Here is a 57671-nt window from a genome sequence, read left to right on the forward strand (position 1 = left end):
TCTGGCCAGGTGACTCCCTGTCTCGGGCCCAAGCAGGGTTCCCGCAACCAGAAAAACCACGGAGATCGCCATATACTGGAGCACCCGTTGCCAAAGACGCCGTAGCCTGCGGCGCTCGATAAAGAGCTCGTAGCGGAAATATTTCCTGATACTGATGCTGAGCTCCCGCTCCATGGCCTGGCCTCGGGGACCCTCGATACCGAAGACAATCTGCAGCGGCGCCTCGGGGGGGATATCGTCGGAGCATTCTTTCAGATACTGCACCAGCCCGGGGTTTACCTCGGGGACCTCTTCCCAGGGGTGAGCCCATTGGCTGAAGGCACAGGAGTAATCGGGGAGACGCACATCGATAGTGTAGGAGGCGGTCTCCGGGTCGTAGCGGTAGATCTTCCGGAGGTATTCCAGAGCAACAGCCCGGCGCTGGTTCCATCTCACGGGGAAGCGTCCCGTTCCGGGGCGATTGTTCCGGTGCCTGTGCTCCGGGGTAGGGGGGCCATTTCACTCATACTCCCCGAGTTTAGCAAAGAGAACCGGTTATGGCAAAGAGGAGATCTTCCGGCTACCTGGGCAGGGCGTTCGCCTTGGTCAGGCCTTTCCAGCACGCACGTTGTTTGGCCATCGGCAGAGTCTGCGTGTTTCCCGCCCCCANGTCGCTTCGGATCCCGGATTTCCCGCCGAAAGTTTTGAAAAACTGCCCTGCATCGGCTATCCTTGGAAGAGACTATCTCTCGACAGGAGGGCCGATGGGCGGGGTCGGAGCCGGAACAAAAAGAAAATCGTCTTGTTCCTTCGGGGTGGCGGTCCTGACTCTCTGCCTGGGCTTTTTTCCGCTGCTCCCCGGCGTGGCTTCCCCCGAACATCTTGTCCTGGCAACCGATGTCTGGCCGCCNTTCAGGATGGCCGATTCTTCGGGAAACCTGGTCTCAGGTATAGATCTGGAGCTGATCCGGGAGATTGAGGCGAGACTGGGAATACCCCTGGAAGTTCAGCGCCATCCCTGGCCACGCGCCCTGGCGATGCTCAGGGTCGGCGATGCCCACATCATGACCGGCATCGCCTGGTCGGCCGAGCGGGAGGAGTATCTCCACTATATCTCTCCCTCCTATACGGTTGTGGCCCCCGCTTTTTATACTCTGCGGGGCTCCGAGACCATTCTGCAGAGCTATCGGGATCTGCACTTTCTCAGAGTGGGACAGGTGCGCGATTCGGTCTATTTCGACCCCTTCAACTCGGATTCAAAGATAGAGAAAGTTACCGTTTCCTCGGAACAGCAGTTACTCCGGATGCTTCAGCACGGCCGGGTATCGGTGCTGATCGGCACCACGCCCAACCTTCTTTGGGATATACGGCAGGCGGGGCTGGAAGAGCTGATTGTCCCTNCAGTCTACCAGCCGCCACACAGAACAGAGCTTTTTGTTGCCCTGTCCCGGGCCGCTCCGGCGATGGAACTTCGCTCTGTGCTGGAGAAAATCCTCCGGGACATCATCGATGAGGGCATCGTGGACGCAATACTTGAGGAGTATCGATGAAACGACAACGAAGGCTTCTCTCGGAAACCCAGCGAATGACGATCCTGGTCTCGGCGGCCATCATTGTTGCCTTCGAGGTTGCCACAATTATCTTTATGACCAGCGCCATGACAGACGATCTGATCAGGAGTTCCCGGATCGTCGCTGACGAGATCGAGGTTATCCTGGAAGACCCGCTCTACAATATTGACGATGACCAGGCGCGCCGAATTGCCGAGGCGCTGCTTTCGTCGGGGCGTATTTCGGGCATCGTGCTGAACTCCTCCGCCACGGGAGAGGTCATCTCCCGCCCTGCTTCGGCCCCCTCCCGTTTTATTCCTCCCGTGCACCGTCTGGTAGAACGGGAAGGGCTCGTGCTGGGCGAGGTCTACCTGGAGTTTAGTGATTCCGAGATCCGGGGGATGCGCCTGCGGTTTATTGTGCTCGCCCTGGTTATCATCGGGGCGGTGATCCTGGCAAACCTGATCGCCACGCGGTTTCTTATCGTGAAGAAGATCTCCCGGGAGTTTGTCCCCATCCGCGAGGGGATCGACGAGATCTCCCGGGGGAACTACGGGCGTCCCATCGCCCTTGGATCGTATCAGGATCTGAACGCCCTGATTGTCCTGATAAACGATATGGCCCGTCACATTCTGGAGAAAAACCGGGAGCTCACCGAGGCCAAGGAAGGGTTGGAGGAACGCGTAGCCGAGCGTACGGCCGAGCTGGAACAGTCGCTGCAGGAGCTTGAGGATGCCCAGGCCAGGCTGGTTGAGTCTGAACGATTGTCGGCCCTGGGAAAACTCTCGGCCGGCATCGCCCACGAGCTGAACACCCCCCTGGCGGCGATCTCCTCCTCGGCGGGCGCCTTGATGTATTACCTCGATTCTCAGGAGAAGAGCGATCAGGACTCCGATGCTCCCTGGAGTGGCGGGATGAACGCTCTCTATACGAACCTTCTGGAGGTGGCTTTTCCCCGGTGTAGCCAGCTTGTTTTCTCCCCGGGAGGGCGCGCNCGCAAGGAGGAACTNCGGCTCTTTCTCGAGCAGCAGGGAGTGGCTGAGTCCGGAGAGATCGCCGATCTTCTGGTGGAGATGGAAATAGACGACGAGGTGGAGCGGTTTTTATCCGCTCTCCACGATCCCCGCAGTGTCGAGGTTCTGCGCCGGGCCTCATCTCTGGTGGCTGCCAGAAGAACGGCCCAGGTAGTGGCCGTGGCAGCCGGCAAGGGAGAGAAGGTTGTGGCGGCGCTCCGGGCCTATCTGCACCCCGAGTCAGAGGGGGCTCTTCGTCCTGTGTCCCTGGAGGATGGGATAGAGAGCGTGCTCACGATTCTGTATAACCGCATCAAGCGGGGAATAAAGCTGACCCGGAATTTTGCCGGCCTGCGTGTCCTGGGGGCCGCCGATCAGCTGGGCCAGGTCTGGATGAACCTGATCCTCAACTCGATCCAGGCGATCGAGAGCGCGGGAGGCGAGGGGGAGATTGTGATCACCACCGAGAGTGATGGAGGCGAGGTCCGTGTTATTATCGAGGACTCCGGTCCGGGTATTCCCGCAGGGGTGCAGGAGAAGATTTTTGATCCCTTCTTTACCACGAAGGAGCACGGCGAGGGGATCGGACTGGGGCTCGAGATATGCCGAACTATCCTGACAAAGCACCAGGGGAGTATCCGCTTCACCTCGGAGCCGGGGAAGACCCGCTTTACCGTGGTTCTCCCTGATATCGTGGGGCAGGACCATTGAGTGGGACAGGNAGAGAGGACAGGCCGATCAGTTGAGTTGCGACTGATCCCCCTGGCCCAGGCAGGCCTGAACAGCGTTAATGATATCAGCGTGACGCCAGGGCTTGTGAATGACCCTGATGTCGCCGAGCTGTTCCCTCATTTTCTGGATTGATTCGGGGTCTGCGTGGCCCGTCACCATGATTGCCGATATGCCAGGGTGGGATTGGTGAACGCGAAGCAGAAACTCGTCACCCTTGATTCCCGGCATCAGCCAGTCCGAGATGATCAGGATCACCGAAACGCCCTCGCGNTCCAGATCGCTGATGGTCTCGAGAGCCTCCTGGGCATCGCCGGCTCCCTCGTAGATGAACTGNTCCTTGAAATGGGAACGCAATTCCTGCTTGAGGGCCATGAGAATAATAACTTCGTCGTCAACGCAGAGTATCGCTTGTTTGCTCATAGTACCCTTCCAAGGTAATGCAAAAATTCCGGCGACGCAAGGTTCGGGGCTTCTTCTGTCTCCTATCCGCAGGCAACCTGGTTCCGTCCCTGGCTCTTTGCCCGATAGAGGGCCTCGTCGGCGCGCTTCATGAGCTCGCGCAGGGATCCTTCATCTCCGAGACAGGCAACGCCGAAACTCGCCGTGATGGTGACTGCTATCTGGTTTTCCAGAAGGATCGGTTCCTGGCAGAGGAATCGCCGAACTTCCCCGGTTTTGTGCAGGGCTTCCTCCNGGGTTGCTCGGGGCAGAAGAAAGACAAACTCCTCGCCTCCGTATCGGCTCAGTGCATCGGAATCGCGCAGATGGTGGCTCAACCGTGTGGCCACCATCTGGAGGACGGTATCGCCTGCGTCGTGACCGTGGGTATCGTTCACCGCCTTGAAATGGTCCAGATCGAGGATCACCAGAGCCAGGTCTGTCCCTGCAGAGCGGGCGCCCTGTATCATCTGACCGGCGTATTCTTCAAAGTATCTTCGGTTGGTCAGTCCTGTGAGGCCATCGGTGGCGGCCTGGTGGCGGGCTATCTTCCGTTGCTGATCGAGCAGGCGTGCCCGGTGTGCCAGGGCGAGGGAGAGCATGAGAATCTCCAGGATCGAGGCGATCTGGATCCCGAAGAGCGTGATGAAGGAATGGGGGAGAATCGCCAGGCTCCGGGCGCTCAGAAGGAATCCCGCTGTGATCATGAGCCCCCAGGCCGCGAAGAAATAGAGGCTGAGGCGATCTCCCCCATTGCGGACAGCCAGAATGGTCACGAAAAAAATGGCCGAGGCGGTGCCGAAGCCTGTAATCGTTATGAGCATCGCCGGAGTGTAGGGAAGCAGCAGGGCNGGAACAATCATGAGGACCGCTCCGGCCGCCGAGCACCTGAGGAGGCGATAGAAGAGGCGCGCCCGCTTTTTCAGCGAGAGCAATTCCGATGCAAAGATCTGCAGGGTCGCCACTGACCCCGCAATGAAAACCATGACCGATCTGTTCGCCCACCAGGGGTGCCCGGGCCAGAGATACTGGAAGGCCAGCCCCGTCAGGGAGAGGTGGAATCCGGCGATACAGGAGACATAGAGTAGATAGTAGAGGTAGGAACGACGTCGCACAAAAAGATAGAGAAAAAGGTTGTAGAGCACCAGGATCAGGAGAATACCAAAGTAGGCCCCCAGAAGGAGATATTCCCTGGCCAGGGAGGCGGTAAAATCTCCGCCCCTCCAGAGGTAGAGGGGAAGGACCAGTGCTGCCTCGGAGCGCACCCTGAGGTAGACCTCGTAGGGAGGGTCGGAGAGCTCTCCCAGGGGAAAGACCACGTTCCGGTACGAAACCTGTCGTCGGTGAAAGGGATAGCGGGACCCGCCGCGATGATGGAGTATCTCGCGGGATTCCCGATAATCCAGGAGGTACATATCCATTTCCTGGACCAGGGGATAGGCCACTTCCAAGATCCAGGCGCTCCCCGGAGCTCCTCCGGCGGAGAGCGGGAAACGCAACCAGAAGGCAGATGTGCTGTAGGAAAAACTTGGAGCAGTCCCTTCCTGCCAGGGGGTAAAGGCCTCGTCCCCCAGGGCCAGCACGTCCTGAAGGGTCATGCGCCCTGTGGGGTCCTCCAGAACCGCAACGGCCTCCACGGCCCCGCTCTGGAGCTGGCCACCAGCCTCGCGAGCCGCTGCNGGGAGCGAGACCAGAACCAGAATCAGGACNAGAGGAGCGAGAAAAGAAGATCCCCTCTGGGGGTGTGATACCGTGGTGCTCTGCTTTATCTTCTACACTCCCGGAACCGCTCGTCGTACCCCGGCGAAACCGCGCGGGAAGGGGTTCCCATAAAAGTATCAAACTCGACCAGGGAGATGTCAAGGAGGGGTCTCTCAGTATCTCTCTTCATCCCTCTTGGGGTTCACGGAAAGCAGGCGATGATGCTTTGTCTGATTTTCACATTTTTGAAAATTTTTTTCATCTCCCTGTGTACGCGTTGCATATCACCGGCAAGATTAGTTATAATGGGAGTTCAAGAGTCGTTCGCAAAGGAGGGGCGGTGCGCGACGTACTTTCTGACTTTCAGGGGATGCTCAAACCCTCGATGGTTCTGGCCGATCTCGCTGGTGATTCCCGGGAGGAGGTTCTGCGGACCATGGCGGAGCATCTCGTCAGGGAGGGGCGCTGTCGCTGGACCTTTGTTGAGGCCATCCTCGCCCGGGAACGGCTCTATCCTTCGGGCCTCCCCCTGGAGGGGCCAAAGATCGCCATTCCCCACACCGATACCATTCACGTCCAGCGGTCTGCCCTGCTCTTTGTTCGTCTGCGTAATCCCGTGGAGTTTGCTTCCATGGGGGATCCCTCGGTTACCTTCCCGGTGCAGCTGGTCTCCATGTTTGCCCTGCAGAATGACGACCTTGTGGGGAACGTCCTCCATACCCTGATAACGCTCTATCAACGGCGACAGCTGCTGGAAGACCTGCTCNGGGCGGAGGATGCCCGGGAGATGTATTGCCTGCTCCGGGCAGCGGTGAAATCCTGCCAGGGGGAGGCCCGATGCACCTGACCGGTCTGGTGGCTTCGCCCGGCATTGCCCTGGGGCAGGCGGTGCTCTTTGCGCCTCCCCTGACAGTCCCCGGGAACCGGAACGTCGGTACGCCCCAGGAGGAGGTATTACGCCTGCGCAGCGCCCTGGAGTCTTCGATCGCCGAGCTCGAGCGCCTTCAGGGGTGCGTGAAAGAGCGGCTGGGTAGCCACTTTGCCCATATTTTTCGCTCCCAGCAGACGATCGCCGAGGATGAGGCGATGCTCGCCGAGGTGGAGACCATGATTCGGGAGCGTTCCTTCTCGGCCGAGGGGGCGGTGCAGATCGTCTTTGATCAGTATGTGCAGCTCTTTGCAGAGCTCGACGCCGATGATCATAACCGGGCCCGCTCGGCCGATCTTGAAGATGTGGCAAAGCGTATACGCCGCAACCTCCTGGGACTCCCTGCAGCGGACCTCTCGGATCTTCCCCAGGGGTCCATTGTTGTCGCCCGGGATCTCTATCCCAGCGATACGGCGATGCTCGACACCAGTCGGGTGGTGGGTATCGTGACCGAGAGGGGAGGAGTCTCCTCCCACGTGGCGATCCTCGCCAAGAGTCTCAAGATTCCTGCCGCTGTGGGTGTCTCCGGGGCGATGGCNGCGATCGCTTTCCACGACCAGGTTGTGCTCGATGGTGGTGATCGGGAGATCGCCCGGGTCATGGTGAACCCTCCCCGGCGGATGCTCCAGCACGTCCGNTCCCGCAAGGCTCTCCAGGTAGCCTGGCGAACCAAGGTAGAGGATTTCCGGGGTCTGGATACGGTGACCTCCGACGGTGTGGAGATAACCCTCTCGGTGAACATGGGGTCAACCCGGGATATCCCGTCGGCTTGCACTGCCGGGGCTCGAAGCGTNGGGCTCTACCGGAGCGAGTTCCTCTTCCTCGGGTCGCCCCGGATTCCTTCGGAGGAGACCCAGTTCCAGGCGTACCGTCAGGCAGCCGAGGCCTTTCCCCGGGGGTTTGTGATCATCCGGACCCTCGATGTGGGGGGCGACAAGCAGGTTCCCTCGATTCCCGTCTCCTCCGAGGACAATCCCTTTTTGGGAAACCGGGGAATCCGCCTGTGTCTNGCGAGGCCCGAGATCTTTCTGCCCCAGCTCCGGGCTATCCTGCGGGCGAGTGCCTTCGGGTCGGTGAAGCTCATGCTTCCCCTGNTAGGGGGCGTGCCGGAGCTCGAAGAGGCGCTGGAGATGATCGAGACGGCGCGGCAACAGCTGGAACGGGAGGGGAAACCCTTCGACCCCGAGATGGAAGTGGGCATCACCGTGGAGGTTCCTTCGGCGGTGTGGATGGCCGATGCTCTGGCCCGAAGGGTGGATTTTTTCAGTATCGGGACCAACGATCTGACCCAGTATCTGCTCGCTGCCGATCGGCTGAACGGTGATATATCCCGCTACTACCGCATGTACGATCCGGCGGTTTTTCTCGCGATCCGGCAGGTGGTTCAGGCGGCCCAACGCCAGCGCCGCTGGGTGGGGGTCTGCGGTGAGCTCGGTGGGGATCCTCTGGCGATTCCCGCGCTGATCGGTCTGGGGGTTCGCGAGTTGAGCATGCTGCCNGGGCAGCTGGCCGAGGCCACCTGGCTGGTCCGGACCACGTCGCTTCACGAGGCCTCGGGGCTGGCCGAGAGCGTTCTCGCCTCAGATTCTCACGGGGAGGTGCGCGACCTCCTCGGTGAGCGGTATCGGCTGAAATCGGCAGAACTCTCCCCGCGCCCGGTTACNATTCACGAAAGGAATGGTCTGTGCAATCAATTACACTCTCGGTTCTGACAAAAACAGGTCTTCACAGCAGGCCGGCAGACCTCTTCGTACGCACGGCAAAACTGTACCGGAGTACCATCATTGTCCGGAAGAACGGAGCCTGTGCCGATGCAAAGAACATTATCAAGATGATTCTTCTGAATGTCTGCCAGGGACAGGAGATAGAGATCGAGGCCGATGGTCCCGACGAGAAAGACGCCCTGGCCGATCTGCAACGCCTTGTGGAGTCAGATTTTACTGCTATTAACGATCAGGTGCGCCCCTAGGGAGCCCCGCTGTCGCTTGTCCCCGGGGAAGGGCCTTCTGCCCCGGGAATACGCTGCATTTTTCTCCTCGTTTTGTGATTGTGGCCCTTCAACGTCAATTCCTCTTCCCGGGCACTTGTAACGAGCCCGCCTCACCGGGCACAATCGCGAAGCACACGAAAAGGAGACCAGGTTGGATCACGCACTACTCATTCTGTCAGACGGAACGGTATTTCCGGGAAGGTCCTTTGGTGCGCCCGCACCGGCGCTGAAGGATCTGGCCACAGCCGCAGCTCCCGGGGATTGTGAAACGAGCGAGGGAGGCAGGCCGAGTTTCTCCCGTCGTTTACACGATATCGGAGAGGTGGTATTCAATACCGCCATGAGCGGTTATGGAGAGGTCCTGACCGATCCTTCCTATACGGGACAGATCGTTGTCATGACCTATCCTCACGCGGGCAACTACGGCATCGACGAAGCCTGGTCCGAGACCGGGCCCCAGGAGGGGCGTTCCGGGTCGGCCCTGGNGCGAACGGTGAAACCCGCTGCATTGATAGTGCGAAGTCTCTACGAGGGGCCCGTGCCCGAGGGGCGGATAAAACTCGCCGATTATCTGGCCCGGAACGGTATCACCGGAATCACCGGCCTGGATACCCGGGCCCTGACGCTGAATCTGCGCAGGCACGGCAGCCGGAATGGTCTCATCTGCCGGCCCGCCCGGGGTAGAGAGCTCTGCCAGGAGGAGAAAGAACTGGCTCTGGAGCTTCTCCGGGCGTTTCCTGCCATGGAAGGGCGCTCCCTGGTGGACACGGTGGGCACGGGCAAAGGGGTTCACCTGCCTCCCCCCTCGGGCTCACACCAGGGCCCTCACATTGTCGTGTACGATTGCGGAGCCAAGGCGAATATCCTGCGCGAGTTTCACGACCTGGGCTGCCCGATCACGCTCCTGCCCGCTTCGGCCACGGCCGAAGAGATCCTGGCTGCCCGGGGCGACGCCGTGATGATCTCCAACGGCCCCGGCGATCCCGCAGTCCTGANCCATCAGGTCGAGCAGGTGCGCCAGCTTATGGGGAGGGTCCCCCTCCTGGGGATATGTCTGGGTCACCAGATCATCGCCGAGGCCGCGGGGGCCGAGACCTTCAAGATGAAGTTTGGCCACCACGGGGTGAATCATCCCGTGCGGGAAGAGGTCTGGCAGGGAGACCGCGAGAGAGGGCGGGTCTTTGTCACCAGCCAGAACCACGGCTTTGCCGTACGAGAGGAGTCGCTTCCGCCGGGAATGGCCGTGTGGTTCCGCAACGCCAACGACGGCACCGTGGAGGGGCTTTGGGACGAGGAACGGCGTCTTCGCACTGCCCAGTTTCACCCCGAGAGTGCCCCGGGACCGATCGACAGCCGCTGGATTTTTTCTGCTTTTTTGGAGGTGATCTGAGATGCCCGCACGACGAGATATCGAGTCAATTCTGGTGATCGGGAGCGGCCCCATCGTTATCGGTCAGGCCTGCGAGTTCGACTATTCGGGAAATCAGGCGGTAACCGTTCTGAAGGAAGAGGGTTATCGGGTCATCCTGGTGAACCCCAACCCCGCCACGGTGATGACCACTCCGGGCACGGCTGATGCGATCTATATGGAGCCTCTGGAGGTGGAATATCTGGAAGAGATTATCCGCACCGAGCGGCCCGACGCAGTGCTGGCCACCATGGGGGGGCAGACGGCGCTCAACCTCGCCATGGATCTGGATGCGGCAGGCGTTTTCCGTACCTACGGGGTGGAGATCATAGGAGCGGGTATCGATTCGATCCGTCTCGCCGAAGACCGGGGGGAGTTCAAGAAGCTCATGGACTCAATCGGCCTTGAGAGTCCTCGCAGCGCCCTCGTGGGGAGTCTGGAGGAGGGCGAGCAAATGATGGGCCACTTCGGCTTGCCCCTGATCATTCGTCCCAGCTACACCCTGGGGGGCAAGGGCGGCAGTATCGCGGCTACGGCGGAAGAGGCCCGCACGGCGATCCGTCGGGCTCTGGCCGAGAGCCCCGTTCATACCGCTCTGGTAGAAGAATCCCTTCTGGGCTGGAAGGAGTTCGAGCTGGAGGTGATGCGCGATGCCGCCGATAACGCCGTGATCGTCTGCTCCATCGAGAACATCGACCCCATGGGGGTCCATACCGGGGATAGTATCACCATCGCCCCCGTTCAGACCCTGAGCGATCGGGAGTACCAGCGCATGAGGACCGCAGCGATCGATATTCTGCGGGCTGTGGGTGTCGATTGTGGGGGATCCAACGTCCAGTTCGGCCTGAACCCCGTCGATGGCCGCATGGTCGTGATCGAGATGAATCCCCGGGTCTCCCGGAGTTCGGCCCTGGCCAGCAAGGCCACGGGGTTTCCCATTGCCCGGGCCTCGGCGCGACTGGCCGTGGGGTGTACTCTCGATGAGGTGATGAACGAGATCACGGGGAAAACCGTGTCCTGTTTTGAACCGACCCTGGATTATACGGCGGTGAAGGTCCCCCGGTTCGAACTCGAGAAGTTTCCTTCGGGATACGCGTCCCTGGGAACGCAGATGAAGTCTGTAGGAGAATCCCTGGCACTGGGACGTACTGCCCTGGAGGCCCTGAACAAGGCGATTCGGGCAGCCGAGTACGGGTTCCAGGGGCTTCAGGAGCTGCCCGGATATTCCCCGGAGGAGCTCCGGACTATGGTCTCTACCCTTCATCCCCGCAGGATCTTCGCGATCTATTCCCTGATCCGCCGCGCCGTGGCGGAAGGGGAGGACCTGGGAGAGCTTCTGGCCTGGATCTACGCCGAGAGCGGCTTCGATCACTGGTTCCTCGCGCTCTTTCAGGAGCTGGCTCTGCTTGAGCAGGAGATGCAGGATGCCGCAATGCCTCTGGAGCGGGACCTGCTGCTGCGGGCGCTTCAGGCGGGCCTCACCGACGGGAGAATCGCCACGATCTGCGGAGTATCCTCCGGTGATATCGGCCGCAGGCGGGAGGAGCTGGATCTTCGCAGCGTCTATCACCTGGTGGACACCTGTGCCGGCGAGTTCGAGGCCGAGACTCCCTATTTCTATTCTACCTGGGGAGAAGAGGACGAGGGCGAGCCCGTTGGTCCCGGTGGTGTGCTTGTGATCGGCAGCGGCCCCAACCGTATCGGTCAGGGACTGGAGTTCGATACCTGCTGCACCCTCTCATCCCTGGCTTTTCGTGGCCTGGGACGCAAGACCGTCATGGTGAACTCCAACCCCGAGACGGTTTCGACGGACTATAACGTCTCGGACCGGCTTTATCTGGAACCTCTCACGGCGGGGGATATCCAGGGGATTCTTCGCAAGGAGGGGATCCGTCGGGTGGTGGTGCAGTTGGGAGGCCAGACGCCGCTCAACATGGCCAGGGCCCTGGAAGAGTGGGGGGCCGAGATCGTAGGGACCTCCCTTGACGGCATCGACACCGCCGAGGATCGGGCCAGGTTCGCTGACCTTCTGAACCGCCTGGGGCTCCAGCAGCCCCGGAACAGCATGGCCGGAACCCCCGGGGAGGTATGTCGGGAGGCAGAACGGATTGGCTACCCCGTACTGCTTCGGCCATCCTTTGTGCTGGGTGGACGTTCCATGATGATCGCCTATACCGAGGAAGAGCTGAAACGGTACCTGGAGGGGCCTGTAGAGCTCTCGCCGGAGCGGCCCATACTGGTCGACCAGTTTCTGGAGGACGCCTTCGAGTACGATCTGGATGCCGTCTCGGACGGGCAGAACGTCTACGTGGGGGGCATCATGCAGCATATCGAGGCGGCTGGTGTCCATTCCGGGGATTCGGCCTGTGTTTTTCCTCCCTTTCACTCCGATCCCGCCATGGAAGAGGCCATGGTCGATGCCGCAGCAGCGATCGCCCGGGCGCTGAATGTCCAGGGTTTCCTGAATATTCAGTTCGCCGTGCAGCGGGGAGAACTCTACCTTCTGGAGGTGAACCCCCGGGCGTCGCGGACGGTGCCCTATCTCTCCAAATCTTCCGGGGTCAACCTGGTGGAGGCGGTGGTCCGCCTCTGGGAGGGCGAGAATCTGGTGGATCAGGGGCTGGTCCCCAGTGCCTTCGATCGGGCCGTGCCGGGTTCGGGTGTTGCCCGGGGACGGTGTATCGTGGGGTGGGCCGTGAAGGAGGCGATGTTCAGCTTTGATCGCTTCATGGATCACGATCCGCTTCTGGGGCCGGAAATGCGTTCCACCGGCGAGACCATCGGCATGGGGGCATCCTTCGGGGAGGCCTTTGCCAAGGCAAGTGCTGCTGCCGGTACGCCCCTGCCAAAAAAGGGAAGGGTCTTTGTCTCTGTTCATGATTCTGATAAGGAGGCTCTGGTGCCGGTGGTGCGCAGGCTTCAGGAGAACGGGTTCTCCCTGGCCGCTACCAGGGGGACTGCGGCCTTTCTCTTTGAGCAGGGAATCCTGGCCGAGGTTGTTCTCAAGGTTCACGAGGGGCATCCCCACATCCTGGATCACCTCGAATCGGGGCGTATCGATCTGGTGATCAACACGCCTCTGGGGCGGTTCAGCCAAGCCGACGACGGGTACCTCCGGATCGCAGCGCTCCAGCAGCGAATACCCTATACCACCACCATTTCCGCTGCCCAGGCTGCGGTGGAGGCGATCCAGTATCTGCGAAAGGGGTGCGTTCAGGTGCAGCCCCTGCCCGAGGGAAGCGCCCCCCGGAAGGGACGCTGATCCCTGCCACGGGAGCGGGTCGGAGCCGCTCCCGCTTTGGTTGTTCCTGCGGGGCGTCTGTTGCCCCCCCCTCGGGGGGCCTCGCCTCGGGATGGCTCCCCCTTCAGGGAGCCCCTTGTTCAGGAACTCTCGCTGTTCAGGATGATCGTGTTGTAGTAGAACTCGATGGCGTCTACCAGGGCCTGCCACGAGGCCTCTACGATGTTTTCGTGGACTCCCACGGTATCCCAGGTGGTGTCGTGGTCGGTGTAGGTGATGAAGACCCGAACCCTGGCCGATACGCCGCTTTCGGGGTTGAGTACCCGCACGCGGTAGTCGCTCAGGGTTATTTTTTTCAGCCAGGGGTAGAGCGGTTCCAGCGCATCCCGCAGGGCGTGGTCCAGGGTGTCCACGGGCCCGACGCAGACCGAGGCCCCCAGGAGTTCCCGCCCCCGGGTCTCAAGAAAGAGGCGACCCACGGTCTTTGAGGGCATCTCTGCGGTCTTGTAGCTTTCCAGATGATAGTTCCGCAGGCTGATCAGGGGCTGGTAGAGNTTCAGGGCGCGCCGAATGAGGAGATCAAAGCTCGCCTCGGCGGCTTCGTACTCGAACCCCTCGTGCTCTTTCTGCTTCAGAAGCCGGGTCAGATCGTCCACCACCGGTGACTGTTTGGTGAAGTCCCCGTATTCCCGCAGTTTTTCCACGATCGTGGACTTCCCCGCCAGCTCGGAGAGGACAATTCTGCGCTCGTTGCCAACGAGCCTGCCGTCGATGTGTTCCATCAGGGATGAGTCCTTGTTGATCACATCGGCGTGCTGTCCCGCCTTGTGGGTGAAGGCCGCGTCACCCACGTAGGGCATGCGTCGGTCGGGGATAATGTTGGCCTTCTCCGCAACGAAGCGGGAGAGGTGGGTCAGCCGCTGGATGTGGGGCGCGCAGCTGGCCTGGTAGGGGGTCTTCAGGACGATGTTGGGAATGAAGCTGCAGAGGTTGGCGTTGCCGCACCGTTCTCCCCAGCCATTGACCGTTCCCTGAATCTGCAGAGCCCCCGCCTCCACAGCCGCGAGGCTGTTTGCGATCGCCACGCCGCAGTCGTCGTGGAAATGTCCTCCCAGGGGAGCCAGTTTTTGTCGGGGAAGGCTCTCCATGATACGGGCTACCTCTCCGGGGAGGGTTCCCCCGTTGGTATCGCAGAGGATGAGGCAGTCTGCCCCGGCGTCGCTCCCCGCCTGGAGAACCTGCAGGGCGTAGGCCGGGTCGTCACGAAATCCGTCGAAGAAGTGTTCCAGGTCAAAGAAGACCTCGCGTCCCTGGGACTTGAGAAACTGCACAGAGTCGTAGATCATGCGCAGATTTTCTTCCTGGTCTGTTTTCAGGACCGTGGTTACGTGGGCTTTCCAGGTTTTTCCTACCACGATCACCGCAGGAGTTTCAGCATCCAGCAAGGCCCGCACCATGGGATCCTGGTCGGCGCTCATTCCCGCTCGCCGGGTGGAGCCAAAGGCTACGACCCGGGCGTGGGTGAGGGATTCCTTCCTGATTTGCCTGAAGAAGGCAGCTTCCTTCTCGTTCGAGAGGGGGAACCCCCCCTCGATGTAGTCGATTTTCATCTCGTCCAGGGCGTGAGCGATCTTGATCTTGTCGTCCAGGGTGTAACTCACCTGGATCCCCTGCATGCCATCGCGAAGGGTGGTGTCGTAGATCATGACCTGATGGCCGGATTCCCCGTTCCTGCTCTTCTGCTGATTATTCATGGGTGTACCACCTCCTGGAGAAGCCGATGCCGACTGATGGCGTTCACGAAGGCCTTGGCGCTGGCCTCGACAATGTCGGTGCTGGAACCGCGCCCCGTCGNTCGNCGACCGTCGATTTCGATGATCACCGAGGTTTCGCCCATGGCCTGTTTCCCGGGAGTTATGGCCTGCACGTTGTACTCCACCAGGGTCGCCGTGATGTTCAGGGCCCGTTCGATCGCCCGGAAGGCNGCATCCACCGGACCGTCACCCGTGGAGGCCTCTTCGTAGATCTCCTGCTGATCCCTGATCCGCACCGTAGCGGTGGGTACCGAGGTGTTGCCCGAGTGAAACTGCAGGTACTCCAGTACCAGAGATCGGGTGGTTGTGCCGAACTGCTCGCTCACGATGGAAAAAAGGTCCTCGTCGAAGATCTCCTTTTTCCGGTCTGCCACCTTCAGGAAGGCCTCGTAAGCCCGTTTGAGCTCCTCTTCCTTGATNATGATATTGAGTTCGGCCAGGCGTTTCCGGAAGCCGTGCATGCCCGAGTGGCGGCCCAGGACGATCCTGGTTGTTTCGCGGCCCACAGACTGGGGGGTCATGATCTCGTAGGTCTCGCGGTGACTCAGCATTCCGTGTTGATGAATTCCCGATTCGTGGGCAAAGGCGTTCTCGCCGACGATCGCCTTGTTCCGNGGGATNGGAAAGCCGATCATGGTGGAGAGCATGCGCGATGTCGTATAGAGCTGGCGCGTGTTGATTCCCGTTTCGAGGCCCAGGAGATCCTTCCGGACGTTCAGGGCCATCACCACCTCTTCAAGAGCGGCGTTGCCCGCNCGCTCGCCGATGCCGTTGATCGTCACCTCGGCCTGGCGTGCGCCGGCGTTGATGGCGCTGATCGTGTTTGCCACGGCCAGGCCAAGATCGTTATGGCAGTGGACGCTCAGGATCGCCTTGTCNATATTGGGAACCCGGTTCCGGAGCATCGTGATCAGTCGGGCGTACTCGTCGGGTACGGTATANCCCACGGTNTCGGGGATGTTCAGGATCGTCGCTCCCTCCTCGATCGCCACTTCCAGAACCTGGCACAGAAAATCCGGTTCCGTGCGAGTAGCATCTTCCGGTGANAACTCCACCTCGGCACAGCGGTTGCGGGCGTAGCGAACCGCCTTGCGGGTCATCTCGAGGACCTCCTGGGGAGTCTTTTTCAGCTTGAACTCCCTGTGGATGGGGGAGGTGGAGACAAAGGTGTGGATCCGGGAGCGGGCTGCCGTACCGATGGAGTCGGCTGCGGCGTCTATGTCTTTCTCGGTGCTCCGGGCCAGGGCTGCGATGGTGCTGTTCTTTACGTTCTCCGAGATAAGCTTGCACGCCCGGAACTGCTCCGGCGAGGAGACGGGGAAGCCCGACTCGATCACGTCAACGCCGAGCTGCTCCAGCTGCAGGGCTATCTCGAGCTTCTGCTCCACATCCATGGATGCGCCNGGTGACTGCTCTCCGTCCCGCAGGGTGGTGTCAAAAATCTGAATCCGTTCCATGTCCTGGTCTCCCCTTTTCGTGGTGACTCATCGGAGTCGTTTTGTAGAAACGTCAGCTGTGGCGAAAAAAAAGGCCGTCTTCCCGGTGGGAAGACGGCCTCGTTCCATGACGAATCGCCGGGGGCTATCCTCCCACACCTACTCCACGCCCACCAATAATAATGAGGCNGAGAAGGGATAGTAGGATGGTCGTCATGTTCAGCATTCCGTTCATTGCTCTTGATAGTTGTCGATTTCCTTCTGTCTGTCAAGAAAAAAATGTCCTCTCCGGGATTTTTCGGAATATTTCTGGTGAAACCCGGAGAAAGGCGAGATAAAACCGAAATATAAGGCGTTTCTTTTGTTCCGGGAGGTCTTTATCTGGTATATTGCAGGTTGTATGGCACAGACGAAGGCAGGTACCAGTGTTTTTGACCGTCTGGCACGGTCCATCCCGCGGGAAGAGCGGGAGAAGATTCTCTCGTCGATCCGGCAATCCCTGGAACAGGACCTGGCGCCCCTGGCACCCGAAGAGATCGATACGCCGCCATCACTGGAAGAACAGATCAAGGCTCTTGGCTTGTGGGGAAAGATAAAACTCTTCTTCCTGCAGATCTTCACCAGCGAGACCCGGGAATCGATTATCACCGGATGGGTCCTGGCGGGAATGCGCCAGCAGGTGCAAAAGATCGCTGGTGACGCTCTGGACGCGCGGCGCGGGATCTTCCTCGGAGGGTTTGCCACCTCTCTCGAGGCGTTACAGCTTACCCTGCACCGGGCTTCGCCCTATCTGGATACTGCAGCAGCCCGCCGGGAAGAACTGGTTTTTCATTTTGCAGCCGACCTCTTTCCCGTGATCAACGAGAAACTTCTGCAGCGCACCTCCGAGGAGTATCTGAACCAGCAGGAAGAAAAGAACGAACGTACCCTGAAGCACGATCTTACCCGCTACCTGGAGGAACGCATCGCCGATATCCCTTCAAGAAGCAGTGCCCGCATTCGACGCGCCCTCTCCCAGGCCGACAATCTTGTGCGGATCGGTTCCTTTCCCTTTCATAGTGTGCTGGGCTCGTTCTCCGGTTCTGCCGAGGCGGGCGACCGCCAGTGCCCGTTCGACTACATCACCCACTCTGTGGAGCGTCTGGCCAGCGACCTGGTCTCCTTCTCGGATCCTCTGGAACCGATGGCTCTGGAAAACATGGTGCTGCTTTCCTGCGACCGTGATGCCCTGGATACTCCCGAGGCGCTGCAAAAGGAGCTGGAGACGGGTCTTGCCATTCTGACAGCCGTGGTCCGTGCTTTCCGGGAGTTCGCCGATCGGTATCCCCTGGTGCTGCTGGTCAGGCTGATCCGGGAGGATCCCTGGTGGAATCCTCCCGAGGCCGACTACAGCGGGAATGACTGGCTTTCCATATACAAGGGCAAGCTCGAGGAGCGCATCCGTCGTGAGGCTCTGCGGGTCTCGTTGCACCGTCAGGCCCAGGATCAGATTCTTCTGCTGGAAGAAATTGTGGATGACCGGGTGACGCGTCTCAAGGGACTCCCCGACGGGAGCGAGGGGGTCTTCCTGGCGCACTGGCATCTGGCCCTGGCAGCCCAGACCTTCGCCTCGAGTCTCTGGCGCAATACCATGTCCCCACTCAGGCAGATTCTGAACGGTGCGGATTTTTACAAGAGTTCAAACAGGGCGCAGTTCAACGACACCTTCAACGAATANGAGAAAATCCCCGGAGATCTCGCCGGTCTGGAAGCGCTGGTCCTTCCNGGCGGGGACTGGGGCCAGGTGCTTCACAGCGATGAATCCCTCTCGCGGCGTCGGGAGATGGCCCATCGCGTGGACCGGGAGATCGAGATGATCGTCACGAGTCTTCAGACCACCCTGGAGATGATGAAGAACCTCCTGGGAGGGATTCTGTACTCCCGCCCCGGCAGCTCCTACGATACCATCGCCAACTACGGCCAGATCGGGGGGCGGAGGAACGCAGAGCTTATCGAGGAGCTGAAAGAGATCCATTCCGCCATACAGCGTCTCGTGGGGGTTATCGGGGAGATCGGGGCTCTGGAGAAACGGGCCTCGGAAAACGACATGTTTCTGCGTCCTTCCCTGTAGGGATCTTCCGGAAAAGATACTACCCCTGTTTTCGCTTTTCCGCTATGCTGGGCCGGTATGAAACAATTCTGGAGTACTTGGAAGGGCATCGTGGCAGAGGCGGTGCAACGCGCCTACCCCGATGCCGACCCGAAGCAGGTGGATCAGGCTCTCTCGGTGGAGACGCCCCCCGATACGGGAAAGGGGGACATCGCCTTCCCCATGTTCCCCTTCGCGAAGATCCTGCGGGCCAACCCCCAGGCGATCGCCCTGGCCGTGGCACGCGAGACGGGAGCGGCTGTTGCCGCCGACGGCGCCCCCGGCGGGCGTGCTGAGGCGTTGGGGCCCTACGTAAACATTTTTCTGGACCGGCCCTCGGTTGGTGCCCAGGTAGTGAACGCTGTCCTGAGCGATCCCGAAGCTTTTGGAAACAGCGATGCCCTGGCGGAGCAGCGGATAACCATTGAGTTTTCCTGTCCCAATACCAACAAACCCCTCCACCTGGGGCATCTGAGAAACGACGCGCTGGGAGAGAGCGTGGCTCGGCTCCTCCGGGCCGCCGGTGCCACGGTCCGGCGGGTCAACCTGATCAACGATCGGGGTATTCATATCTGCAAGTCCATGGTGGCCTACCAGGAGTTNGGGGAAGGCGCAACCCCGGAGTCGGAGGGAAAAAAGTCGGACCACTTCGTGGGCGACTACTACGTCCGCTACGCCCGCTGGGAGAAGGAAGACCCCTCGGCGGAAGAGCGGGCTCGGGAGCTCCTCCAGGCCTGGGAGAAGGGCGACGCCCAGGTTCACGAGCTGTGGCTCACCATGAACCGCTGGGCCATCGAAGGGATCGAGAGAACCTACGAGCGCACGGGGATCTCCTTCGATCAGGTCTATTACGAGAGCGAAACCTATACCCAGGGCCGGGATGAGATCCTGCGTGGTCTGGAGCAGGGGCTTTTCTCGCGCGATGAGAACGGTACCGTCTGGGTCGATCTGACCGATATCGGGCTGGACAAGAAGGTCCTCCTCCGGGCCGATGGAACATCGCTCTACCTGACTCAGGATATCGGTACGGCCATCCAGCGGCAGCAGGACTGGCCCTTCGATCAGCTGGTGTACGTGGTCGCCAGCGAGCAGCGCTATCACTTTCAGGTGCTCTTCGAGGTTCTGCGGCGGCTGGGCCATCCCTGGGCAGAGAATCTCCATCANCTGGCGTACGGCATGGTGAATCTCCCCGAGGGGAAGATGAAGTCCCGCGAGGGAACGGTGGTCGACGCCGACGATCTGATCGACGAGCTGGCCTCGCTGGCTCTGGAAGAGATCCGCAAGAAGGGCCGTGACGAGGATCAGGAGGACGCCCTCCGTCGGGCCGAGGCGATTGCCCTGGGTGCGCTCCATTATTACCTGCTCCAGACGGGGCCGGTGAAGGACATGATCTTCAATCCCCAGGAGTCGCTCTCCTTTACGGGCAATACCGGCCCCTACCTGCAGTATGTGGGGGCCCGGGTGTCCAGCATGCTCCGGAAAGAGCCCGCTCCCTCGCTGGTCGAGCCACCCCGGGAACTGGTGGAGGAGGAGTGGCAGCTGCTTCACCGAATCGCAGGCTACCCCCAGGCGGTAACCGAGGCAGCCCGGGGTTTTAACCCCTCCCTGCTCGCGGGATACCTCTACGAGACGGCAAAGACCTTCTCCCGCTTCTACCACGATCATCCCATCGCTGTTGCCGAGGATCCCCAGGTCAGGGCTTTTCGGCTGGGGCTTTCCCGGGCGGTAATGCAGGTGATGCAGCACGGCCTGGGGGTGCTGAACATTCCCTTCCTTGAGGTTATGTAGCGCACCTCTTTGGAATAATCCTACATTTGCGTCCTACATATCGGGGGTTTTCCCACCGATATGTAGGATTTTTTATGCTTCGTTTTTGACGCTTTCTATCTTGTTTCCTGGTAACGTCTTAGAAGTTTGCTTTCTTGGCACGAAAATTGCTTCATTTTCTTGTGAAGGAGTGTCTATGCAGCAAACGATTCGTCCGGGAAACCGGGCCCTCTACAGTCCCGATAACGAGCACGATTCTTGCGGGGTCGGCTTTGTGGCACATATCTCCGGGGAGCCCCGAAGCGATATACTGCCTCTGGCCCGGGATGTCCTGGTTCGAATGACCCACAGGGGTGCTGTGGGAGCCGAAGAGGACACCGGTGACGGGGCAGGGGTGCTGGTGGCCCTGCCGCAGGACTTTCTCCGGCACGTCCTTCGGGAGGAGCTCTCGCTGGAGCTGCCCGATCGGGGAAGCTATGCCCTGGGGATGATCTTTCTCCCGCCCTCCCGCGAGGAGCGTCAGGCTTGCCAGGATTCTCTCGCCTGGATAGTCCGGGAAGAGGGGCTCTCTCTCCTGGGGTGGCGCGAGGTCCCCCGGGACAATACCATGATCGGCCCCTCGGCCAGAGCTTCGGAACCGGCGATGGTTCAGCTTTTTCTGGGCGCTCCCCCCGATATGGATCAGGAGCGGTTCGAACGAACGCTCTATGTCCTGCGGAAAAAAGCTTCCCGGACCCTTCGGGGCAGCTCCTTTGATCAGCACCATCACTTCTACATCGCCAGTCTCAGTTCCCGGACCATGGTGTACAAGGGGATGCTCACGCCGGAGCAGCTCTTTCTCTATTACAGCGATCTTCAGGATCCCCGATTCCGTACACCCTTCGCGATGGTGCACAGCCGGTTCTCTACCAACACGTTTCCCAGCTGGGACCGTGCCCAGCCCTTGCGCTGCATGAGCCACAACGGTGAGATCAACACCCTTCGGGGGAACGTGAACAAGATGAGAGCCCGTCAGGGGGTGCTCCGGAGCGATCTCTTTGGCGGGAACCTCGAGGGTGTCTTGCCGGTCTTCGAACCGGACCTCTCCGATTCGGGAAGCTTTGACAATCTTCTGGAGTTGCTCCTTCGCAGCGGACGGGAGCTGCCCGAGGCGGTTATGATGATGGTCCCCGAGGCCTGGCAGGGCGATCGCCTGATGAGCGATGAGCGGAGGGCGCTCTACGAGTTCATGAGCGCCCAAATGGAGCCCTGGGATGGTCCCGCCTCGATCGCTTTCACCGACGGTACCGTTCTTGGGGCTGTGCTGGACCGTAACGGTTTGCGGCCCAGCCGGTACTGCGTCACCGACGAGGGGCTGGTAGTTATGGCCAGCGAGGCTGGAACGGTGGCNCTCGACCAAAGCAGGATCGTAAGGAAGGGGCGCCTCCAGCCCGGGAGAATGTTTCTGGTCGACTTCGCGAGTCAGCGCATCGTCGATGACGAGGAGATTAAGCTCCGCTACGCCCGGAAGCACCCCTACCGTGACTGGATCGAGGGGCAGAAGCTGACTCTGGAGATGGTTCCCGCCGGTGATCGCCGTGATTCTTCCGGCGAGAAAGGGGCTGGTGAGGAAGGGCCCGGCGGGGCTGCATCGCCCGACGTGGCCACCCTTTTGCGGGTCTTCGGCTACACACGGGAGCACCTGGAACTCATTCTGAAGGGTATGGCCGAGACGGGAAAGGAGCCCCTGGGGTCGATGGGAAACGATACTCCCCTGGCGGTCCTCTCGGAGCGTCCCCGCCTGGTCTACGAGTACTTCAAGCAGCTTTTCGCCCAGGTCACCAACCCTCCCATCGATTCGATCCGGGAGGAGATCGTCATGAGCCTGGGATCGTTTATAGGACCCGAGGGAAACCTTCTGGACCAGGAGNCCCGGGCCGTCCACCGGTTGTGGCTGGATCAGCCCATCCTCTCCGGGGAAGAGATGCAGAAGATCTCCGGCCTTTCCTCTCGGGGGTGGCAATCGGTCCGGATAGACTGCACCTTCCCCCTGGATAATCCTGATCCGGAGAAGTTGCTCGGTCAGGACGAATCCCTCCAGTCTCTGGAGAGGGAGGGGCGTCTCCTGGAGGAGACCCTGGAGTCTCTGGCAGATCAGGCCGAGGCCGCGACAGACCAGGGGTCGAGCCTGATCATTCTCTCCGACAGAGCTGTTTCTCCCGGGAGGGTGCCGGTGTCGGCGCTGTTGGCCACAGGCGCGGTTCATCATCGTCTGGTGCGTCGGGGAAAACGNGCTCGGGTGGGGCTGATTGTGGAGAGCGGAGAGCCCCGGGAGGTCCATCACGTCTGCGCCCTCCTGGGGTACGGGGCCGATGCGATACACCCCTACCTTGCCTGTCAGGCCATCGAGCACATGCAGGAGCGGGGAGAGATAGAAGCCGATCTTTCCCGGGAAGAACTCTTTTTTTCGTACCGGTCAGCCCTGGAAAAGGGTATGAGAAAAGTCTTTGGGAAGATGGGGATCAGCACCCTCGAATCCTATAAGGGAGCCCAGATTTTCGAGATTCTCGGGCTCTCCCGGGAGGTGGTGGAGCGATGTTTTGAAGGCACGGCCAGCCGAATCGCCGGTGCCGGCTTCGGTCAGCTGGCCCGGGAATCCCTGATGCGCCATCGCAGGGCCTTTNCCGGTCTCCCCTCGCTCGTCGGACAGGGATACCTCGACGGGGGAGATTATCAGTGGCGCGCGGGAGGGGAGGTCCATCTCTGGCACCCCAGGGCTATCGCCGATCTCCAGGAAGCTGTCCGTTTCAATGATTTCGAGGCCTTCACCCGTTTCAGTACCAGCCAGAACGAGGACGCTGCCGCCCGGGCTACCCTTCGGGGAATTCTGGCTTTTCAGGAGGAGGGGAGAGAGCCCCTTCCTCTGGATGAGGTGGAATCCGAGGAGGAGATTATGCGGCGCTTTGCCACGGGTGCCATGAGCTACGGTTCTATCAGTGCCGAGGCTCACGAGGCGCTGGCCGTGGCCATGAACAGGATCGGAGGAAAGTCCAACACCGGTGAGGGAGGGGAAGACCCGGCCCGGTTTCGGCCTCTCCCTGGTGGAGACAGCAAGCGTTCGGCGATCAAGCAGGTCGCCTCGGGTCGTTTCGGGGTAACCATCGAATATCTTGCCAACGCCGACGAGATCCAGATAAAGATGGCCCAGGGGGCGAAACCTGGCGAGGGAGGAGAACTTCCGGGCCACAAGGTCTTTGACCGGATTGCCGCTACCCGCCATTCAACACCGGGGGTCGGACTTATCAGTCCGCCGCCTCACCACGATATCTACTCCATAGAGGATCTGGCGCAGCTTATCTTCGACCTGAAGAACGCCAACGAAAAAGCCCGGATCAGTGTGAAGCTGGTGAGCGAGGTGGGAGTCGGAACCGTCGCAGCCGGTGTTGCCAAGGCTCACGCTGACCATATTCTTGTCTCGGGCCACGATGGCGGGACGGGGGCGAGTCCTCTCACGGGTATCAAGAACGCCGGTGTTCCCTGGGAACTGGGTCTGGCCGAGACACATCAGACTCTGGTGATGAACGATCTGCGCAGCCGCGTGGTTCTTCAGGTGGACGGTCAGATCAAGACAGGTCGTGATGTGGTGATCGCGGCTCTCCTGGGAGCCGAGGAGATGGGCTTTGCCACGAGTGCCCTGATCAGTCTGGGCTGCGTCATGATGAGAAAGTGTGAAAAGAACACCTGCCCCGTGGGGATCGCTACGCAGGATGAAAAGCTTCGGGAGAAGTTCCCCGGGCGCCCCGAACACGTAGTGGCCATGATGCGCTTTATTGCCCGGGAGACCAGGGAGATCATGGCTCGTCTGGGGTTTCGCCGTTTTGATGAGATGGTGGGGCGACGGGACCTGCTCCGGATGGATCGGGGCCGCACGAACTGGAAGAGCCGGGAAGTGGACCTCTCGGGTTTGCTGGAGACGCTGGATACCCCGCCGGATCATTCCGGTGTGATCTGTTGCCAGCCGCAGCGCCACGGTCTGGAAACGATCCTGGACCGGACCATTCTTGCCAGGGTTGAGNCCCTGCTCNATCGCCCGGGGGAGACGATATCTCTGGAGTTCCCCCTGGAAAATACCGATCGCTCCGTGGGGACGTTTCTGAGCAATCAGCTCGTTACCCGTCTGGCGCCGCAGGGGCTGGAGCCGGACACTGTCCATCTTCGTTTCCGGGGGAGCGCCGGCCAGAGTTTCGGAGCCTGGCTCGCCCGGGGTATCACCCTGGAGCTCGAGGGGGAGGCCAACGACTACGTGGGCAAGGGGCTCTCGGGAGGGCGGGTGATCGTCTATCCGCCCCGGGAATCTGGCTTTGTGGCCGAGGAAAACGTGATCGCGGGAAATGTGGCGTTCTACGGAGCCACCTCGGGAGAGGCCTTCCTGCGAGGTGTCGTGGCGGAGCGCTTCTGCGTGCGCAACTCCGGGGCCTGGGTTGTGGTGGAGGGCATGGGAGATCACGGTCTCGAGTACATGACCGGAGGGCGCGCCCTTGTCCTGGGTGATGTGGGGAAGAACTTTGCCGCCGGGATGAGCGGTGGCGTGGCCTGGGTCTGGGATCCCCGGGGCAGATTGCCCGAGCTGGTGAATCCCGAGATGGTGGAGCTCGCTTCCCTGGACCGTTTTGACGAAGAGGAGCTCCTGCCCTTGTTGCGCCGCCATCAGGGGTACACCGGAAGCCTGCGGGCGCGGCAGCTTCTGGATGACTGGCCGAAGGCGCGCGGTGGGTTCGTGCGGGTGATCTCTCCGGCCTACCGCGGAGTGATCGAGACCCTTCGGGAACGCCCCTCGGGGAGGGCTGANGCTCTTTCCGGGCAGGGTTTCTCCGGAAATGACGGGAACCCCGGAGAGGATCGGAGTCCCGGAGAGGATCGGAAAGAGGAGGTTTTGCATGGGTAAGCCCACAGGTTTTATGGAGTATTCCCGGAAGGTGGCTGGTGCAGTTCCTCCCGGGCAGCGTCTGAACGGCTTCTACGAGTTCAGAAACCCCCTGGATCTCCGGGAACAGGAGGAGCAGGGGGCNCGGTGCATGGATTGCGGGNTTCCCTTCTGTCAGTCCGACTACGGATGTCCTGTGGACAATCTTATTCCTGAATGGAACGATCTTATCTACCACGGCCGGTGGGAAGAAGCCTTCCACCGGCTGATGAAGACCAATAATTTTCCCGAATACACNGGGCGGGTCTGTCCTGCTCCCTGCGAGCACGCCTGTGTGCTCGCCATGAACGACCCCGCCGTGACCATAAAGGAAAACGAGGCGGCCATCATCGATTGGGGGTACGAGGCGGGGCTTATGACGCCCCGGGTCCCCGCGCTCCGCACGGGAAAGACCGTTGCCATCGTCGGAAGCGGTCCNGCTGGCCTTGCTGCTGCGGACCAGCTNAACCAGGCCGGGTACCAGGTGACGATCTACGAGCGNGCCGATCGNCCCGGGGGACTTCTCATGTACGGAATTCCCGCCATGAAACTCGACAAGAAACTGGTTCAGCGCCGCAACGATCTCCTCGAGGCCGAGGGGGTGATCTTTCGTACCGGCGTCGATGTGGGGCGCGATATTTCCCTGGCCGGGCTCCAGAGGGAGNATGACGCGGTGATTATCGCGTCCGGGGCGACGCGGCCCAGGGACCTGGCCGTGGCAGGGAGAGATCTGCAGGGGGTGAGTTTCGCCATGGACTACCTTTCGGCCTCCACNCGCAGGGTGCTCGATCCGTCCCGGGAGNTTCCNCCCGAACTTTCCGCCCGGGGAAAGCGGGTTGTGGTTATCGGCGGAGGCGATACGGGGAACGATTGTCTGGGCACGGCTCTTCGGCAGGAGGCTGCATCGGTGCTGAATCTGGAAATACTCGCCCGCCCCCCCCTGGAGCGGACCCGCGAAATGCCCTGGCCCACCTTTGCCCGAACATTCAAGAGCGATTATGGTCATCAGGAGGCCCAGGCCGTTCTCGGCGATACGGGGAACGATTGTCTGGGCACGGCTCTTCGGCAGGAGGCTGCATCGGTGCTGAATCTGGAAATACTCGCCCGCCCTCCCCTGGAGCGGACCCGCGAAATGCCCTGGCCCACCTTTGCCCGAACATTCAAGAGCGATTANGGTCATCAGGAGGCCCAGGCCGTTCTCGGTGAGGACCCCCGGCTCTTCTCGCGCAGAACCCTCCGCTTTGTGGGGGACAGGATCGGGCGGCTTCGCGGTGTCGAGACGATTCAGGTGCGCTGGGAAAAAGAGCCCGGCGAGGCTCCCCGCCCGGTCGATGTGGCCGGTACCGAGGAGGTCCATCCCGCTGATCTGGTACTCCTGGCACTGGGATTTACAGGTCCCGAGGAATACCTGGCGGCAGATATTTNCCTGGAAAGAGATGNGCGAAGNAATTTCCGGGCCGATGAAAAGACCTATCTCTCGTCGGTGCCGGGAATTTTCGTGGCGGGGGATGCACGACGCGGGCAAAGTCTGGTAGTCTGGGCCATCAAAGAGGGGCGCGGCGTCGCCCGGGAGGTAGACCGGTATCTCAGAGGGTTCTCGGAGTTGCCCTAGGCGTGGCCTGTGCCGGGCCAGGTCTGTCCCTGTCGGGCTTGACGTACCGGGCATAAAACGGTTAAATGGCGTGTTCATAAAGCGGGAGAGTAATCGATGTACGCATTGGTAGAAATTAAAGGCAGACAGTACAAGGTAGCGCAGGACAGTGTGATCAAGGTTGATCTCCTGGGATCAGAAGAGGGAGCCGATGTAGAGTTCTCCAAGGTTCTGATGGTGCGCACCGAGAAGGACATCACCCTGGGGAAACCCTACGTAGAGGGTGTGGCGNTCAAGGCGACGGTAGAAAGTAACGGTCGTGATCCCAAGATCATCGTCTACAAAAACAAGCGCCGGAAAAACTACCGGCGGACCAAGGGTCACCGGCAGCACTACTCGCTGGTCCGGGTCAAAGAAATCGCCGGGGTGGCGTGATCGCCCTTTCGATCCGTACCAGGGAGGGNCTCCCGGTACGGATNGAGGCTCACGGACACGCATCGGCCGGGTCCGGCGCTCTCAGCGCACCCTGCGCTGCGGTCTCGGTTCTTCTGAAAAGTCTGGGAGGTATCCTGGTGGATCATCCCTCCTGCGCAGTTCGGGGGAGCGTTTCCGAGCCCGGAGCGTTTATTCTGGAGATCGAGGGGTGTCGCGACCAGGCNTGGTTGCGGGGAGTGGGAGATCTGCTCCGGTGCNCCCTGCAGGAAGTGGCCCGATCGTGGCCCGAAGAGGTCTGTTTTTCGACAGGCGAGGTTTCAGAGAGCATTTTTTCAGGAAACGAGGAGAACAGCGATGGCACATAAAAAAGGTGGCGGTAGTTCAAAGAACGGTCGCGATTCCAACGCGCAACGCCTGGGAGTCAAGAAGTTTGGTGGCGAGCTTATTCGNGCTGGTAGCATCATTATTCGCCAGCGGGGCACCAAGGTTCATCCCGGTGACGATGTGGGNCGCGGAAAGGACGACACTCTCTTTGCCAANGCCGACGGAAGNGTCAAATTCCATANCCGTCGTGGCAAAAAGGTTGTCTCCGTAGAGCCGGCGTAACCGGCGGAAGGATACCCGTTCTGTTTGTAGACGAGGCAAAAATACTGGTTCGTTCCGGTAAGGGCGGAGCAGGAGCGGTCTCGTTCCGGCGGGAGAAATACATCCCNCGGGGCGGTCCCGATGGAGGAGACGGCGGACGGGGCGGGAATGTAGTCTTCCGCGTCAAGAGCAACGTGAAGACGCTGTCGTATATACGTATGCGACAGCGTTTTTTTGCGCAGAATGGCCGTCCCGGTGCGGGGCGTAACAAGACCGGATCTGCCGGTGACGATGTGGTGATCGAGGTCCCCCCGGGAACGGTGGTGACCGATCTGGAGACGGGTGAGCGTCTGCTCGATCTGGTTACGGAGCATCAGGAAGCGGTTCTGCTTCAGGGTGGTCGCGGCGGGAAGGGGAACGCCCATTTCAAGAGCTCGCGACACCAGACACCCCGCTTCTCCCAGCCCGGTGAGGAGGGCGAGGAGCGCTCCGTGAAAGTCGAGATCCAGGTCATCGCCGACATCGGTTTTGTGGGCCTTCCCAACGCCGGGAAATCGACACTCCTGAAGGTCCTTACCGCCGCTGATCCAAAGATCGGAAACTACCCCTTCACCACGGTGATTCCCAACCTGGGGGTGATGCACCATTTTGAGCAAGATGTTGTCCTTGCCGATATCCCCGGTCTGATCGAGGGTGCGAGCGATGGTGCCGGCCTGGGNACCCGTTTTCTGAAGCACATCGCCCGAACCAGGGGGCTTGCCTTTGTCCTGGATGCGGGTGAACCCGACATGGCGGGGGCCTTTTCCGTTCTCACGGGTGAACTGCGATCCTTTTCCCGGGANCTTNCGGAGAAACCCTTTCTTGTGGTGGTAACCAAGACTGACCGGTTGCGAACCGAGGAAATAGATCGGGAACAGATCGACCTCTTCAGGCAATCTCTCTCTCCCGATGTTCCGGTTGTGGAGGTCTCGGCCCTGGCCCGGGAGAACCTGGAGGCGCTTCAGGCTGCGCTGGTGGAGCTGGCGCTCCTGCCGGAGAAAGACTCCGGGGATGTTCGGGTAGACCAGGTCTCCCGGGAGGTCGCTTCCGATGAGGGGCCTCGGGCTGTCGCTCCCGGTCAGGCTCTCTGGGACGAACTGGAGCCCCCGAAGGACTGATCATGACGGACTCGCCTTCCTATCAGGCTTTCCTGGGAGGGTCCTTCGACCCCTTTCATCTGGGTCATCGCCACGCTCTGCAGGCCCTTCGACGGGCCCGGCCTCGGGACCGGGTGCTCCTTGTTCCGGCNGGGTTGAACCCCCTGAAAGGAGAGGGTCCGCGGGCAGAGAGCAGTCTGCGACTGGAGATGGTCCGTCGGGGTGTGGCCGATCTGGANTGGTGCGGAGTGACCTCGGTGGAGATCGACCGGTCCGGGCCCTCCTACACTGTNGAGACCCTGGAGCACCTGCTGAATCAGGGCGTGCTGGCGCCCCGGCCCGGTATGATTGCAGGGGATGATCTNCTCCAGGANTTGCCCCGGTGGCGCGCCTTCCCGCGCCTTCTCGAGCTGGTTGGCTTTCTGGTTCTTCAGCGTGAGCACGATGCCGGGGCGGTTCGCCGGTTTTGCNGGGACTGGCCCTCGGCGAGGGTAACGGCAATTCCTGCCCCCCCCCTGGAAGTGTCATCCACGGAGATACGNCGGAGGCTGGCTGATCCGGNGTTGCGCGATTCCGCAGCCGATCTTCTTCCCCCCGAGGTCTACGAGTGCATANTNCAACATGATGCATATCATTGAGTTTCTTCGGCAGGAGCTTCCCCGGGTTCTCTCGCGGGAGCGATATCACCACACCCTGGGGGTGCTCTCGGTGGCGGTTTCTCTGGGTGAGCGTTTCGCCCTCGATCTTCCGTCCCTGGAACTGGCTGCTCTGGCCCACGACCTGGACCGGGAGCGCAGCCCAACGGAACTGCTTGCGCTGGCAGGGGAGTGGATGATCCCNGTAACCGCCCGCGAGGTCTCTGCTCCCGTCCTGCTTCACGGCCCGGTGGCGGCGGAACGGCTCCGTCGGGAGCACCACCTCTCGGACGAAGCGGTGCTGCAGGCCGTTCGCCACCATACCCTGGGGCACCCCTGTTTTGCCGAGCCCCGGCANCGGGTGGGACAGGCCCTCTTCGTGGCTGATTTTTGCGAGCCCGGACGTCCCGGACTCGATGCGGAGTTGCAGAAGCGCATTCTGGCTCTGACCGACCTCTCGGCCATGGTCCGCGAGGTGATCGCTGCGACGCGGGAGATCTTCGGTGCGCTTGAAGAACCAACAGAGCAGTTGTATGCTCGGTTGGAGTGATGGCCGAACCGGGCCGTCAGACCAAGCCGGGCCAGGCCTGGCTGGGCGGGGCCAGGTTTGACCAGGCCAGCCTGGACTGCGGGCCCTGGACGCGGGGCGGACCAAACTGCATGCCCGATTATGGAGTGAACCGAAATGGCGCGTGACGGCTTCAATATGACAACGATTTTTCTGGTGATCATCTTCGGCGCCCTTGTTACGACTCTGGGATTTCTCTACGTCCAGTTGCGCACCGATGCGGTGAGCGCCGCCGTGGCCGATGATCCCTCGCTGCGGGTTCTGGTCGTGGCCCACGATGAGGGGACCCCCTTTCTCTCGTTTCTGCTCTTTGCCCACGCAAAGACCGGCAGGGGAGCGGTGCTCGATATCCCCGGCTCCGTGGGTGGGGTGTTGCGCCCCCTGGGAAGGGTGGACGGTATCGATGCTCTCTTCGATGGAGCTGATCCGCATCTCTATCGCCGCCAGGTGGAGTCTCTGACGGGAACGACCGTGCCCTTTGTCTTTTCCTACTCAGCGGATCAGCTGGTCGATTTCATCGATCTTCTGGGAGGACTNGATATATTTGTTATTGCCGACTATCGGGATCAGGCTGGTGCTGACCCCATGCTCCTGCCTTCGGGGACGGTGCGCCTGGATGGAGAAAAGGCGGTTCGCTATCTCCGCAAGGAGGGTGAGGCTTCGGGGGATCTGGAGCAGGCCGGGCGGCGTCAGGCTTTTACCCAGGCCTTCCTGAGAGAGGTCCACGCCAGTTCGGAGTTTCTGCAGCATCGCCAGGTTGTTCCCCTGCGCGACCGCCTCATTGAAACCTCCCTGGAATCCCGGGGTGTGGGGACCTTCTTTGATATTCTCGGGAGGGTGGACCCCGACAGGATCATACGCAGGCGTATCCAGGGAACTCTCCGGCAGGTAGAGGTGGAGGGGCGCACCCGGGAGCTTCTCTTTCCCCACTTCGAGGGGCAATGGCTGAAGCAGACGGTGCAGCAGATCTTTACGGCGCTCCAGGCCGTTGAAGGCACGGGAGGACAGGAAATTCCTGTAGTCCTGGAGGTTCTGAACGGGACTTCCCAGACCGGTCTGGCCCGCCGAACGGGAGACTACCTCCAGGAGGTAGGTTTTGACGTTCAGGCCGTGGGAAATGCCGAATCGTCGTCCCTGGAGCATACCATCGTCATAGACCGTCGGGGTCTGGGAGATACGGCGGCGCGGGTGGCAGAGGCAATCGGTACGCGCCGGGTTGTTACAGAGGTTATTCCGGAGAGCAGCGTCGATGTGACGCTTATATTGGGAGGAGATTTTGATGGAAGANCAGTGCGGTCCTCTGGACAGCAATAGCGCAGCCTGCAGGGTTGCCGGTTTTCTCGACGAGCTGGGGGCAACCGATGTGATCGCCCTGGATATCAGTNCTCACTCGGCCTTCGCCGACGCCTTCGTGATAGCCCAGGCAAACAGCCGGGGGCAGTTGCAGGGGTTCCAGAGGCAGGTGGAGGAGCAGCTCTTTGAGCTGGGATTGCTCGCCTCGAACCACCGGAAGCGTGGTGACGAGAGNGGCTGGTATCTGATCGATTGCGGGTCTGTTATCGTGCACCTGATGCTGCAGGAGCAGCGGGAGTTCTACGGGCTGGAAAAACTNTGGTACGACGCGACGGTTCTCTGGAAAAGCGGGAGCCAATCCTGAGAGGAAGGAAGATTTGTTTGACACCTCCCGAGGGGATTGTATACTGGTAAGATAAGAATCGGTTCGCGCAGGAGCCTAACAATGGAGATAACTGATATTCGTGTGCGTCGTGTAGGCGGTGAGGGGAAGCTCAGGGCGTACGTTACAGTGACCTTTAGTGATTGCTTCGTGGTCCACAACATCAAGGTTATTCACGGAAGGGGAGGGGTCTTTATCGCGATGCCGAGTCGCCGGACCAACGCGGGCGAGTACAAGGATGTGGCCCACCCCATTAATTCCGATTTCCGGACAACCTTGCAGAACGAAATTCTTCGCGCCTACGAGACCTCGCTCGGAGATGGATCGGTGCCCTCCGGTGGGGAGGATGATTCCGCTTTCGACCAGGAGTAGTCCCCGCTTCTTCACCCGCTTCGGCCGGACCCTGCTCTTGACCAGCGCACCCCACCCGGGGTAGTGTGTCGCCTCGGTTGAGAGACGGTGGGGCGTCGCCAAGCGGTAAGGCACCGGGTTTTGATCCCGGCATGCGCAGGTTCGATTCCTGCCGCCCCAGCAAGACCGTTCACAGTTTCAAGGAGATTTCAGCATGGCACAGACAATTCTTCGCGGTGAGCCGCGGACAGAGACCGGAAAAGGCGGAGCCCGGAGATTGCGGCGTGACGGACGTATCCCGGCTGTAGTGTACGGCCACACCGAGCCGGTTCATTTTTCGGTGAGCAGTCGCGATTTTTTCAAGACCTTCAGCACCATTTCGGAGAGCACCATCGTGACTCTCGAGGTCGGGTCCAGTCAGCGCGACGTCCTGATCAAGGATTACGACGAGGACATTACCACGGGTACGATCGTTCACCTCGATTTCTTCGAGGTAGAGAAGGGCAAGAAGCTCCGTACCCACGTGGCGATCGAGCTCACGGGATCACCCGTCGGGGTGCGTCTGGGTGGTATCCTGGACAATAACCTCCATCAGGTGGAGGTCGAGTGTCTTCCCAAGGACATCCCCGAGAAATTTGTCATCGATGTGAGCGGTCTCGACAGGGACGAGTCCATTCACGTGAGCGATCTCGCCCTTCCCGAGGGCGTCCGGGTTCTTACAGCTCCCGAACAGACCATCGCTTCTATCGTTATGCCCCGGGCCGAAGTTGAGAGCGACGATGAGGCTGGCGACGGCGAAGGTGCGGGCGAGGCCTCGGCAGAGTAGGGCCTCCTTGGCTGCGCCGCTGATTCTTGTCGGCCTGGGAAACCCCGGGCCGAGGTACGATCATACCCGGCATAACGTTGGATTTGATTTTCTGGACCGCCTGGCGAGCTCGCGTGAGCTCTCCTGGCGGTCTTTGTGGTTTCGTCCCCTCTCCCTGGCCGCGTCCCCGGCGATCGTCCTGGTGAAGCCCCGGACCTACATGAACCGTAGTGGTCAGGTTTTCCCCTGGCTTCTTTCCCGGTTCGGGGTTCTTCCCGACCAGATCTGCGTGGTGGTCGATAATATGGATCTTCCCGTGGGAGAGATCCGCATGAAGCGCAAGGGGAGCCCTGCGGGACATAACGGGCTGAAATCGATTCACGCCGTTCTGGGGAGCGATGCCTATCCCCGGTTGTATGTGGGTATCGGCAGGCCTGCTGCGGGTACGACCACGGTGGAGCACGTTCTGGGACGTTTCAGCCCCGAGGAACGAGCCCTGGTGGAAGCCGCCTTTGAGCGGGTTCTCCCCCCCTTTCTCTGTGCAGATGACGAAGCCCGTTCTCTGGAACAATGGATATCGGCTGTGAATGATCTGCGCCGACCCCCGGAGGATGAGGTTCTTCTTCAGGGCCTCTCCCGGTGAGACCCTCCGCCGGATCGCCCGGGGCGCTCCAGAGCGTGATCGCTGACCAGCTGGATCTGTCGGGCCTCGAGGGAGAGACTCCGCTCGTTGTGGCCTGTTCGGGAGGCACCGACAGTGTCGCTCTGGCCCATGCCGTGGNTGTTCGGCGTTCCCTGGTGATAGCCCATATCGATCATGGCCTTCGTGAGGCATCCTCCCGGAGAGAGGAATGCCGGTGTGTGGACAGGCTGGGAGAGATTCTCTCTGTGCCGGTCCTGCGGCGCACCGTTCCTCCCGGGGAGATTGCGGGCCGGGCAGGGGANGCAGGCCGAAGCCTGGAAGAGGTGGCCCGGGACGAGCGNTACCGGCTCCTTCTGGATATCCTCGGGCAGATCGCAGAAGAGAGAGGGGNCGACCCCGTTCTCCTCACGGCTCATCACCGGCAGGACCAGTTGGAGACCTTTGTAATGAGGGCCTTTTCCGGGAGATCTCCCCTGGGGGCCCTGGGGATACCGAGGGAGCGCTGGCTTTCGGGGCCACGGGGGGGGCGGCTTCCCCGGTTCAGGGTCCTTCGTCCCCTTCTGGAGTGCCCCCGTCGCGATCTGGTCGCCTACGTGCGCCACCAGAAGCTCCCCTGCATCCACGATCCAACGAACGACGACCTTCACCACCTCCGAAACCGGGTGCGCCTGCGGGCTCTTCCTCTCCTGGAGGAGCTCTTTTCTCCCTCCGATCTCTCGCTCCGGGTGTCGTCCTTTCTTGGGGAGCTCGATCTTCTTCGTGAGGGGCTGCGCGCGCTGATTCCTCACGACGCCTGGGGTGATTTTGGAACGGATCGGTGGTCCCTCGATGCCGGGGTGTTTCACGCTCTTCCCCGGGCTGCGAGGGAGCTGGTCCTTCGCGATGCGGTGTACCGTCTCGCTTCGGGCGATCGGGTCTCTTTCCGTCCCTTTCAGCGTCTTGTCGCAGGGGAGGGGCCGGTTGAATCGGCGGGGCTTGTTGCTTCGTTCAGGAAAGGGCGCCTGGAGATCCGTCAGGCGGTTGTCCGGCCCGTCTCTATTGGTTACCTTTGGGTGGTCGATACCGAACTCCGGCTTCGCCTGGTCTGTGAGGGCGTCTCGGCGATTCGGATCGGGGAGGAGCCGACTGCCCGGAGGGGATGGCATCTGGGTCCGGTGGTTCCTCCCGTGGTTGTTCGGCCCCGCCGCAGGGGAGATAGAGTCCTTCACAGGGGAAAAAAGCGCGAGGTCGCGCGCCTTCTGGAAGCGCCCGGGGTATCCTCCCTGATCAGGGGGTGTGCACCAGTGGTGGAAGACCGGGAGGGGGTGCTTGCACTCCTGGGTCGGGGGGACCCCCTTTGTATCCGCGATGGGGTACGGTATACTCGTGATACACACGCGCGGCCTCCGGGGTTTATTACTCTGGGGGTTGCTTATGAGGAAGCTGAAAACTATGCAGAACGGGAATGACAAGGAGCCTCGGAAGACCGGAACGGACGACCAGGGGCCGAATAATCGCGGTGACAGGAAGGGTCTGAAAAACGGCAAGGATAATAACCGCGATCCCAATAACTTCAATTTTAACTTCAGGAACAACCGTTTTGCCCTGGTTTTCCTGGTTGCGCTCCTGGGAATGTTTCTGATGATGCTCTTCTCCAACACCCAGACTGTGGGTCAGGAGATTCCCTACTCCCAGTTCATGGGGTACCTCAGGGAGGGTCAGGTAGAAACGGTCCGGATTGTAGACCAGTCCGAGATCCAGGGCACCCTGCGCACCAGGGACGGGGAGACCCGGTCCTTCACGACAAATATTCCCTACTTTGATGACGATCTCATCCGAACCCTCCGGGAGCAGGAGGTCCGTTTCTCCGGAGCTCCCCGGCCGGTTTCTCCCCTGCAGATGCTGGCCGAGCTCTTTCCCTGGATGATCGGGTTTTTCTTCATCTGGTTCATGTTCCGCCAGCTCCAGGGGAGCGGAAACCGGGCCTTCTCTTTTGGCAAGAGCAAGGCCAAGCGCTATCTGGAAGAGGGAATCAAGATCACCTTTGCCGACGTGGCCGGGCAGAATGAGGCAAAATACGAGCTGCAGGAGATCGTGGAATTCCTCAAGAGTCCCGACAAGTTCACCCGGATCGGTGCAAAAATTCCCAAGGGTGTTCTTCTGGTGGGGATGCCCGGAACGGGAAAGACCCTGCTGGCCAAGGCCTGCGCCGGTGAGGCCGGGGTCTCCTTCTTCCACATGAGTGGCTCCGACTTTGTGGAGATGTTTGTGGGTGTGGGAGCCAGCCGGGTGCGCGACCTCTTTGAACAGGGGCGGAAAAGCGCTCCTTGTATCATCTTTATCGACGAGCTCGACGCCGTGGGCCGTACGCGAGGGGCCGGGTACGGCGGGGGTCACGATGAACGCGAGCAGACCCTGAACCAGATGCTGGTCGAGATGGACGGCTTCGACACCAAATCAGGGGTTATCGTCCTGGCGGCCACGAACAGGCCCGATGTCCTGGATCCGGCCATTCTGCGGCCCGGCCGGTTCGACCGGCAGGTGACGGTGGATATGCCCGATGTCCAGGAACGGGAGGCGATCCTGGCTGTGCACTGCGCAAAGATAAAGCTCGACACTTCGGTGAATCTCAACCGGTTTGCCCGGGCCACGCCGGGATCGAGCGGTGCTGATCTGGCGAACCTGGTAAACGAGGCAGCGCTCTACGCGGCTCGCAAAAACAAGGACCTGGTAGAGGCCGAGGACTTTGAGGAGGCCCGCGACAAGTTGCTCATGGGAGTTGCCCGGAAATCGAGAATCATCAACGACGAGGAGAAGCTCAAGACCGCTCGTCACGAGGCGGGTCACGCGCTCCTCCATTACTACCTGGAGAACGCCGATCCCCTTCACAAGGTAACGGTTATTCCGCGCGGCCGGGCCCTGGGTGTGGCTTTTTCCCTGCCCGAGCAGGATAGTTACAGCAAAGGGTCGGGGTATCTGCGAGATCGCATAAAGATCGCCTTCGGCGGGTACATCGCGGAGCGCCTCTTTTACCAGGACACCACCACGGGGGTTCAGAACGATCTCAAACAGGCCACCGATATGGCCCGGCGCATGGTGACGGAGTGGGGGATGAGCAGTCTTGGGCCGGTCTCGTTCGGCCAGGAGGACGAGCCCATCTTCCTGGGCAAGCAGATCGCAACTCACAAGGACTACTCCGAGAGTACCGCCAACGCTATTGATCTGGAGGTGAGGAAAATCCTTGAGGAGTGTTTCCGTCAGGCCGAAGAAATTCTTCAGGAGCATCAGGATCAGCTGGAGCTTCTGGCGGCAACCCTCGTGGAGAAAGAGACCCTTTCGGATAACGAGATCCGGGATCTCCTCGGGTTCCCCCTGGTCTCGAACCCCGAAGATCCCCTGGCGTCCCTTCCCGATTCAGGGCTAAACACCGATGGATCCCCCGCCGGAGCTCAGGAAGGCGATCTGGATGAGGATAATTCGCATGAGGTGCATACCGACGGAGATGGCCAGCAGGGCGAAGCGGAAGAGGATCATCCCCGGGATGAGGCCCCCGCCTCCGGCGAGGATGGTTTCGATGATCAGGGAGGTTCCGGTGAAACCCGTGATAGTTCCCCCGGTTCCGGGCAGGATCGTTCCGAGTAGATTTGTCCTCGTCGCGTCTCTGGCCCTTCTGTGGGGAGGGATGGTTCATCAGGCGATCTCCGCCTCGCCCCTCCTGGAAGAGGGGATAGCCCGGGACCTGGTGGCAGAAGCCCGGATACGTCTGGAACAGGACGACGCCGAGACGGCGGGGTTCCTTCTCCGGCGTGCCTACGGCATCGCACCCCACCAGGGGGATTCCCTCTTTTTGCTGGCCGGGATACTACCCCGGGACCGGTCCCATGCCGTGGTGCGTGAACGGCTTCTGCGGAGGGCCGGGAACCTCTCCCTGGACGAGACCGATCCCGCCCTGGTGGTGGGAGATCTGGCGCAACTTCTGATAGAGACGGGCCGTCCTGCCCGGGCGAGGGAGCTTCTGGAGGAGTTTCACCGTCAGGACCGGAACGGGGGAGCCCTGGAGGCGGCTCTTGCCCTGGCTCGTGCCGCCGATTCGGGGATACCCCGGCTTCCCGGGTCGGAAGATCAGGGGGTGGAGCATTCCGGGTTGGAGGAGATGACACGCCTGGATTATCTCTTTCTGCAGGCTCTTCTCGAGACGGAGCCTTTCGGGGCGTCGTCGGCCCTGATCCAGCGCTTTCGTTCCCGCTATCCCCGGGATCGTGCCCTGGCAGCTCTGGATTTCCGGCGGTCGCACCGGGTGGGGCTGGGGCCGCTGGAATGGTTCGAGGCGGCTCTGGCCGAGCCCCCCGGGAGCTCTCGGGAAGCGTCGCTCCTGGCCGGGGCGATCGCCTCCTTTCTTCCCCGGGTTCCCTGGGGTCTCCAGGGTGAGGCGGGCCACCTTCGCTACGATCTTGCCCGATGGTACTATCACCTGGGGGGGGAAGATCCGCTCTTCGCGGTGCCCTTTCTCGCTCTCCCCGGGGGGGGCTGGGCAGAAAACCATACCCTGTCCGGGCAGACCATCGCGCTCGTCGAGGAGGCTCTCCAGCAGGGTGACAAACGGCTCTGGGAGGCGCTCTCGCGGACGCTCCGGGAGAACACCCCGGAGGAGCGTTTCTGGGACGAGGGCCCCTTCCCTCTGGGAGAAGTCTTTGACACGGCCTGGCAGAACCTGAGCCGGGAGCGGTCGGCGCGGCTCGTTCTCCAGGATAAGCCCCGGCTCACGGTGGAGGAATACCACTTCGAGGAAGGCCGGCTCGTCGCCTGGAAGCGGGACAGGAAGGGCAACGGCCTTTTTGAGGAGGTCCTGCTCTTCCCTGGAGGACATCAGGGAAGAGCGATCCTCTTTTCCCGTGCCGGTTCGCGGGATCAGGAGGTGCTGGCTGTGCACTATTCCCGCTATCCCCTGGTCTCCCGGGTGGTACGCTACGACCTGGTTCAGGGCGAGGAAGGGCAGGGGGCGCTGTGGCGCGAGAGCCCCCCGGCTGAGGAGATCCGCTCCCGGAGCAGCTTGCTCTGGGTTCCCGCCGGACCGGTGCCGTATGACATCGAGTTGCGTCTGGAAGAGAAAGAAGGCTTTGTCAGGGCCCTCCCCACCCGAAGGGAGGAAGAGCCTCTCTCGCTCTGGAATGGTCTGGTCGGGCGTATCAGGTTTTCTCTCGGGAGTGATCGTTTTCTGCGTCAGCTTGCTTCCGATGATGCCCGGAGCCTCACAGCCGCTCAGGCTCGGGAGGCAACGGCAGAGTTGCGGGAGTTGGGAGTGATACGATGAAGAGCGGTAGCACAAAAGTTTTTCCTGGTTCAGCCTCTGCCCCGGTACTCCCCGTGGGGCTGACAGTCCTCCCGGTGGTGTTCCTGGTGTTGCTCCTGGGCGCGTGCGCCTCTTCCGGCCCCGACCAGTTCGGCGCGCCCCTGGACAGAAAGGAGCTGGTTGTACAGCGGGTTGAGCAGTACCTCCAGCAGGGAGAGGTGGGTCCTGCCATAGACCGCCTCACCTACGGGCTCCGCCGGGAACTGCTCGACCGGGCCTGGGCAGGTGAGGCCCTTCTCGGCATTATGGAGGAATGGCATCGGGACTATCACCAGGCTCTGGAGGGCCGTGAATACGGTCGGGCTCTCCAGCTCCACTGGAACCTGGGGGTGCTCCGCGAGGATCCTCTCGGTATAGAGCTGGAGATACCTCCCGAGCTCCTGGAGCCGCCGGATCTGTCCCGGGACGATCTGCTGCTGCGCTGGGCAGAGCTGGAGATCGAGCGGGAGGAACCCGTGCTGGCGCTCTACCTCCTGCTGCGCCGGTCAACTCTGGCCGATCTTGATCCCGAGAGGGCGCTCCGTTTTCTGGAAATTGCCCGGACCTTCAACAACGATGAAGCAGCAGGGCGAATTCTGGAGGATCTGGAAGGAAGCCCCTGGGGCGATGAAAGCATGCCCCTCCTGGCGGTTCCCTCGAGAACACCGCCACAGATGCTCGAAGGAACTGTCACGGTTTGGGTAAACCGGGGGATGCGCATCTCCCAGGGCGTGGGGGTCCCCGATCGTGGTATCGGGAGTGGCTTTTTTATAGACCCCCGGGGGTACCTCCTTACAAACTACCACGTTATCTACAGCGAGGTTGATCCCACGTACAACGGCTTTTCCCGGCTCTACGTCAAGCTCGCCGGCCGTCCCAACGAGCGCATTCCCGCACGGGTAGTCGGTTACGACCGTGTCTTCGATCTGGCCCTCCTGAAGGTCGAGGTCGACGCACCCTATGTCTTTTCACTCAGCGACACGCGACGGCTTACTCCGGGGGAGCGGGTTCTGGCGCTGGGGTCCCCTGGCGGCCTGGATAGCACTATCACGGCCGGGATCGTTTCCGCCGAGGGACGGCGGTTCTTCCAGATGGGCGAGGCCGTCCAGATCGATGCACCGGTAAACCCGGGGAACAGCGGAGGCCCCCTCATATTGCCCGACGGCCAGGTGGCGGGGATCGTCTTTGCCGGTATCCCCCAGTTCGAGGGAGTCAACTTTGCCATCCCCTCCTACTGGGTGCGGCACTTCTTCCCCCGCCTCTTTCAGGGTGGCGAGGTGGTTCATCCCTGGCTCGGTTTCGCTGTCCACGCCGGTCGGGAGGGACTCCGGGTNGTCTACGTTGCGCCGGGGTCCCCCGCCCATCGCGCCGGTGTCCGGGAGGGTGATTTCCTTCGGTCGATCCAGGGNCGCCCCGTACGGACGCTNTCGGCGGCCCAGGACGTCATCCTGGAACGCCGTCCCGGGGATATCCTGGATACCCGNTGGTCTGCGGGCAGCCAGCGGGAGGAGATATCCCGGGTGATCGCTCTCGATTCCCGTCCCTTCAGCCCCATCGAGGAGGCCCTGAAGCGTCAGCCCATCGAGGCTCTCTTTCCCGTTCTCTTTGGCATGAAGGTGGAAGAACTATCGAGCCCTCCNTGGGGNCCGGATTTTGTGATCACCGAGGTCTTNCCGGGAACATCGGCCGACGAGTCGAGCCTCTCCCCCAATGATCCCTTCTCCCTGCGGAACTGGCGTGTCGACACCGATCTTCGCGCTGCCTTCATCCAGATCGTTATCAGGAAACGCAAGGCCGGTTTTCTTGAGGGAGGGCTTCANCTNGGTTCCTTTCTCGAGACCGACTCCTTCCTCTGATCCTTCTGCTCAGCGCTTTTTCNGATCTGTGCTCTTTCAGGAGTTTTTTGCTTCCCGGGAGGACAAAAAACGTTTGTTCTGTCTTATACTGGGATGTGTCACGATCGGTGGCGGGGTGCGACTGGCCAGCCTGCCGGTGCCGACACCGGTTTCCTGTCGGTCCTGCCGGAAGACCGGTAGTGTACACCGTCGGGCATGGCTCGGGCTGATGCAGCCCGGGGAGATTTTTCGGCAGGATCCATNTTCGGGAAATCTGCCGCAAGCGAGGACAGGATGAGCGGGAATGTCAAAGTGGTAAATCTGGTTGGCGCCGTTACCCTGAGAACCGTCACAGCCAGGGCCTCCGAGATCCGGCAGGCCTTCGGGGAGGTCTCCATGGTACTGGTAAGCCTGAGCCAGGCTACCGAAATAGATCTGGCCGGTATACAGCTTCTCTACGGGGCCCGTCGCTACGCCGATTCCCAGGGCAAGGATTTCCATATAACGGGAGCGGTGCCGGACCAGATCGCGCAGCGGTTGTGTCGGAGCGGNTTCATTCCGGAACCCCTGCGTGAAGGGCGCCAGCTCGATCAGGCGCTCGCCGGTTTTTCAGGAACGGGAAGGACNCCATGATTGATGGTTTTCAGGAGAGCTTTCGCACCGAGGCACGGGAGCTTCTGAACGGTCTGGAGCAGTCCCTGCTGGAGCTTGAGCAGAATCCCGACGATACCGAAAATATCGCGGCGGTCTTCCGGGTGATGCATACCATCAAGGGCTCGGCCGGAATGTTCGGGTTTGACAGTATATCGGCCTTTGCCCATCATCTGGAGTCGAGTCTCCAGGAGGTGCGCGATGGTCGTGTTCCGGTAACGGAGGACCTGGTAGACGCCACGCTGCATTGCCGGGATCATATTCTCTTCATGCTGGACCAGCCCGACGATCCTTCGGCCGGGGAGCGATCCCGGGAGTTGCAGGATCAACTGGCGGTGATCGTTTCACGGTCGGCAAAGGATTCTCCTTCGCCCGATGGGGCCTCTGCTGGCACCGGTCCGGACCAGACTGCGCATCCCCCCGAATCGGAAGAAACGGTTCNGGCCCAGGAGCCCCTGTCGACAGATGCGCCCCGGGAGAGCTCGGTCGCTCGGGATCCTTCTNGTTCGGGGGCTCCCGAGACGTGGTTTATCCGTTTTGCTCCCCACCGGGAGATCATGAAGAACGGAACAAACCCCCTCCTTCTTCTGGAAGAACTCCAGGAGCTCGGATCGTGTACGGTGGTGGCTCATACGGGAAAGATCACCAGCCTCGAGGCAGTTGAGAACCTTGACTGCCTTGTTTCGTGGGATGTTTTTCTCACAACCACCNCCNCGGAGGCATCGATACGGGAAATTTTCCTCTTCGTGGACGACAGCAGTACCGTCTCGGTCAAAAAGTTCGATTCAATCGATCTTTCCGATGAGAGCGGAGAGTACAAGCGCCTGGGACAGATCCTGGTCGATCGGGGCGTTGTCGGTGCCCAGGTGGTAGAGGAGGCCCTGGCGGGGCAGAAGAAGCTTGGCGAGGTTCTCCTTGAGCACGGTGTAGACTCCGACGAGATCAACTCGGCGCTCCGGGAACAGGAGCACGCACGAAAGGCCCGGGAGCGGGGAACTCCCGAGGGAACGACCTCGAGCATTCGGGTCCAGTCGGAGAAGCTCGACGATCTTGTGGATCTGGTGGGCGAACTGGTAACGCTTCAAGCCCGGCTTACCCAGGTTTCCCAGGATGACCAGGTGGATCAGACCTCGCTCGAGACGATCGCCGAGACCTTCGAACGTCTCATCGGTTCTCTCCGGGATCACACCATGAGCATTCGCATGCTCCCCGTGGCGAGCATCTTCAGCAGGTTCAGGCGNCTGGTGCGGGATCTCTCGCGTGATCTCGGCAAGGACGTGGAGCTCGTCACATCGGGAGGGGAGACGGAACTTGACAAATCGGTGCTCGAACGGTTGCAGGATCCGCTGGTTCACGTGATTCGGAACAGTATCGATCACGGAATAGAGGCTCCGTCGGTGCGAACCGCTGCGGGAAAACCCGCCGTTGGAAAGATCGCCCTCCGGGCCCGCCATGTGGGTGCCTCCGTGGAGATACGCGTGGAGGACGATGGTCAGGGGCTGGACCGGGAGCGAATACTCTCGATTGCCCGGGAACGGGGGATTATCTCCCCCGGGGTTTCCCCCGATGATCAGGAGGTCTGTGATCTGGTCTTCCAGCCGGGGTTTTCAACGGCNCAGGAGGTTACCACCGTCTCGGGGCGGGGCGTGGGAATGGACGTGGTCCGTCGCGAGATGGACGCCATCGGGGGAACGGTGGGCTTTGACCCCTCGGCAACCCGGGGGACGGCCCTGGTTATGACGATCCCCCTGACTCTGGCGATCATCGACGGTCTGCTGATCAGGATCGGGGCCGAACGTTTTGTTATTCCCCTGGCAAACGTTGAAGAGTGTATCGAGTACCAGCGGAACGGTTCCGACGAGAAGGACACCGTCCACAACAGGGGCGAGTTGTTGCCCCTGGTGAATCTGCGCAAAATCTTCCGCGTCTCCGGTAAGCGGCCAGCCATCGAGCAGGCCGTGGTGGTCATGACAGGGGTGGGGCGAATCGGATTTATCGTCGATCAGGTTATAGGAGAGCATCAGACAGTGATAAAAAACCTCGGACACCTCTACCGGTCCATCGAAGCCGTGAGCGGCGCAACCATCCTGGGTGATGGTACGGTCGCTCTCATCCTGGATATCCAGCGCCTTTCAGGTCAGATCAGTCATGCCGGAAGCCTCGCTGAGTGACAGGCAGTTCCAGCGACTGAGCGCCTTCATCGAGGGCGAGGTGGGGATCAAGATGCCTCCCGTCAAGCGGATCATGCTGGAGGGGCGGTTGCGGAAGCGGTTGCGCGCCCTCTCGATGAGTTCCTTCGACGAGTACGTGGACTACGTCTTTTCCCGCGACGATGGCGANATCGTTCACATGATNGATGTGGTAACCACCAACAAGACCGATTTCTTTCGGGAACCGGAGCATTTCGAGTACTTGAGTGATACCCTCCTTCCCCGTCAGGTCGCTCAGGGTTGGGGAATCGGCAGCCCCTTCCTCGCCTGGTCCGCAGCGTCCTCCACGGGTGAGGAGGCCTACAGTCTGGCCGTGACCTTCGAGGAGTTTCGNCGGACAAACTCCTCCTTTTCCTACCGCATNCTGGGTACCGATATCTCGACGGCGGTCTTGCATACCGCCGAGAAGGCCGTGTACCCGGCCTCGCGGATCCAGCCGGTTTCGCAGATCCTNCGGAAGCGTTATTTTCTGCGAAGCCGGGATCGTGCGGCTGACCTTGTGCGCGTACGTCCCGAGGTTCGTCAGAACCTTCTCTTCAAGCGNCTGAACCTGATGCAGGAGCGATANCCCCTGCGGGATCTCTTCCACGTGATTTTTTGNCGGAACGTGATCATCTACTTTGATCGGCCCCGCCAGGAGGCGCTCCTGCGCAGACTCTGCAATTATCTGGTGCCCGGGGGATACCTCTTTCTTGGTCACTCCGAAAGCATGGCCAGCAGTAATCTTCCCTTCGAATCGGTGGCTCCCACNGTCTATCGTCGTCTGGAGGGAGTNGCGCTGGATGGATCACCCCCGGATGGATCTGCTGATGTATCATCAAAACAGGGTGTGTTCTCAAAACAGAAGGAGCGATGGTGATGGCAGGAAAGATAAAAGTGATGATCGTCGATGATTCTGCTGTGGTCCGGCAAACCCTGACGCAGATTTTCGAGCAGAGCAGCGATTTTGAGGTGGTGGGAATCGCTCCCGACCCCTACATCGCCGCAAAAAAGATGGCCTCCTGNGCACCCGACGTGATAACCCTGGATATCGAGATGCCCCGCATGGACGGCCTGAGTTTTCTCCGCCACCTGATGCGGCAGCATCCCATGCCGGTGGTGATCTGCTCTTCCATGGCCGAATCCGGTTCAGTCAACGCCCTGACCGCTCTGGAATATGGTGCCCTGGAAATTGTGGAAAAACCCAAGGTGGGCACCAAGACCTTTCTGGAGGAATCCCGGGTCAGNATCTACGACGCCGTCCGGGCAGCTTATGCNGCGCGGTTCTCTATCCCCTCGATTCACGCCTCGGGTGCGACTGAANCAAAAATGACTGAGGCGAGAACTGCTGCCGGGGACGCTNTGGCGCCACCGCGGGGGCGGGAACCCGCTTCCGGCAGTCTCTCCCGCAGGGAGGAGGGGTTGCAGCCCAAACAGACGGCCGACGCCATATTGCCGCCTCCTTCGGGAAAGCGGATTCCCGAGACAACGGAAAAGATCGTTTGCGTCGGGGCCTCCACGGGCGGAACCGAGGCGTTGCGGGTCTTCCTGGAAGCGATGCCCCTGAACGCACCCGGGATCGTGATCGTGCAGCACATGCCTGAAAAGTTCACCGCAGCCTTTGCNACCCGGCTCGATTCGCTCTGCGAGATCACCGTAAAGGAGGCGGAGCACAACGATACCATTCTNACGGGCAGGGCTCTGATAGCTCCCGGCAACAAGCACCTGCTGGTGCGGCGCAGCGGAGCCCGGTACTATGTGGAAGTGCGGGAGGGCCCCCTGGTGAGTCGCCACCGGCCCTCGGTGGATGTGCTCTTTCGTTCTGCCGCCCAGAGCGCGGGCCAGAACGCGATCGGGGTGATCATGACCGGCATGGGCGACGACGGGGCCAGGGGAATGGAGGAGATGCACAATACAGGAGCCTGGACGATCGCCCAGGACGAGAAGAGCTGCATCGTCTACGGCATGCCCCAGGAGGCGGTCAAGCGGGGGGCGGTCGACGAGATCGTGGGGTTGCAGGAGATCGTTCGGCACGTTCTGGAGCGGGTAGGGCGCAGTGGTAGCCTCAATTCTCATCGTTGAAGATGAGCGGATTGTAGCGCTCGACATCCAGACTCGCCTGGAGTCGCTGGGCTTTCGGGTGGTGGGTATCGCCAGGGACGGTGAGACCGCCCTCCGCCTGGCCNATGCAGAATCACCCGACCTCGCCCTGATGGATATCCAGATCGTGGGGGATCTCGATGGAATCGAGGTTGCCCGGCATATTCACGAGCATTTTGGTATCCCCTCGATTTTCCTCACGGCCTTTTCGGACCGGCANAACCTGGCCCGTGCCAAGGNNGCCCAGGCCTANGGGTACCTTCTGAAACCCTTCCAGGAGCGCGAGCTGGTCATCTCCATCGAGATGGCACTGTTCAAGCATTACGCCGAACAGAACCTGCGTATTCAGCGGGCTATTCTCGACGCAACCATGAACACCATCGACGAAGGGGTGCTCACGGCTTCGTCAAAGGAAACGGTGATTCTCATAAACGCTGCGGCGGAGCAGCTTCTGGGATGGAGCCGCGAAGATGCTCTGGGGGAGAAGATATCGGACGTNCTGGTATTACAGGAGGTCGTTCTTCAGGAGACACAAGATACCCTTGCAGAAGTCCCGGGACGGGTTGTCAGGCTNCGGAGGAGAGACGGCACCACCTTTCCTGCGCAGCTCTCGAAAATCCCCGTGGAAGACTGTGGCCTCAGCGGAGGGGCCTGGGTGATCGTTTTCCGGGATGTGACCAAACTCCTGGAATATCAGCAGAAGCTGATCGCCTCCCGGGATGNCGCCGAGAGCGCGGCCCGGGCCAAGAGCGAGTTCATGGCCAGGATGAGTCACGAGTTCCGTACACCCCTGAACGCGATTCTGGGGATGACCCGCCTCATGCTCGATTCACCCGAAGACCCGTCGATGCAGGAATATCTCCGGATAACCCACAGTTCCGCCGAGACCATGATTCGGTTGGTGACGGATATTCTCGATTTCTCCACCTACGAGGCGGGTTTCGGACGGCTGATCCAGGAGCCCTTCTCGCTGGCCGAGTTGGTCCAGTCCACGGTGCAGGCCCACGCCCCCGAGGCAATGGCGCGGGGAATACGACTCGCCCTGGCAGAAACGCCCCCCGTGCCGGGAGAGATCCAGGGAGACCCCCAGCGATTTCGGCAGATTCTGAACAACCTCCTCTCGAATGCGATCAAGTTTACTCCCTCGGGGGGGGAGGTAGTGGTAGGGCTCTCTGTTGCGGGTGAATCCTCCGGTGATATCCCCGGTGGGCAGGTGCGTATCGAGTTGGAGGTCGAGGATACGGGTGTGGGGATTCCCGAAGAGCAGCAGGAATCTGCCTTTGAAGCGTTTCAGCAGCTCGAGGATTCCCGCACGCGTACTGCCGGTGGGACCGGGCTTGGTCTGGCCATTGCCCGGCGTTTTGCCCGGGCCATGGGCGGTGATATCACGCTCCATCCTCGGGAAGGCGGGGGGACCCGGGCCTGTTGCACCCTGACCGCACCGGCCTGTCTGGAGGAAGGGNCCGAACTGATGCCCGATTTTTCGGGGATCTCCGTGGTCATCGCGGATCCCCTGATCAACAGAGTTGTCGCGCCCTGGATTACACGCTACGGTGGGCGGGTGGTCGCCCCGGGGGAAGAAANTCCTCCCGGAGGNNTGCTNCTTCTGGGCTATGCCGAATACAAAAAAGATTTCCCCGAAGGCCCTGCGGGGGAGGCGAAGTCAAAGCCGGAACGAATCGTTGTGGTGGGGCCCGCCCGGGAGCGGCGGCGTATGCCGGACTGCGCCGATTCTTTCTGCTACGTCGCTGAACCCGTTACGGCTCGGTCGATCATCTCCGCCCTTTCCCGGGGCTGCGAGGAGATCGCTCGGGAGTTCTTCAACCCCCAGGATCCGGTGGATACCCCGGGGGAGGCGCGGGAGGAACCGCCTGTGCCGGAACCATACCGGCGTCTCTTGTGCCTCCTGGATCAGGAGGACATCCCCGAGGCTACCGCCTTCGCACGGGACCAGCGTCAGGCCCTGACAGAGGAGCGGCGGCCGGGACTGGCTGACTCCGAGGTCTTCTTTCGGGTCTACCTGCTCCTTCGGAGAGGGAACATTCCTGGCGCCCGGGCGGTAATAACCGAGGCAATTCATGAGATTGGGTAAGCAAATGAAGAAAACAGTGTGCAGAGGGGGAAATCCATGCGAATCCTGATAGTAGAAGATGACTTTGGCAGCCGACGATTTCTTCAGGCCCTGTTTCAGGGGAGACCCTCGGTCTTTGTCGATGTGGTGGTTGACGGGGACGAGGCGGTCCAGGCCTTCAGGCTTGCCTGGGAAGAGAAGACACCCTACGAGCTGATCCTGCTGGATATCATGATGCCCAATATGGATGGCCATGAGGCGCTTCGGGAGATACGGAAGTTCGAGGAATCGATCGGTGTTCACCACAAGGATCGGGTCTCGGTTATCATGACCACCGCTCTGGGCGATCCCCGAAACGTGGTAGACGCCTATTACAAGGGCGAGGCCGATGCNTACCTGGTAAAGCCCATAGAGCAGCAGAAGCTCTTTACCACGATGGCTCAGCTCGGGTTCGAGCTCTGACGTGATGGAGGCGTTCCCTGCGCTTGCAATCCAGCCGTGGCGCGTAGTACAACTGCATCCTGATGAACCAAAGCCACGTCCGTAACTTTTGCATTATTGCACACATTGATCACGGCAAATCGACCCTGGCAGATCGCTTTATTCAGCGNTCCAGGATTGTTGAAGAGCGGGATTTTCGGGATCAGCTCCTGGATTCCATGGATATCGAGCGCGAGCGGGGAATAACGATCAAGAGCCAGGCCGTCACCCTCCCCGTGGAGTTTGACGACGGTCTGTACCATCTTAATCTGGTTGATACGCCGGGCCACGTGGACTTCTCCTACGAGGTTTCCCGGGCCATTTCCTCCTGCGAAGGAGCTGTGCTGCTCATCGATGCGGCCCAGGGGGTAGAGGCCCAGACCCTGAGCAACCTCTATCTGGCNTTTGATCACGATCTCCAGATCATACCGGTGGTTAACAAGATCGATCTGCCCGCAGCCGATATCGAAAACTGTCTTCACCAGATCGACCACGATCTGGGGCTCGATCCCGACAGCGCCGTTTTGGTGAGCGGCAAGACAGGCCAGGGCGTGGAAGATCTGCTTCGGGCGATCGTGGAGCAGATTCCCCCTCCCGCAGGAAATCCCGAAAACCCTCTGCAGGCGCTGGTCTTCGACAGCCATTACGACCCCTACCGGGGGGTGATTGTTCACCTCCGTGTCTTTGAGGGGACCCTCAAAACGGGGGACACCATCGAGATGTGGTCCAGCGGTGTCCAGTACGAGGTGGAGGAAATCGGGCGTTTCAAGATCGCCCTGGAGAAGACCGGACAGCTCTCGGCGGGTGATGTGGGGTACTTTATCGCGGGAATCAAGACGATCCGCGACGTCCGGGTGGGGGACACCGTGACGCGTCCCGACGCGCGGTGCAAGGCGGCCCTCCCCGGGTTCCGGGAGGTGAAGCCCGTAGTCTTCTCATCGATTTATCCCGTGGACACCAACGAGTATCAGGGCCTGGTTCGGGCCATGGACAAGTTGCGCCTCAACGATGCCTCGCTGGTCTTCGAAAAGGATAACTCCGCCGCTCTGGGTTTCGGCTTCCGGTGCGGCTTTCTGGGGATGTTGCATCTTGAGGTTATCCAGGAGCGGCTCGAGCGGGAGTTCGACCTGAACCTGGTTCTGACCGCTCCTTCGGTTGAATACGAGATCGAGCTGAACGATGGCACCAGGCTTCTGGTCGACAGCCCCATGGATTACCCCGACCCGGGAACGATCAAACTTGCCATGGAGCCTTTTATCCGTGCCTCGATCATAACCCCCGATACCTACCTGGGGCCCATGCTCAGCCTGTGCAACGATCGCCGGGGTATCCAGAAAGATATGATCTACCTTGATACCTCCCGGGTAGAGCTGGTCTTCGAGATGCCGCTCTCGGAGGTGCTCTTCGATTTCTACGATAATCTGAAATCTCTTTCGCGTGGTTATGCCTCCTTCGACTACGAGCTTATCGACCGCAGGCCGGTCCAGCTCGCCCGGCTTGACATCCTGGTGAACGGCAAGCCCGTGGACGCCCTCTCCATGCTGGTGTATCGGGGGAACGCCGAGTACCGAGCCCGGGCTGCCTGTCGCCAGTTGCGGGAGGAGATTCCCCGACACCAGTTCAAGGTGCCGATCCAGGGAGCGATCGGGGGAACCATTATCGCCCGCGAGACGATTCCTGCCCTCCGGAAGGATGTTACCGCCAAGTGTTACGGTGGTGATATCAGCCGGAAGCGGAAACTCCTGGAAAAACAGAAAGAGGGAAAGAAGCGGATGAAGACCGTGGGGAACGTGGAACTGCCCCAGTCGGCTTTTCTCTCGGTTCTGAAGGGCTCCCCCGAGGACTAGGGGAGCNGGAGAAAAAACCCCGGGCGGGGTCTGTGTGCCCGGGGTCGTTGTGGTTCAGTCCTCCAGGCCCTGTTCCAGNCGCAGGGTGATTGTGGGCTGGTTGCAGATCTCGTCGGGCCCGTAGTACTGGATTGCTCCGGGGTAGACGAAGGATGTCCNGCTTGCCCATTCCTCCCGGTGGCGGGCAAAATAGATAAAGGGAGCTCCCTCCAGTTCTACCAGGGCCTTCTTGATNACGGGTTTCTTCTCGCCGTGACGCTGCTCCATGTTCATCATCATCGTCAGGGGGATGCCCCCTGCAACCCACTGGCTGGCAGGNTTTGCGATNTTGCGGACGCTGGAGAGATATCCCGTAAGCCCGTTGGCGATCAGCAGAAAGGCGCTGTAGCCCAGGGAATAGGTGTAGTCGGCGTCAAAATTGCTGGGGAAGGCGCACCGCCCCTCGTACCCGAAGAAGTGGTTCAGGGCGTTGAATTTGCCCTGGTAGCTCCCGGTCCGGGCGCGCTCCTTCAGCTCCTCTCCCACCATCTGGATAAGAAGTTTCTCTGTCTCGATCCGGGAGACCTGGACGTTTCCGTGGGGGTCGCGGTCCATCAGGAGCTGGTGCTGGATATCCCGGGGGAGGGAGGTGAAAACCGGAGCGCTCTCGCTGCTCAGCTTTCCCGAAAGCCACCGGGCCTGTTCGTCGGGTCCGGCAATTCCGGAAAACTCTGTGCTATGGATCGCCAGAAGGTCGTTCACTTCGGCGATCAGGCGTCCCATCTCGGGGATGAACTCGATCAGCCCCTCGGGAATCAGGACAACACCGAAGTTTTCCCCTCCCTCGGCGCGTTTTGCCACCGTCTCGGCCAGGGAGGATACGATTTCCTGAAGCGTCTGCTGTTTTTCTGCCACCTCTTCGGAGATGATACAGGCCGTGGGTCTGGTCTGGAGGGCGCACTCCAGGGCGATATGGCTGGCCGAGCGACCCATGAGTTTTACAAAGTGCCAGTATTTCTTTGCACTGTTGGCGTCGCGCTGGATGTTGCCGATGAGCTCCGAATAGGTTTTTACGGCGGTGTCAAATCCGAAGGATGCCTCGATGTATTCGTTTTTCAGGTCCCCGTCAATTGTTTTGGGAACGCCGATGACTTGCACGGGGTCACCTTGGGCGACAAAATACTCTGCCAGGAGAGCNGCGTTGGTGTTGCTGTCGTCACCACCGATCACAACCAGGGCATCGATCTTGTTGGTCTTGCAGGTCTTCCGGGTTGCGGCGAACTGCTCGGGGGTCTCGATCTTGGTGCGGCCACTGCCGATGATGTCGAACCCTCCGGTATTGCGGAAGTCGTCCATGTATTCAGCGGTGATCTCGATCTTCTGGTCCTCTACAAGCCCCGAGGGTCCGCCAAGAAAGCCCAGGAGCCTGTTCTCGGGGTTTGCCTTTTTGAGTGCATCGAAGAGACCCGAGATGACGTTATGACCCCCTGGAGCCTGCCCCCCCGAGAGGATGACGCCCACGGTTCGTCTGGCCCCCGCCTGGGGATTGGTGCCTCCGCTCTCCATGGTCGCGATCGGTTTGCCGTAGGTGTGGGCGAAGGTCTTTTTCAGAGCCTCCTGATCGCGTATGGCCTGGGTGGGTTCTCCCAGAGAGAGGGCGATCGACGCGATATCTCCCCGGATAGCCGGGGGAAGCTTTGGTTCGTAGGTATACCGGATTTTTTGCAGCTGTGATTGTTTCATAACGGGGCCATTCTATCCGGTGAGGGCTGCCGGAGGCAACGGCGCGCCGGGTCTGGGAGAAACTGCGGGCCGGCCGTAACAAAGATGCTTGACCGGACGGGAAGAGGCCGGTAGCATCCCCTCGTGGCACACTATAAAATGATTAACCAGGTGAAAGATTACGCTTGGGGAAGCCCCGATTTGCTGGCACAAATTCAGGGTCGGGTTCCGGAGGGCCGCCCCGAGGCGGAAATGTGGATGGGTTCGCACCCGAACGGGTCGAGTCAGGTGGTGACTCCCCGGGGAGAGACGGTGTCCCTGGCTGATCTTCTGGCGGGTTCGCCCGATATGCTGGGGCAGCGGGCTCTGACGTTGCAGGCCCCCGGAGAGGATGTGCCGGGCCTGCCCTTTTTGCTGAAGATTCTGACCGCAGGGAAGGGGCTTTCGATCCAGGCCCATCCCGACCGGGAACAGGCCCGGGAGGGCTACGCTCGGGAAGATGCCCGGGGCATAGCCCGCGATGCTCCCCGGCGAACCTATCGGGACCAGAATCACAAGCCCGAGCTGGTCTGTGCCCTCACCGAGTTCTGGGGGCTGTGCGGGTTCCGGCCCCTGGAGGAACTGCAGCGGGAGTTTCAGGGTCTTGCTCCGGCGCTGGCGCGTCTGGATCATCCCCTTCTGGGTCCGGCGCTGAGGTCATTTCTTGAGAAGCCCCGGGAAGAGACCTGGCAGGCGCTGTTCCTGGCGATTCTCGACTGCGGAGTTGATCGCTCCTTTCGGGACGATCTGGTCCGGACACTGGGATCGTGTCTGGAGGGTTCTTCCGGGGACGGGCCTTCGTCCCGGGATCGCTACTGGTGGGTCGGGGAACTTCTGGATCAATACCCGGGAGATCCCGGGGCGTTCGCTCCGCTGTACCTGAATCTCTTTCACCTTCAGCCCGGTGAGGCGGTCTTTTTGGGCCCCCGGATTCTCCACGCCTACCTGCGTGGTGCGGGGGTAGAGATCATGGCGAACTCCGACAACGTTCTGCGTTCGGGGTGCACCGGGAAACACGTGGACAGCCAGGAGCTTGCCCGGATTCTCTCCTTCGAGAGTTTTGTGCCTCGCCCGTCCCGGGGGAAGGACGAGCAGGGGCTTCGGGCATACACGACACCTGCCCGGGAGTTCGAGTTGGTTCGGGTGCTCCGGCAGGGGCGGCTGGAGAAGCGGGAGGGGCCGGCGATCCTCCTCGCCACGGCGGGGCAGGTTCGGTGCGGGGATCTGCTTCTGGAATCGGGTGAGTCCGCCTTTGTTGATGATGCTACGGACGCGATCGAGCTCTCCGGACCCGGCGTTGCCTCGACCTATGTCGCGGCTCTTCCCGGGGCGATCTCCTTCGCTCCCACCGTGCTTCCTGCCGGGGCCGATCGTCCAGACGCCGGAGCGGCTTGCGATGGAGCGTCCTGACCGGGCAGACTCTCCCGCCGGGGGAGTGGAGATCTGGGTTGATGGAGATTCCTGTCCCGTGCCGGTCAGGGAAATCCTCCAGAGAGTGTCCCGAAAAAGGGGAATCCCCGTCCGGTTCTGCGCCAACCGCGACCTTCCCCTCGGAACGGGCGGTGGGGATCTTCTAAAGATGCTGGTTATTCGCGATGAGTCTGTCGATGACTATCTTCTGCGGGAAACGGCCGCTGCCGGGGGTATTCCCCTGGTGGTGACCCGGGATATACCCCTGGCAGAGGGGCTGGTCGAGCTGGGTGTGCCCGTGATGAACGATCGGGGACGCCTTTTTGAGCGGGATTCGATCAGAGAGCTGCGTTCTCTCCGGGATGCCCGGGCAGAGATCCGGGCCCAGGGGCTGGAGAGAATGAGCCGGGCTGCAACCTTTGGCAAGCGCGAACAGAAGGCTTTTGCCGACGCCCTGGACCGGTTTCTTGCGAAACCGCCCCGGCCGAGAGGTTTCCCGGAAAAAGACACCCTCCGTTCTTGATGACCGGTCTGTTCCGGTAGTACTTTACACCCATAACGATACACCGACGGAGCAGATGAACCAATGAAAACAACCCAAGTTACGGAAAATACCTGGAGACTCTCGGCCAACGTCACGGACATTCTCTTCGAGGGAATGTGGCCCATCCCCCAGGGGGTGTCCATGAACTCTTACATTGTAAAGGGCGAGAAGGTGGCGATCATCGATGGGGTCTGCAACTGGGACGGTACCCCCCAGGTGCTTTTCGATCAGTTTGACCAGATGGGGGTCGATTACAACGATATCGACTACGTTGTTATCAATCACATGGAGCCCGATCATTCGGGGTGGCTCGAGGATTTTAAAAAAATTCGCTCCGATTTCAGGATAGTTACCACGGCCAAGGCGCAGGCCCTGCTCAAGGCGTTCTTCGACATCGATAACGAGGTGATTGTGGTGAAATCCGGCGACACCCTGGACCTGGGAAACGGCCATGTCCTGGCTTTTGAGGAGATCCCCAACGTCCACTGGCCCGAAACGATGGCTACCTTCGATACCAAAACAGGAACTCTCTTCCCCTGCGATGCCTTCGGTTCCTTTGGTGCGATCACCGATTCACCCTATGACGATCAGCTTTCGCAGGAGGAGATCGATTTTTTCGAGCGCCAGGCGAGTCGCTACTACGCGAACATCGTGGGCCCCTTCTCGGGACCGACCCAGAAGGCGATCGCCAAGACCGAGAGTTTGCCGGTGAAGANTATTGCTCCCGGTCACGGGATCGTCTGGCGAAGCAACCCCCAGAAGATTATCGACGATTACAAGCGATACGCTTCCTACAGCAAGGGCCCGGCGAAGGAAGAGATCACCGTGATCTGGGGGTCGATGTACGGCAATACCGAACGGGCGGTCCGGAAGGTGGTTGAGGCGATTGAGGCCGAGGGAATGAAGGTCCACGAACATCAGGTTCCCCAGAGTCACTATTCCGAGATTCTCCGCGATGTCTGGAGTTCCAGCGGGGTGGTTCTGGCGATGCCGACCTACGAGTACAAGATGTTCGCTCCCATGGCGGTGGTTCTGGACGAACTGGGGCGAAAGAAGGCACTCAACCGAAAGGCTTTCCGCTTCGGAAGTTACGGGTGGTCGGGCGGAGCCCAGAAGGAGCTGGACGAGATTATGGCACGCTACAAGATGAACTGGGATTTCCTGGAGCCCCGGGAGTTCCTCGGGGCGCCGAGGGACGAAGACCTGGAGGTTATTGCCACGCGGGGTCGCGAGCTGGTTTCGGCGGTGCGGGAGTGGGTTCGCCAGGGCTGATACACTACCCCCGGCCGGGGTGAGCCGGTTTCCGGAAGGGCTCCCGGGGATGATATCCCCGGGGCTCATTTTGTGGGCGGTTCAGAATTGTGGGCGGTTCAGAAATCAGCGCTTCCCACGGCCCGGGGAAAGGGAATAACGTCGCGGATGTTCTGCATGCCCGTAACGTACCGCACCAGCCGTTCAAAGCCCAGGCCGAACCCGGCGTGGGGTACCGTTCCGAAGCGACGCAGATCCAGATACCACTGATACGCCCCGGTCTCGAGGCCACACCGGCGGATCGCCTCCTCCAGGGGAGTGAGTTCCTCTTCGCGCTGGCTTCCGCCGATGATCTCTCCCAGGCGGGGGACCAGCACATCCATGGCCCGGACGGTCCTGCCGTCGGGGTTCTGCTTCATGTAGAAGGCCTTGATCTCCCGGGGGTAATCGGTGACGATCACCGGCCCCTGGGCGTAGTCCTCGGTGAGGAACTTCTCGTGCTCCGTTTGAAGGTCGATCCCCCAGTGAGGAGAATAGGCGAAGGAACGGCCGCTCTTTTCGAGGACATCGATCGCCTCGGTGTAGGTCATCCTCCGGAAATCGCTCTCGGCAACCTTGCGAAGACTTTCCGCGATTCCCGGTTCGATCCGCTTGTCGAAGAACTCCATATCTTCAGGGCACCGTTCCAGGATGTCCCTCAGGAGAAACCTGACAAAATCCTCGGCCAGCCCCATGTTTCCCTCGAGATCGCAGAAGGCCATCTCTGGTTCGATCATCCAGAACTCTGCCAGATGGCGTGTGGTGTTGGAGTTCTCCGCCCGGAAGGTAGGCCCAAAGGTGTAGACCCGATCCAGAGCTGTGGCGTAGGCCTCGGCGTTGAGCTGGCCGCTCACGGTGAGGTAGGCCGGTTTTCCGAAGAAGTCCTGGCTGTAGTCCAGCGAGCCGTCTTCCCGGCGCGGCGGGTTTTCCATATCCAGGGTTGTCACCTGGAAGAGGGCTCCTGCTCCCTCAGCGTCGCTGGCGGTGATGATGGGAGTATTGAGATAGAGGAACTCCCGTTCCTGAAAGAACTGGTGTACGGCGATGCTCAGGCGGTTGCGGACGCGCATGACCGCCCCGAAGGTATTGGTGCGCCCCCGGAGGTGGGCGATCTCCCGGAGGAACTCGAAGGAGTGGCGTTTTTTCTGGAGAGGGTAGGTCTCGGCCGGGGCCTCGCCCAGGAGGTCCAGGCCGGTGCAGGCCAGCTCGACGGACTGGCCTGTGCCGGGAGACGCTACCAGGATGCCCCGGGCAAGGACGGAGGCCCCCGTCTGGAGGCGGTCCAGGGTGCTTTGAAGGTCCGTGGCGCTCTTGTCTATGATCGCCTGAAGGCCCTGGAGGGAGCTGCCATCGTTGATCTCGAGGAAGCAGACGTTCTTGGAATCCCGNTTGGTGCGTANCCAGCCGGGAACCTCCCGGGGTGTCTCCGAGGGGCTGCTCCGGAGCAACTCGGCGATTCGGGGGCGTTCTATTCTGTTCGTGGCCTGGTTGTTCATGGGATAATAGGTATCACAGGGGAGGCCCCGAGGCAAGAGCGCCCGACCGCAGGAGGGAGGGAAAGATCCTCCTGGAGCGGTCCGGAGACCGGANGGNCTCTGCGGTGTGGCACGGTATCGACAGGGACCGCCGGAGTGGGTACTCTCTCGGGTATGCCGAAGATCAGTGATATACATGTAACTGCCGAGTCGCCCCTTCTGGCGCCGGCAGAGCTCAAGAGGCGTCTGCCCATCAGCGACGCCTGCGCCGAGACGGTGCTGGAAAGCCGCCGGGAGATCACCGATATCCTGGAGGGGCGNGACTCCCGCATGATTGCCGTGGTGGGACCCTGCTCGATCCACGATAATCGGGGGGCAATCGATTATGCCCGAAAGATCAGGGNGCTTCAGGGGGAGCTCTCGGATGTGCTGCTTCTGGTGATGCGGGTTTATTTCGAGAAGCCCCGTACCGCCCTGGGATGGCGAGGCCTCATTCTGGACCCCAATCTCGACGGCAGTTACGATATCGATCAGGGGCTTCACAAGGCACGGGAGATCCTTCTGGCCGTTACCTCCATGGGAGTTCCCGCCGGCAGCGAGATGCTGGATCCGATCGTTCCTCAGTACATCGACGATCTGGTCTCCTGGGCATCTATCGGAGCTCGCACCATCGAGAGCCAGACCCACCGCGAGATGGCCAGCGGNCTCTCCATGCCCGTGGGGTTCAAGAACGGTACCGACGGAAGTATCGAGACCGCCCTGAACGCCATGATCAGCTCTCTCAGACCCCACAGTTTTATCGGGATCGATCAGGAGGGGCATACCGCCGTGATTCATACCACGGGGAACCAGGCGGTCCACGTGATCCTGCGGGGAGGGCGGGGAGGCCCCAACTACCGGAGCTGGGATATCGTGCGGGTCGAGGAGCTCCTGCGCTGCATGGACCTGCCTCTGAACATCCTGGTGGATTGCAGCCACGGAAACAGCGAGAAGGACCCTCGTCGCCAGGGGAAGGTCCTGGAGGCGGTTCTGGATCAGCGCCTGGGAGGGGGCCGGTCTATCACGGGGTTCATGCTGGAGAGCAACCTCGTGGCAGGACGCCAGGATCTGGCGGGGGATCCCTCGTTACTCACCTACGGNCAGTCTATCACCGATGCCTGCATCGGCTGGGACGAGACGGTGGGGCTCCTCAGGGAGGCTGCCCGGCGCCTTCGAAGCGACCGCGGCTCCGGTGGCGGCG

Annotated in this window: 43 protein-coding genes and 1 tRNA gene (2 of these 44 cut by a window edge); 37 read left to right on the forward strand and 7 right to left on the reverse strand. The window is 60.9% G+C overall.

The genetic code is table 11. From position 1 onward, the window contains the following. Positions 1-435, reverse strand: the 5' portion of a protein-coding gene (locus B071_RS0102845; protein WP_018525593.1) for a hypothetical protein. The gene continues 156 nt to the left of window position 1, outside the view; 435 of the gene's 591 nt are visible here — the first part of the coding sequence; its start codon is at positions 433-435; its stop codon lies beyond the left edge, outside the window. A gap of 308 nt (positions 436-743) precedes the next feature. Here B071_RS0102845 and B071_RS15545 point away from each other — a divergent pair, with 308 nt between their 5' ends. Both B071_RS15545 and B071_RS20425 read left to right on the forward strand, forming a co-directional pair. Further along, complete coding sequence (locus B071_RS15545) at positions 744-1529, forward strand: substrate-binding periplasmic protein (protein ID WP_018525594.1); 786 nt, start codon at positions 744-746, stop codon at positions 1527-1529. 1073 nt (positions 1530-2602) lie between these two features. Continuing rightward, positions 2603-3253: a sensor histidine kinase gene (locus B071_RS20425; protein ID WP_438829539.1), complete on the forward strand. Its 651-nt coding sequence runs from the start codon at positions 2603-2605 to the stop codon at positions 3251-3253. Positions 3254-3280: 27 nt separating this feature from the next. On the opposite strand, the gene B071_RS0102860 is transcribed toward B071_RS20425, so the two are convergent. After that, complete coding sequence (locus tag B071_RS0102860; RefSeq protein WP_018525596.1) at positions 3281-3694, reverse strand: response regulator; 414 nt, start codon at positions 3692-3694, stop codon at positions 3281-3283. Positions 3695-3756: 62 nt separating this feature from the next. Continuing rightward, entirely contained in the window at positions 3757-5349 is a 1593-nt protein-coding gene (locus tag B071_RS0102865; protein ID WP_018525597.1) for a sensor domain-containing diguanylate cyclase, read from the reverse strand. A gap of 449 nt (positions 5350-5798) precedes the next feature. Between B071_RS0102865 and B071_RS15555 the strand changes: the two genes are divergently transcribed. The 5 genes from B071_RS15555 to carB all read left to right on the forward strand — a co-directional run bounded on the left by B071_RS15555 (position 5799) and on the right by carB (position 13001). Continuing rightward, complete coding sequence (locus B071_RS15555) at positions 5799-6260, forward strand: PTS sugar transporter subunit IIA (protein WP_438829540.1); 462 nt, start codon at positions 5799-5801, stop codon at positions 6258-6260. After that, the gene (gene ptsP, locus B071_RS15560; protein ID WP_018525599.1) at positions 6251-8053 is read left to right on the forward strand and encodes a phosphoenolpyruvate--protein phosphotransferase; all 1803 of its coding nucleotides are present in this window, start codon (positions 6251-6253) and stop codon (positions 8051-8053) included. Before B071_RS15555 ends, ptsP begins: the two co-directional genes overlap by 10 nt. Further along, complete coding sequence (locus B071_RS0102885; protein WP_018525600.1) at positions 8026-8310, forward strand: HPr family phosphocarrier protein; 285 nt, start codon at positions 8026-8028, stop codon at positions 8308-8310. The genes ptsP and B071_RS0102885 overlap by 28 nt, the downstream gene beginning before the upstream one ends. Before the next feature lie 172 nt (positions 8311-8482). Further along, on the forward strand, positions 8483-9721 hold the full coding sequence (gene carA / locus B071_RS0102890; protein ID WP_018525601.1) for a glutamine-hydrolyzing carbamoyl-phosphate synthase small subunit: 1239 nt from the start codon (positions 8483-8485) through the stop codon (positions 9719-9721). A gap of 1 nt (position 9722) precedes the next feature. Then, positions 9723-13001, forward strand: a complete 3279-nt coding sequence (carB, locus tag B071_RS0102895) for a carbamoyl-phosphate synthase large subunit (protein ID WP_018525602.1) — start codon at positions 9723-9725, stop codon at positions 12999-13001. A gap of 119 nt (positions 13002-13120) precedes the next feature. Here carB and cimA read toward each other — a convergent pair whose 3' ends face one another. After that, positions 13121-14734 carry a citramalate synthase gene (cimA, locus tag B071_RS0102900; protein WP_018525603.1) on the reverse strand — a complete coding sequence of 538 codons (1614 nt, stop codon included), beginning with the start codon at positions 14732-14734 and terminating at the stop codon, positions 13121-13123. Next, positions 14731-16251, reverse strand: coding sequence for a 2-isopropylmalate synthase (locus B071_RS0102905; RefSeq protein WP_018525604.1), 1521 nt, complete (start codon positions 16249-16251; stop codon positions 14731-14733). Before B071_RS0102905 ends, cimA begins: the two co-directional genes overlap by 4 nt. Before the next feature lie 379 nt (positions 16252-16630). Between B071_RS0102905 and B071_RS0102910 the strand changes: the two genes are divergently transcribed. The 26 genes from B071_RS0102910 to lepA all read left to right on the forward strand — a co-directional run bounded on the left by B071_RS0102910 (position 16631) and on the right by lepA (position 49972). Further along, positions 16631-18340: a DUF5312 family protein gene (locus B071_RS0102910; RefSeq protein WP_157702991.1), complete on the forward strand. Its 1710-nt coding sequence runs from the start codon at positions 16631-16633 to the stop codon at positions 18338-18340. Positions 18341-18397: 57 nt separating this feature from the next. Continuing rightward, positions 18398-20146: an arginine--tRNA ligase gene (gene argS, locus B071_RS0102915; protein ID WP_026244925.1), complete on the forward strand. Its 1749-nt coding sequence runs from the start codon at positions 18398-18400 to the stop codon at positions 20144-20146. A 175-nt stretch (positions 20147-20321) separates the two neighbouring features. Next, complete coding sequence (gltB, locus tag B071_RS0102920; RefSeq protein WP_018525607.1) at positions 20322-25049, forward strand: glutamate synthase large subunit; 4728 nt, start codon at positions 20322-20324, stop codon at positions 25047-25049. Continuing rightward, a complete protein-coding gene (locus tag B071_RS0102925) occupies positions 25042-26679 on the forward strand; it encodes a glutamate synthase subunit beta (RefSeq protein ID WP_018525608.1) in 1638 nt (545 codons plus the stop codon). Before gltB ends, B071_RS0102925 begins: the two co-directional genes overlap by 8 nt. Before the next feature lie 96 nt (positions 26680-26775). Further along, positions 26776-27093 (forward strand): 50S ribosomal protein L21, encoded by a 318-nt coding sequence (gene rplU, locus B071_RS0102930; protein WP_018525609.1) that lies wholly within the window; start codon positions 26776-26778, stop codon positions 27091-27093. A 354-nt stretch (positions 27094-27447) separates the two neighbouring features. After that, positions 27448-27699, forward strand: coding sequence for a 50S ribosomal protein L27 (gene rpmA, locus B071_RS18885; RefSeq protein ID WP_083914398.1), 252 nt, complete (start codon positions 27448-27450; stop codon positions 27697-27699). 20 nt (positions 27700-27719) lie between these two features. Continuing rightward, on the forward strand, positions 27720-28835 hold the full coding sequence (gene obgE, locus B071_RS15565; protein ID WP_281109789.1) for a GTPase ObgE: 1116 nt from the start codon (positions 27720-27722) through the stop codon (positions 28833-28835). 2 nt (positions 28836-28837) lie between these two features. Continuing rightward, positions 28838-29452: a nicotinate (nicotinamide) nucleotide adenylyltransferase gene (gene nadD / locus B071_RS15570; protein WP_018525613.1), complete on the forward strand. Its 615-nt coding sequence runs from the start codon at positions 28838-28840 to the stop codon at positions 29450-29452. Then, positions 29439-29999: a bis(5'-nucleosyl)-tetraphosphatase (symmetrical) YqeK gene (yqeK, locus tag B071_RS15575; protein WP_018525614.1), complete on the forward strand. Its 561-nt coding sequence runs from the start codon at positions 29439-29441 to the stop codon at positions 29997-29999. The genes nadD and yqeK overlap by 14 nt, the downstream gene beginning before the upstream one ends. Positions 30000-30155: 156 nt before the next feature. Beyond that, the gene (locus tag B071_RS0102960) at positions 30156-31331 is read left to right on the forward strand and encodes an LCP family protein (protein WP_215730270.1); all 1176 of its coding nucleotides are present in this window, start codon (positions 30156-30158) and stop codon (positions 31329-31331) included. Then, positions 31297-31674 (forward strand): ribosome silencing factor, encoded by a 378-nt coding sequence (gene rsfS, locus B071_RS15580; RefSeq protein ID WP_018525616.1) that lies wholly within the window; start codon positions 31297-31299, stop codon positions 31672-31674. Before B071_RS0102960 ends, rsfS begins: the two co-directional genes overlap by 35 nt. 81 nt (positions 31675-31755) lie before the next feature. After that, on the forward strand, positions 31756-32064 hold the full coding sequence (gene spoVG, locus B071_RS0102970; RefSeq protein WP_018525617.1) for a septation regulator SpoVG: 309 nt from the start codon (positions 31756-31758) through the stop codon (positions 32062-32064). Between the two features lie 88 nt (positions 32065-32152). Continuing rightward, positions 32153-32224 (forward strand) — tRNA-Gln (locus B071_RS0102975). Positions 32225-32257: 33 nt separating this feature from the next. Continuing rightward, positions 32258-32869, forward strand: a complete 612-nt coding sequence (locus B071_RS0102980) for a 50S ribosomal protein L25 (protein ID WP_026244926.1) — start codon at positions 32258-32260, stop codon at positions 32867-32869. 7 nt (positions 32870-32876) lie between these two features. After that, positions 32877-33491: an aminoacyl-tRNA hydrolase gene (gene pth, locus B071_RS15585; RefSeq protein WP_018525619.1), complete on the forward strand. Its 615-nt coding sequence runs from the start codon at positions 32877-32879 to the stop codon at positions 33489-33491. Positions 33492-33526: 35 nt separating this feature from the next. Then, complete coding sequence (gene tilS, locus B071_RS0102990) at positions 33527-34939, forward strand: tRNA lysidine(34) synthetase TilS (RefSeq protein ID WP_498365794.1); 1413 nt, start codon at positions 33527-33529, stop codon at positions 34937-34939. Further along, complete coding sequence (ftsH, locus tag B071_RS0102995) at positions 34923-37112, forward strand: ATP-dependent zinc metalloprotease FtsH (RefSeq protein WP_018525621.1); 2190 nt, start codon at positions 34923-34925, stop codon at positions 37110-37112. Before tilS ends, ftsH begins: the two co-directional genes overlap by 17 nt. Next, positions 37063-38781 carry a hypothetical protein gene (locus B071_RS0103000; protein ID WP_157702993.1) on the forward strand — a complete coding sequence of 573 codons (1719 nt, stop codon included), beginning with the start codon at positions 37063-37065 and terminating at the stop codon, positions 38779-38781. Before ftsH ends, B071_RS0103000 begins: the two co-directional genes overlap by 50 nt. A 731-nt stretch (positions 38782-39512) precedes the next feature. Beyond that, entirely contained in the window at positions 39513-40655 is a 1143-nt protein-coding gene (locus B071_RS20430; protein ID WP_438829542.1) for a S1C family serine protease, read from the forward strand. A 273-nt stretch (positions 40656-40928) separates the two neighbouring features. Then, on the forward strand, positions 40929-41267 hold the full coding sequence (locus B071_RS15595) for an STAS domain-containing protein (RefSeq protein ID WP_157702994.1): 339 nt from the start codon (positions 40929-40931) through the stop codon (positions 41265-41267). Next, positions 41264-43456 carry a chemotaxis protein CheA gene (locus tag B071_RS0103015; RefSeq protein ID WP_018525625.1) on the forward strand — a complete coding sequence of 731 codons (2193 nt, stop codon included), beginning with the start codon at positions 41264-41266 and terminating at the stop codon, positions 43454-43456. The genes B071_RS15595 and B071_RS0103015 overlap by 4 nt, the downstream gene beginning before the upstream one ends. After that, the gene (locus B071_RS15600; protein WP_018525626.1) at positions 43434-44354 is read left to right on the forward strand and encodes a CheR family methyltransferase; all 921 of its coding nucleotides are present in this window, start codon (positions 43434-43436) and stop codon (positions 44352-44354) included. The genes B071_RS0103015 and B071_RS15600 overlap by 23 nt, the downstream gene beginning before the upstream one ends. A gap of 20 nt (positions 44355-44374) precedes the next feature. Continuing rightward, positions 44375-45556: a protein-glutamate methylesterase/protein-glutamine glutaminase gene (locus B071_RS15605; RefSeq protein ID WP_438829543.1), complete on the forward strand. Its 1182-nt coding sequence runs from the start codon at positions 44375-44377 to the stop codon at positions 45554-45556. Beyond that, entirely contained in the window at positions 45531-47666 is a 2136-nt protein-coding gene (locus B071_RS0103030; RefSeq protein WP_018525628.1) for an ATP-binding response regulator, read from the forward strand. The genes B071_RS15605 and B071_RS0103030 overlap by 26 nt, the downstream gene beginning before the upstream one ends. A 36-nt stretch (positions 47667-47702) precedes the next feature. After that, on the forward strand, positions 47703-48107 hold the full coding sequence (locus B071_RS0103035; RefSeq protein ID WP_018525629.1) for a response regulator: 405 nt from the start codon (positions 47703-47705) through the stop codon (positions 48105-48107). Between the two features lie 62 nt (positions 48108-48169). Further along, positions 48170-49972 (forward strand): translation elongation factor 4, encoded by a 1803-nt coding sequence (lepA, locus tag B071_RS0103040; protein ID WP_018525630.1) that lies wholly within the window; start codon positions 48170-48172, stop codon positions 49970-49972. 54 nt (positions 49973-50026) lie between these two features. Here lepA and B071_RS0103045 read toward each other — a convergent pair whose 3' ends face one another. Continuing rightward, positions 50027-51694 (reverse strand): diphosphate--fructose-6-phosphate 1-phosphotransferase, encoded by a 1668-nt coding sequence (locus B071_RS0103045; RefSeq protein ID WP_018525631.1) that lies wholly within the window; start codon positions 51692-51694, stop codon positions 50027-50029. Between the two features lie 123 nt (positions 51695-51817). Between B071_RS0103045 and manA the strand changes: the two genes are divergently transcribed. The 3 genes from manA (at position 51818) to B071_RS0103060 (ending at position 54938) form a co-directional block, all read left to right on the forward strand. Continuing rightward, positions 51818-53122 (forward strand): mannose-6-phosphate isomerase, class I, encoded by a 1305-nt coding sequence (gene manA, locus B071_RS15610; RefSeq protein WP_157702995.1) that lies wholly within the window; start codon positions 51818-51820, stop codon positions 53120-53122. Next, positions 53109-53645 (forward strand): DUF188 domain-containing protein, encoded by a 537-nt coding sequence (locus B071_RS15615; RefSeq protein ID WP_018525633.1) that lies wholly within the window; start codon positions 53109-53111, stop codon positions 53643-53645. The genes manA and B071_RS15615 overlap by 14 nt, the downstream gene beginning before the upstream one ends. A gap of 162 nt (positions 53646-53807) precedes the next feature. Beyond that, positions 53808-54938: an FprA family A-type flavoprotein gene (locus B071_RS0103060; protein WP_438829544.1), complete on the forward strand. Its 1131-nt coding sequence runs from the start codon at positions 53808-53810 to the stop codon at positions 54936-54938. A 98-nt stretch (positions 54939-55036) separates the two neighbouring features. Here B071_RS0103060 and asnS read toward each other — a convergent pair whose 3' ends face one another. Further along, positions 55037-56452, reverse strand: a complete 1416-nt coding sequence (gene asnS / locus B071_RS0103065) for an asparagine--tRNA ligase (protein ID WP_245534040.1) — start codon at positions 56450-56452, stop codon at positions 55037-55039. A gap of 153 nt (positions 56453-56605) precedes the next feature. On the opposite strand from asnS, the gene B071_RS15620 reads away from it, so the two are divergent. Then, positions 56606-57671 carry the 5' portion of a 3-deoxy-7-phosphoheptulonate synthase gene (locus B071_RS15620; RefSeq protein ID WP_018525636.1) on the forward strand. The gene runs 113 nt beyond the window's last position, so 1066 of the gene's 1179 nt are visible here — the first part of the coding sequence; the start codon lies at positions 56606-56608; its stop codon lies off the right edge, out of view.

Source organism: Alkalispirochaeta alkalica DSM 8900 (assembly GCF_000373545.1).
GTDB classification, from domain to species: Bacteria; Spirochaetota; Spirochaetia; order DSM-27196; family Alkalispirochaetaceae; genus Alkalispirochaeta; species Alkalispirochaeta alkalica.

Coding starts and splice junctions, on each gene's coding strand:
- B071_RS0102980 (WP_026244926.1), top strand. CDS start 32,258: ATGGCACAGACAATTCTTCGCGGTGAGCCGCGGACAGAGACCGGAAAA.
- spoVG (WP_018525617.1), top strand. CDS start 31,756: ATGGAGATAACTGATATTCGTGTGCGTCGTGTAGGCGGTGAGGGGAAG.
- B071_RS15615 (WP_018525633.1), top strand. CDS start 53,109: ATGGAGCGTCCTGACCGGGCAGACTCTCCCGCCGGGGGAGTGGAGATC.
- carB (WP_018525602.1), top strand. CDS start 9,723: ATGCCCGCACGACGAGATATCGAGTCAATTCTGGTGATCGGGAGCGGC.
- ftsH (WP_018525621.1), top strand. CDS start 34,923: ATGCAGAACGGGAATGACAAGGAGCCTCGGAAGACCGGAACGGACGAC.
- B071_RS20425 (WP_438829539.1), top strand. CDS start 2,603: ATGGAAATAGACGACGAGGTGGAGCGGTTTTTATCCGCTCTCCACGAT.